Below are 57,671 nucleotides of genomic sequence, written 5' to 3'. Positions count from 1 at the left end.
GAAAGATGGAGCTGATCCCGCATCGGGAACACCTTCGCAGGTGACAAAGGGAAAAGCTGAGCTCACAGGGTTTATGACACTTCCGCTTGACAAGCCTGTAGTTATTGACAGCACAGAGAAGTTTTCGGTGGTAGTAAAGCTGTACTGCGAAGATACACCGTTTGTTCTTTCCTTTGAGAGCAGCTTCTATGCCGAGAATGAGGAGACAGAGAAAATAACGGATATAAGCGGATTTGCCACAGATGAGCAGATAGCCGCACATACAGGTGAAGGGGAGAGCTTCGTAAGCTGTGACGGAAAAGAATGGAACGACGTACATGATAATGTAGACAAATACAGTGACGAGGATAAAGCGGCTATTCTCGAAGATTTTATATTCCAGCTCTATGACGGTCTTGAAGAAAAGGACGAGATAAAGCTGGAAGAAGCAAAGAAGCAGGAGAAGTTTTTCAGGGAGCTTTTTGCTGAAAGTGATATAAAGAGCAGAATGGGCAATGCCTCATTGAAGGTATACGGAGACCCTATAGGCAAGGTAAGCTTTTCACATTCCGGGGGATATGTTCCCGAAAATGAAAAAGTAGAGCTTTCATCGGGCTTTGAGGGCAGTAAGATATACTGGAAAGCTGACGGCGGAGAGTATAAGGAATATACATCGCCTATATCTATAGACAAATCGGTGACAATATCCGCATATACAGATCTGACAGGAAAATACGGGGATACAATACCCGAGGGCAGCCTCAATGCGGTATCTGAAAGGCATTTCGAGCCTGCAAAGGCAGTTTTTAACTGGCTGGCATATAATACAACATCTCCTGATAATAAAGAGGTCCAGAAATATGCAGAGAGGATATCTGACGGTGAATATTTAATAGATCTTCCTTCGGATAAAGACCACATTTGCCTGTATCTCGGAACTGTAAGCAATACAGAATACAGCGGAAAAAGCTACAGCGGATACAGCTGGATAGAGAATATACCCGCAGACTATGGCAATACAGACGTAAAGCTGAAGCTTTCGGGAGAAAACAAAGCCAATAATGAAGTAACTGTACATATTAATAGAAAGATACTGGGCTTCAATTACCTGTCCGAAACTATCAATTTCTCACTTGCAGACGAGATATATGCTCCGGATGGCACAGAACTGAAAATAAACTCATATGTAGGAAAGTACTGTGGACAGGAACTGCGGGTAATTAAAGACGGCAAGGAGATAACGGTAAAGGTGCCCGAAAGAAAGACTATCCCGCAGATAGACATAGATTACAGAGCAGAAGCTCTCGGACCGTTTACCGAGGATATGATGAACAGTTTGGAGATATGCGTCGACGCGGATAAAAACAATAACTACTACTCCGCAGAAGGCAGAAAAATAAGCGGTGACGACTGGTTGACTCTTGAAAACGGTTACTACTATATTTCTCTGATACCCGGAGAGGTCATATCTGTGAAAATAGACGGCGGCGACGGAATGTTCGAGAGCGAGCCTTATTTATGCAGAGTTTCGTCGGCACCTGCTGTTAAGCCGGATAAAAAAATGTTTGACACAAGTGATGCATCTGTGGTAAAATATACTGGTGAAGCCGAGATCGAAATATCGTCGTTCATGTATATGAAGGATATGATGTATGAGGCGATCGCCGAGGACTTCGGCTACAGCACAGAACGTTTTACCGAGCTCATGAAGCAAAGGCTTGGCGTTGAGGAAGAAGCTGTAAAGGGATTTACATCGACTACCTTCAAAAGCAGCAGTGAGCTTGATTACGGCGTGGAATATCTTGTAAGATATCCTGCCGCAGGCAACAGCTTCGCATCACAGGGTGAAAGGGTAGTGTTCTATCAAAGAGGAGATATCAACGGAGATATGAAAATAGACTCCATAGATGCGTCATTGGTGCTGAAGCACTATTCGCTGATGTCTGTCAGCAGCAAGGGCTGCCTTACAGAAGCTCAGCAGCTTATGGCAGATCTTGACGGTGACGGAATGATAACCTCTGTTGACGCTTCACAGATAATGAAAATCTATGCCAAAATAATGACCGAATAGGGTCCTACTCGTTGTCAAAGAAATACGAATGTATGTTTGATTAACATTACTAAAACCGCACAAAAGAACTGTAATATTTTCTATGTTTTAGTCAATAAGTATAAAACTGACCCTCGTTCTTTGTGTAATAGATGTTATTTTGCTTTTACCGTTTTGTAACTTTTAGATATAATTGGTTTGATTTGTGTTATAATTGACAAAAAATCAGTGTTGAAAGTGTACATGATGTTCAAAAAAGATTAAAGAACGATACAAAATATTGACTTTGACCGCAAAATACGGTATATTTGTAAATGCAAAAGCAATTGTTGCACAGTGTTTGAAATGGCGTAAACAACAATGCTCAGCGGAGTACATTCGCAGCTGGAGCCTGATACAGACACGAGTGGAATGATTACTGCAAAAAACAAGATCAACACGGACGCAAGTCCATGTTATAATCAATGAACAAAAGAACAGGGTAAAACATAACGGTTGCAGGACGCTTGCGGTGAGCACAATCATCGGGCAGAAGGATTGACCGCGATGCGATACCGCAAAAACTATTATTCAAGAATATTATACACGGTAATGTATAATATACATATTTAAGGAGGAAAAATCTCATGAACACACTTAAGAGAACATTAGCTTGTATAGCTACACTCGCAATGACAGCTACAGCTTTCGCAAGCTGCGGCGATGAGAAGAAGGACGATAACAAGGCTGAGACAACAACAGCTGCTGCTACAGAAGCAACAACTGCTGATCCTGACGGCGGCGAAGAGACAACTGAGCCACCTGCTGGCGATCACCAGATCGATCCTTCACTCAAGACAGGCGGCAAGGAGTTTACAGTTGTTGCTTGGAACGCAGATGACGTACCTTACCTCATCGCACAGTGGAAGGGCCTCAACTACGATACAATCGTACAGGATCTTGCAGATGGCAAGGTTGAAGGCGTAAATGCAAACATCCTTAACGTTCAGGGTGGTCAGGCTTCTGAGAAGTATGATCAGCTCTTCAACGATGGTTCAGATATCGACGTTTACCTCGTAGAGGCAGACTGGGCTCTCAAGTACATCAACGATGATACAAGAACAGTAGCTCTTGAAAAGCTCGGCCTCGGCGACAATGATTTCTCAAATATTTACGGTTACACAGACGAAGTTGGTAAGGCAACTGAGGGTGCAAATGCTGGTAAGCGCGTAGGCGTTTCATGGCAGGCTGCAGCAGGCGGATTTGCTTACAGAGCTGACCTTGCTGAGGAGTACCTCGGTGTTAAGACACCTGAAGAGATGCAGGCTAAGATCAATGACTGGGATCTCTTTGTAGATGCTGCTAAGGAAGTTTCAGACAAGACAAGCGGCGGTGTTGCTCTTGCTGATACACTCGGTGGTCTCTGGCAGGCATTTGCTTGCGGACGTACACAGCCTTGGGTTGTTGATAACAAGCTCGTTATCGATGATTCTTGCAAGAAGTTCGCAGACACAGCTAAGGCTCTTTGGGACTGCGGCGGTGTAACAAAGAATACACAGTGGACAGACGAGTGGACAGCTGCTGGTGTTAGCGGCAAGTGCATGGGCTACTTCGTATCAACATGGGGCTTCGGCGGATTCTTCCTCGATGCTGTAGGCGGCGTTGACGGCGAGCAGTACGGCAAGTGGAACGTATGCCAGGGACCAACTCCATTCTACTGGGGCGGTACTTGGATGGTTGTTAACCCAGGTACAGATAACGCTGAAGAGGCTCAGCAGTTCCTCCTTTCAGCTTGCTCTGATGAGGCTCAGATGTCTGCATACGCAAAGGCTAAGCCTGAGTATGTAAACAACCAGAAGGTTATGGATGACCTTATCGCTGGCAACACAGTATTCAACGAGAAGATCTCCGGCAACTTCAAGGATGGTCAGAACTACTTCGCTGAGCTCGCTAAGAACGCTAAGACAATTGACTTCAAGGGTCTTATCACACCTTACGATGCTTCAATCAAGGGTTCATTCTCTAACGCAATCAAGGAGCAGTTCCTTGAGGGCGGCAAGTCCTACGATGATTCTATGGAAACATTCAAGGACAAGGTTGCTGAGTCTGTACCAGACCTCGAGTGGGATGACTAATTTATAATAGTCTAACTATTACAATGTAATAAATATACCTACGGAGTACTTATGTATTCCGTAGGTGTATATTTATTTATACTATTATTCCGAGAGGGTGTGTGTTATGGCGTCAGGCGCGCAGAGGCGTATAAAATCTATTAGCTACGCTAAGTATGGCTATATTTTTATATTGCCATTTTTTCTTGTTTATTTCTTTTTCCAGTTATGGCCGTTGATTAACACCTTTATTGTAAGTTTCCACGGTAACGGTAAAAACGTTGAACAGTGGGTAGGACTTCAGAATTATAAGGACATTTTATTTGGCGGTACACGTAAAGTCAGAGTTATCCATGAGAGCTTTTTCACTTGTCTGAAGAATACAATTATACTTTGGGTTGGTAACTTTATTCCTCAGCTCGCTCTTTCACTTTCTCTGGCAGTTTGGTTTACAGAAGCACAGTTAAAGATCCCGGGAAAGGGCTTCTTTAAGGTTGTTATGTATCTTCCAAACATTATCACAGCTGCTTCAGTAGCTGTACTTTTCCTTCAGCTTTGCGGACAGTCCGAAACAAACCCTGGTGCTATCAACTATATGTTGTACAAAATGGGTATAGTTACCAAGGACGCTGCATCGGGACTCTACAAGTCAATTCCTTTGGTTGAAGGTGTATGGCAGTCAAGAGTCGTTGTAATGTTTATCCAGACATGGATGTGGTTCGGTAATACTATGATCATGCTCATGTCAGGTATTCAGGGTATCAACCCTTCACTGTTCGAGGCTGCAAGCATCGACGGTGCAAGCTCAGGTCAGGTATTCAGAAAGATCACTCTTCCTCTTCTGACTCCTATCATGGCTTATACACTTATCACATCTATGATCGGTGGTCTCCAGATGTTTGATATTCCTTTCCTCTACACAAAGACAGGAAACGTTAAGGATCACCTCAAGACCATGGCTGTAATGATCTATCAGTACTTCCATGCACAGGCTAACGAAAATAAGATGGGTTACGCAGGTGCTGTATCTGTACTTCTCTTCTTCATAACTCTTATCCTCGGTCTTATAGCATTCTATATGACTCGTGATAAGGACGAGATCGCTAAGAAGAAGCAGCGTAAGAAGATCGCTCAGCAGGCTAAGCGTGAAAGCAAGCAGTTTGGAGGGATCAGCTTATGAGTAATAATATGAAAGATGTTTACGGCAAGGCAAAGGATAATTACAGCTTTAAGATCAAGTTAAAGTCAGGTATTCTTTGTGCATGGTTCATTATACTGACAATTATATGTCTGCTTCCTATCTATATCCTTATTATCAACGCTACACGTACACATACGGATATAGCAAACGGACTCAGCTTTGTTCCCGGCAGCAATATCGGAAACAACTTCAAGAAGATCTTTACAGATCCAACCTTCAAGCTTTCATATAACGCACTTCACGGTTATAAGAACAGCTTACTGATAACTGTATGCTCAACATTCCTTACTGTATTCTTCTCAGCACTTACAGCATACGGTATCCATGTTTACGATTTCAAGATCAAGGAGCTTTCTTACTCAGTAATCCTCCTTGTAATGATGGTACCAATGCAGGTAACATCAGCAGGTTTCGTAGCATTTATGTCTGACCTGCATCTTACAAATACATACTGGCCGCTCATTATCCCTGCTGTTGCAGCACCTGCGGTCGTATACTTCATGCGATCGTACATGAAGTCGTCATTCCCGCTGGACATCGTTGAAGCAGCGCGAATTGACGGATGCAGCGAGTTCAGAACATTCTTATCGATTGCAATTCCTATGATGAAGCCGGCTATAGCCGTACAGTCTATCTTCGCTTTCATCGCAAGCTGGAACAACTTCTATACACCTAACATGATCCTTATCAATGTTAAGCTCAATAAGAAGACACTTCCAATGATGGTTGCCGCTCTTCAGTCATCAGATAAGTTCAATGACTACGGTGCTATCTATCTTGCAATTGCACTTTCAATTATTCCTATCATTATTGCATATGTACTCCTTTCAAGATTCATCATCGCTGGTGTAGCTCTTGGCGGCGTAAAGGAATAATAACAGAAAAATCACAGCACACTTCGGTGTGCTGTTTTTTTATGCATAAATTTCCTTTTGCTGAATATGATGTAGTAAAAGGAGTTGATGCAAATGAACGGGAGTACAAGCATTGATACTATAATTAACTACCTCCCCGAAAGGATAAGGGAGCTTCTGAAGGCTATCCCAATTGAAAAAATGGAAAATATCATGGAATTAAGGCTGAGGGGCGGCGGTCCTGTTTATCTTGTCTATTCGGACAGGATATGCTATCTAAGTCAGCGCGGAGAGCTTACAGAAATGCTTACTGACAGTTTATTTACTGTAAGCGGAGCCCATATCCGTGATATTATCGACAGACTTTGTCATTATTCGATGCACAGCTGTGCGAAGCAGCTTAGAGAAGGATTTTTTGTTGTTGAAAACGGAGTACGTGTCGGTGTATCTGGTACATATTCAACAGGAGATAGTGCGATACTTACTGATTTTACGTCAGTCAACTTCCGAGTGTCAAGGTGTGTGCAGGGCTGTGCGGACGATATATTTTCCAAGACCTATGGAAAAAACGTTATTATTTGCGGTGGGGTCAGCTCGGGTAAAACAACTGTGCTTCGGGAACTTTGCCGACTTACGGGAAGTTTCAGAAAGTCAACTCTCATTGACGAGCGGAATGAGATATCCTGTCTTATCAGAGGAATACCGCAGAATGATGTTGGCAGTCTGACAGATGTTATAAGCGGAAGTCCTCGCTCCGTAGGAATAATGTCAGCTATAAGAACGCTTTCTCCCGATGTAATATTCTGTGACGAGATAGCATCACAGGAAGATGTTGAAGCCATACTTGACGGTATAGGCTGCGGAGTAGTTTTTACAGTAACGGCACACGGCACGAATTATACTGACCTTCTCAGGAGAAAAGAGATAGCTTATCTTATAGAAAAGGGAAGATTTGATTTAGCTGTTTTCCTGAAAGGAGCAAGCTTTCCGGGTGAAGTCAGGGAGATAAGGAGGCTAAAGTATGTGGATCAGGCTTAGTGCCGGACTGCTTTTCATATTGGGCGGAATGTTCTGCGGTTTTAATATGGCAGACAAGCTAAAACAAGGAGTTGTATTCTGCACCGAAGCAGAAAAATTGCTTAACATATGTGAATCGGAGATAAGATCCAATAACAGCGACGTATACAGTATAGTTAGACGGCTGAAAAAGGAAAATATCAATATGCGCATAAGCTTTGAAAGATTGCCGGAATGTTACAGTCCCGAAGTTGATTTTCATCAGCAGTGGAACAGTTCTTTTCGCAGTATCAGCGGTATTGATGCCGATGAACTTGATATAATGCTGTCACTTGGGAGTATGCTTGGAACTACAGACACTGAGGGGCAGCTGAAGGGAATAAGCCACATTCGTGCAAAAGTTGAGCAGCTTTACAGGAAAAGGCAGTCCGAATACGACAAAAAAGGCAGGCTTTACAGAAGCATTGGAGTTCTTTCGGGAGCGGCAGTAGGGGTAATGATTATATGAGGATAAGGTATGAAAATAGATCTGATCTTTAAGATAGCAGGAACGGGAATTATAGTAGCGGTGCTGAATCTTGTGCTGAAACGGGCAGAACGAGAGGAACAGGCTATGATGACTACACTTGCCGGACTTATCGTAGTTCTTGTGGTAATAGTTGACGAGATAGGTGAACTTTTTGACAAGGTAAAGACGGTGTTCGGATTATGGTAGAGAACTGTTTTTCTGTGGGGGCCTTCTGTGTTGTAGGAGCTTTGTTGGCTGTGATATTAAAACAATATTGCTCAGAACAGTCCATGATGTTATCCATAGCTGTATGCGTATCTGTAATAGCTATGTTTGCTGTGTTTTTCGGCGAAGCAGTCGAAAAACTCAGGATCATATTCGAATCGGCAGGTGTATCAGAGAGTTGTATATCGACTATATTCAAGGTGCTTGCAATATGCTGTATTACGCATATTTCTGCTGAACTTTGCCGTGACAGCGGTGAAGGGGCAATTGCGTCGGCGGCAGAGCTTTGCGGACGAGGTGCGATAATAGTTCTTAGCTTACCTATAATGAGTTCATTTATACAGTTGATAGACAAGCTTATAAAGGTGTGATATGAGGAAGCTTGTAATAATCATTATTGTAACTATATTGCTTATGCTGTTTGCGCTGCCGTTAAACGCTCATGCAGAAGATGATTCAGCTCCGCAGAATGAAGCGATATCGCAGTTTGATGATGTTTTGTATGAATATGATGTCGGGTTCAGTTCGGATGAACTGAGTGGGATATCTTTCAGCGGACTTGTGAATAGAATTGCTGAAAAGACCTCCGATATTTCGGAAGCACCGCTGAGACTTCTCGGAACAATACTTCTTATTGCGGTAATAACCTCTGTGCTTAAAAGCTTTGGCGGCGGTATATTGGGAAATTCCGAAAGGCTATACAGCTCCGTATGCACTATTACTGCCGTAACAGCGATTGTGCCGCCTCTTTTCAATATTTTTTCACAAACCCTTGATACAGTTAAGCTCAGCGGCAGATTTATTGCAGTTTATATACCGATATTTTCTGGGATTACGGCTGCCTGCGGAAACATCGGCAGTGCAGGAGTCTATGATATATCGCTTCTTGCAGGCTCAGAGCTCATAGTACAGATTGTGAATTCAATGCTTATGCCGATATTAAGTGCTGTAACTATGCTTTCAGTCGCAGGCGGAGCTGCTTCAAAAACAAATTTCAGCGGAGCAGTTCAGCTTATGAAAAAGCTCATAACATGGGGGCTGACTATTTCTATGACCCTGTTTACGGGTTTTCTTACGCTGAAATGCACTGTTGCGGCAAAGGCTGACGGAGCAGCGACAAAAACAGCTCGTTTTCTCATATCGGGGCTTGTGCCTGTAGTGGGCGGAGCAGTTTCAGATGCATATGCAACAGTCAGGAGCAGCTTTGATATAGTCCGCGGAACAGTAGGTGCAGGCGGCTGTATAGTGATAATTCTTATGATACTTCCGCCTGTGTTGCATATACTTGCATACAGGGCGGTGCTGTGGACAGGTTCGGCGGCTGCGGATATATTCGGCGAGGAACAGATGAGCGGAGTACTGAAGTCACTTGACAGCGGTCTTGCAATAGCTCAGAGCGTTCTTATATGCTATGGAGTTATGTTTATTCTGTGTACAGCAATACTTATGCAGACGGTGAGGTGAGCATATGGAAGAGATAACATCAGCAGTAAGAGCGGTATGTATAACTGCGGCAGGAATATGTATAATTGGCCATATAACTGAGGGCACAAGGCTTCGCTCACAGGCTGAATTCGTATATAAACTGGTATTTGTCGCGGTAGTTGCAGGATTGATATTCAATGTAAAGGGAAAAATCAATTTTCCCGATCTAAGCGGTTTTGACAGAGATGAGATAAGCTTTTCAACAGAATCTTATGACAATGCTGTTGCAGAGCAGACAGGAAAGAATATCTCCGATATACTTCTTTCACAGCTGTCCGCAGCCGGAATAAAGGTCGATAATATAAGGACAGAGGTTAATATTTCACATGATGGCAGCATATCTATTAATAGGGTCATTATCAGTACGGCGGAGCTTGAAAAAGCAGCCGGGATAATACGCAGCAGTCTCGGACAGGAAACGGAGGTCGTAAATGGAGATAGCTGAAAAGCTCAGGGAACTCACAAAAGGCAGGAAATGGGCTGTATTTATGACTATCTGCGGAGTGCTGGGACTACTGCTGATAATGATATCCTCACTCCTGCCTGAAAATGCACCTGACAAGAAGAAAACGGCTGAGATGAACAGTAAGACTGATGCGGTAAGATACTGCGATGATACAGAAAGACGGCTTGAAAACTTTCTTGCGGACATTGAAGGTGCAGGAGAGGTAAGGGTATATCTTACTGTGGGGAGTGATGAACGGTACGTTTACGCAACGGAAGGGCGGTACAGCCGCGGTGACAGCAAAACAGAGGAGGAAGAACGATATGTTATAGTTGGAGGCGGAGGCGAGAAGAATGCACTTATCGAGACCATAAGAACTCCCGAGATAACGGGAGCTGTAGTAGCCTGTCAGGGCGGAGAAAGTGCGCAGGTACGGGAAAGTGTATACAAGGCTGTATCAGCTGCGCTTGATATACCAACATCGAGAATATTCGTAACAAAACTAAGATAAAAGGAGATAACCATAATGAAGAAACCATCACTTATAATAGGAAAAAAGCAGATAATAATGACTTGTCTCACACTGATGCTTGCGGTGGCTGTTTACATAAACTATACAGCATCGCCTGATCTTATGAAAAATGAGAAAGTAGCACTGAAAAAGCAGAGCGAGACAATAAACTACGGTCAGACCGAGTTTGTGAACGCAGCTGCCGAGGGTACAGCAGGTGACTATTTCGCACAGGCTCGGCTTGACAGAATGAATGACCGTGATGAGGCAGTGCAGACCTTGCAGTCAATAATCGGCGGCGGAGATATAACTGAAAATGAAATGGTCGTAAACGCGCTTGATGCTGTTGAGGTCTCAAAGCTTATAGAGAGTGAGGGAACAATAGAGTCGCTGATAAAAGCGCAGGGATTTCAGGATTGTGTTGCGTACCTTGACGGTGAAACAGCAAAAGTCGTAGTAAAGACCGAAGGGCTTGACAAGGCGCAGGCAGCTTCTATAAAAGAGATAATCCTGGGTGAGACAGAAGTACCTGCTGAAAACATCAGAATATTTGAAGTTAAGTGAGCGGAGTGACGCTGTATAATGATAACGCACTGTTGTCTTAGCTGATGCGAGAAAAATGTCCTTCTATAATAGGGCAGAAAAAGATGTTTTTTCAACGGAAAACCATTGATTATTTCAAAAGATACACCATAGGTGGATAATATGCAATGATATGGATATTATCGTAATTCTCATTCCTGCTTTTATATAATTGTTCTGCTTTCTAAATGATACAGCGTAATTTTTCGCCGTGTATTGTTGCTTTTTCGATGATTATATGTTATAATACAATAGTACTGGTGTAAATGCAATTTTAATTAAAATTTACACTTAAATATACGCGAACGGAGGTTCACTATGGAAGTTGAAGAGATGAAGCCTGCGGCATCAAGCAGATTGAAAATATCCGAAGATGTAATAATAGCAATAGCTAAGCTTGCAGCTCTTGATGTTAACGGAGTTGCAAGCCTTGGCGGTGAAATTGATAAAATGAGCAAGCTGAGAAGAAACGGACCTATCAAGATAAGCATGATGGGCGATGTAGCCGCTATTGATATGAAAATAGTCGTAAAGAGCGGTGAAAAAGCCTGTCACGTAGCTCAGGAAGTACAGAACACGGTAAAGGAAAATGTGCAGAATATGACAGGAGTGCCTGTTGCAAGAGTAAACGTAACAGTCAGCGGAGTTGTATTTGAGTGATACGCAGATATAGAGCTGATGATCTTGATGCTGCAGCGGCAGTATTCACAGCAGCATTTGCAGCATCACCGTGGAATGAGGAATGGTCGGTAGAAATATCGCGCACAAGGATAAAAGAGCTTATGTCGTCACCGCAGTCCATAGGCTATGTTTATGAGGACAGCAGCGGCATAAAGGCTATATTATGCGGCAGAAGGCTTACTTATCTGCATGGTCCCGAGTATGTAATAGATGAATTCTGCGTATCGCCTGAGCTTCACAGGAGCGGCATAGGTACAGCAGTTCTCGGATATGCGACAGATGAGCTGAAAAAAGAGGGAGTCGTTGCAATGGCGTTGAAGACTGTCAAGGGCTATCCAAGCGAAAAATTTTACATAAAAAACGGATTTGAAGGAAACGAGGAAATGATTTTCATGTACCGCGTTTTAGATAAAAATAAGGAGTAAGAAAATGACGAGGCGAGAAATAAGAGACAGTGCATTCAAGCTGGTATTTGAGCAGCTTCTGCGCGATGATGATATAAATGAGCTATACGAGATAGCAGAGGAGATAGACGAGATAACCGTAAACGATGAGGTAAAGAAGATAGTGGAGGGCACACTTGCTCATGCTGCCGAACTTGACGGGATAATCTCAAAATACAGCAAATCAAGAAGCGTATCAAGAATATCAAAGCTCAATCTTGCTATTCTCCGCATTGCTATGTATGAGTCGCTCTATGATGACAATACACCTATGAATGCGGCAATAAGCGAAGCTATAAAGCTTTCCATGATGTATACATATCAGGAGGATACAGCCTTTATTAACGGTGTTCTCGGAGCATTCTCCCGCGACGAGCAGAAGGAAGAAAAAGCAGATGCCTGAGTTTCTCGGAGTCGATACCAGCAATTATACTACCTCTGCGGCTGTATATGTCAGCGAGGTCAATAAGGTATATCAGTGCAAAAAGCTTCTCCCCGTAAAGGAGGGAGAACTTGGGCTCAGACAGAGCGATGCGGTTTTTCACCATACCAAGCAGCTTCCCGATATGATGGAGCAGCTTTTTGGTGATAACACGCTTGCAGCTCCCATGGTGGTAACAGCTTCGGCGAGACCGCGAAATATCGAAGGCTCGTATATGCCATGCTTTCTGTGCGGAGAAGGCTTTGCCCGTTCGTATGCGGCAGCAGTTGGTGCAAGGCTTTATACTACCTCGCATCAGATAGGACATATCCTTGCTGCTTTATATTCCGCGGACAGGCTCGAACTTGTGAAAGAGCGTTTTATAGCCTTTCATGTAAGCGGAGGAACTACCGATTGTTTGCTTTGTGAGCCTGACGATGAAAATGTGCTTAAGATCACTGAGATAGGCACTTCTCTCGACCTTAAAGCAGGACAGGCTGTTGACAGGACAGGTGTTATGCTGGGACTTAAATTTCCGTGCGGTGCTGAGCTTGAAAAGCTTGCCATGAAGGCTAATAAGCATTTCAAGGTAAAGCCGGTGCTGAAAAACGGAAGCTGCTGTCTCTCTGGAGTCGAGAACAAGTGCGGCGATATGCTGGACAGCGGTGAAAGTCCAGAAAATATAGCGAAATACTGCCTTGATTTCATTGCAGAGACAATTATTGCAATGACAGCTCATGCTGTCAGCGAATACGGTGAGCTCCCACTTGTGTTTGCAGGCGGAGTAATGTCGGACGTTATTATCCGCGACAGGATAATTTCCCGTTTCCCGTCGGCAAGCTTTGCTGAGCCGCAGTTTTCCTGCGACAACGCAGCCGGTGTGGCGATATACGGTTATCTGAAAAGTAATGGTGAGAAATAAATGCCTGTAATCACAGTTTCACAGATAAATAAATACATAGGCTCGATACTTAAAAGCGACCGAAATATTCAGGGGATAATGGTGCGCGGCGAGATAGCTGATTATGTAAAGCATTTTCGCAGCGGACACGTTTATTTCACTCTGAAGGACAGCGAAAGCTCCCTTAAAGCGGTTATGTTCGCAAGTGCGGCATCTCGTCTGAGATTTGAGCCCGAGGACGGAATGTCAGTCATTGCTTCGGGCAGTATCGGTGTATATGAGCGTGACGGAGCTTATCAGCTATACGTCAATGATATTATCCCTGAGGGCGCAGGAGCGGCAGGTGCAGCACTTGAGCAGCTTAAAAAGAAGCTTGCGAAAGAGGGCATATTCGATACGGCTCATAAGCGGCCTATACCGCCTATGCCCAAGAAAATAGGAGCGGTAACATCTCTTAGCGGTGCAGCAGTGAGAGACATTATCAATGTACTTTCACGCCGTTATCCTTTATGTGAGGTATATGCAGTCAATGCCCTTGTACAGGGTGAAGGTGCGGCGGACTCGGTATGCAGAGGCATACTGAAAGCAGAAGCCGCAGGCTGCGACGTAATAATCGTAGGCCGCGGCGGTGGTTCAAGCGAGGACCTTAGCGCCTTCAACACCGAAAAGGTAGCATATGCAGTATATAACTGCAAGGTGCCTGTGATATCGGCTGTCGGACATGAGACCGATTATACCATTACAGATCTTGCAGCCGACCTGCGTGCGCCTACTCCGTCGGCAGCAGCGGAGCTTGCAGCACCCGATATTGCAAGTCTGTATGAAAAGATAGGCATAATGGAGCGCAGAGCAGAAAGGGCTGTACTTGCGCAGCTTGATAAGGCAAGTGACAGATTTATCGCACTTAACGCGCGTTTGTCGGCACAGTCTCCCGAAAACAGAGTAAGGCTTACTGCCGAAAGACTTTCGGGACTTGATAAAAGACGCGAAGCAGCCTTTTCGAGATATTTTGAACGACTGGAGCATCAGCTCTCTGAGCGTATCGCAAGGCTCGACAGTCTGAGTCCTTTGAAAGTCCTTTCACGAGGATATTCGTTGGTATATAAGGAGGAAAAGCTCCTTAATACTTCTGAGGTACTTAGTAAGGGCGATAAGGTTAGGATCACATTCGGCAGCGGCGGTGCGGAAGCTGAGATAACTGATAAATGGTGATATAATGGAAGAAAAGCTTACATTTGAAGATAATATGACTAAGCTCGGAAAGATAGTTGCCGAGCTTGAAAAAGGGGATATTCCCCTTGAAAAAGCCGTTGAACTGTACGGTGAAGGCGTTAAGCTTTCAGCCGCCTGCCGAAAGCAGCTTGACGACGCACAGATAAAGATTACGGAGGACGACGGAACAGCTCCGTCAGATAAGTGATATGATCGGATTTAAGGAGAAGCTTTGTGAATACATAAGCTTTACAGAGGAGAATTTAAAAAAATACAACGCACATTCGGAAACTATGTCAGCCCAGAAAGATCTCATTGATGCAATGAATTATTCACTTGAAGCAGGCGGAAAACGTATCCGTCCCGTGCTGGTATATTCATTCTGCAATGCGCTGGGTGGTGACTACAGAAAGGCAGCCGCACCTGCTGCTGCTATAGAGATGATACACACCTTTTCGCTTATACATGATGATCTTCCTGCAATGGATAATGACGATTACCGCCGCGGAAAGCCCTCATGTCATAAGGCGTTCGGCGAGGCAATGGCTATACTTGCAGGCGATGCATTGTCAGTTCAGCCCTTTGAGATAATCGCTAACGATGAAAGTCTTACAGCCGAGCAGAAAATAAAGATAATCTCATGTCTTGCAAAGGCTGTTGGCAGAGAGGGAATGATAGGCGGACAGGTCATAGATATGGAAAATGAGGAGCGCAGCGATGTTGACGAAGCAAACCTGCGCAATATGTACCGCCACAAAACAGGTCAGCTCATCGCAGTATCCTGCATCATGGGCTGTATCTGTGCAGGAGCAGATGAAGCCAAGATACAGGCAGCTGCTGATTATGGCTTCAAGCTGGGTCTTGCATTCCAGATAATAGACGATATCCTTGATGTTACAAGCACTACAGAGGAGCTTGGAAAACCTGTTGGCAGTGATGCGGAGGAAAACAAGACCACATTTGTAACACTTTATGGAGTTGAAAAGGCTCAGGAAATAGCCAACGGCATAACAGAAGAGGCGCTCGGCTGCCTTGAAGTATTCGGAAAGGACGCATTCCTCACAGAGCTGACGGAAATGCTTTTGAAGAGAAAGAACTAACAAGAAGGAGCTGCGGATATATCCGCATTTCGTAAAAATGAAGGATAACGTTAATAATAATGAAAAGGTCACACTTGAGGAGCTTGATCTCCCCAAGGACCTTAAAAAGCTTTCACTGAACCAGTGCGCAGGATTATGCAAGGAGATAAGAAATATCCTTATTTCTACAGTTTCGGCAACGGGCGGACATCTTGCGTCAAATCTGGGAGCTGTGGAGCTTACTATGGCGATACACCGCAATTTCAATTCGCCTGAGGACAAGATCGTATGGGACGTAGGTCATCAGGCATATACACATAAAATACTTACAGGAAGACTTGACAGGTTTTCCACACTCAGACAGGAGGACGGAATCTCGGGATTTCCAAAGCCCGAGGAGTCTCCTCACGATGTTTTTATAAGCGGTCACAGCAGTACGTCTGTGTCGGTTGCCTGCGGAATTTGTGAAGCTATGGAGCTTCAGGGCAAAGACAATTATGCTGTGGCAGTTATCGGCGACGGCGCTATGACCGGCGGAATGTTCTATGAAGCTATGAACAACTGCGGCAGAGGACTTCAGCGAAATCTCATTGTTATACTCAATGATAACAATATGTCCATATCAAAGAGCGTCGGCTCACTTTCAAAGTACCTTACCTCACTGCGCAATACCGAGAAGTATCTCTCCACCAAGAGAGCTGTGGAGCGCGGACTTGGTATGATACCTATAGTAGGTAACAGTGTTGCCAAGGGAATAAAGAATGTCAAGGACTCTGTAAAGTCGAATATTCTTGAACAGAGTACAATGTTTGAGGATATGGGCTTCATTTATCTCGGCCCTGTAAACGGACACAACTTATCCGAGCTTGAGGAAGTAATACACATGGCAAAGTCCTACCACCAGCCTGTGTTTATACACGTTAAGACTGTTAAGGGTAAGGGCTACATACCTGCCGAGCAAAATCCGGGAGAATATCATGGTATCTCCAAATTTGACATAGCTACGGGAAATCCTGAGGTATCCGCTGCGGACAGCTATTCTACCATGTTCGGCAAGGAGCTTGTAAGGCTTGCCGAAAAGGACGATAAGATATGTGCTATCACAGCTGCTATGAAATACGGAACCGGTTTGCAGTTTTTCCATTTCAAATATCCAGAAAGATTCTTTGATGTGGGTATAGCAGAACAGCACGCAGTTACCTTTGCAGGTGGACTTGCTTCAATGGGCATGATACCAGTATTCGCGGTATATTCCACATTCTTGCAGCGAGCCTACGACCAGCTGGTGCATGATATCGCTATCGGCGGTCTGCATATCGTACTTGGTATCGACCGAGCAGGTATTGTAGGTGAGGACGGCGAGACTCATCAGGGACTTCTTGATGTGCCTATGCTTACTACTATCCCGAATACAGTTATCTATTCGCCTTCATGTTACTCAGAGATGAAGATGTGCATGAAGAAGGCTTTATACAGCGAAAAAGGTCTTGCTGCGGTTAGATACCCCCGCGGTTCTGAGGAGATGTCTTTCAGCAAATATCATCTCACTACGGAGCATCTATATATCCGTGAGGAAAACAGTGATATACTTATAATAACCTACGGCAGACTTTACAATGAAGCTTACAAGGCACAGCAACTTCTGAAAAAAGAAGGCATAAACTGTGATATATTAAAGCTTACGAAGATATATCCTCTTGAAAGCGACCTTGGGGCAGAGATAAGCAAATATAATACCATTGTATTCTTTGAGGAATCTATGGGTGAGGGAAGTATTTCCGAAAAAATCGGCGATGTGCTTTCCGAGCTTGGCTATCGCGGCGACTACAGCCGTGTAACTGCCAAGGGCTTTGTTAAGCAGGCTTCTGTGATGTCATGTCTTGAAAAGCTTGGTCTTACAAGCGGAAAAATGGCGGAGTATATCCGAGGCAGGAGAAAATAAATGGCAAGACTTGATGCAGAGCTCGTAGCCAGAGGAATATCAAGGAGCCGTGAGCGTGCAAAGGAAATGATACGCTCGGGCAGTGTTACAGTAAACGGGAAAAAAGCAGGAAAGCCCTCAGATGAAGTTACTGAGGCAGATGTCATAGAATGTTCCGAAGCTGAGGAATATGTTGGCAGAGGCGCATTGAAGCTTAAAAAGGCTGTAGCTGAATTCGGCATTGACCTTAAAAATAAGGTGTGCCTTGATATAGGTGCGTCCACAGGCGGATTTACTGACTTTATGCTGCAAAACGGAGCAAAGAAGGTCTATGCTGTTGATGTGGGACACGGACAGCTTGCAGCTGCTCTTGTCAGCGACTCCCGTGTAATAAATATGGAGGGTACGGACATTCGTGAGGTATTTGCGGAGGATATAGGAGGAAAGGCGGATTTCATATCTGTTGACGTATCCTTTATCTCCCTTACAAAGATACTTCCGAAGGTGTATGAGCTCCTGAAAGACGGAGAATGTGCAGCAGTCCTCATAAAGCCCCAGTTTGAAGCAGGACGCAGTGATATAGGAAAGAAAGGCATAGTTAAGGACAAAAAGGTGCATATAAGAGTACTTTCCGAGACAGACAGCTTTGCTGTATCGGTTGGTTTTACGACAGAAAAATATACATATTCACCTGTCCGCGGTGGAAGCGGAAATATAGAATATCTTGTTCTGCTGAGAAAGTTGGCAGGAGAACAGAAAAAACATGATTTCAAGGAGCTGACTGACAGCTCCTTCAATAAACTGTAAGGAGTGCGTTTATGAAGGCAGCGTTGTACCCTAATTTCCAGAAGCCCAATGCGCTCAGCTGTGCACGCGAGGTATGCAATGTGCTGAACAGATGCGGTATAGAGGTGTCTGTCAGCGAGAAATTCAGAAATGATTTTTCCGATAAGCCATTTGTAAAATTTGAAGATATCAGAGAAGCGGCTAAGACAGCGGATTACGTTCTTGCCATAGGCGGTGACGGAACTATACTGCGCTGTGCTAAGCTTCTTATCGGTAGCGATACCAAGCTTCTTGGTATAAATACAGGAACTCTCGGTTTTATGGCAGGACTTGAAGCCGACCAGCTTGACAAGCTAAGTTTGCTTACAACCGGAGAGTATGAGCTTTCGCCACGAATGACTCTTGATGTGGTATACCACGGTCCTGACGGCGATATAACTGCAACAGTACTGAATGAGGTATCGGCAAGGTCAGGAAGCTTCAGAATATGCGAATTTGAGGTTTATTCCGAAAGCTATCTTGTTGGAAGATACCGTGCCGACGGAGTACTTTTCAGCACTCCCTCAGGTTCGACTGCGTATGCGCTTTCGGCAGGAGGTCCTGTAATAGAACCTGACCTTGAATGTATAGAAATGACACTTATCTGTCCCCATTCTCTTTTTTCCCGTGCGACTATGTTTTCTCCGCAGAGAAAGCTGCGAATGAAGGACGTTACCGTGCGCGATGACAGCATGGTCATCAATGTGGACGGCGAGCACTTTGCAAGCCTTCATAACGGTGACAGTATAGAGATATGCAGAGGAAAGAATAATATAAACTTTATAAATCTCATAGGAAATTCGTTCCATGAGTCACTTTGCAAAAAGATGTGCAAACCCATAAAGTAAGGAAAACGGTGGTATTATGAAGAACCGCAGACATGAAGCAATACTTGAAATAATAAACGAGCAGCCCGTAGCAACTCAGGAGCTTCTTATACAGCTTCTTGCAGAGCGCGGTATAAAAACGACTCAGGCAACACTTTCAAGGGATATTCAGCAGTTATCGCTTGTAAAGCAGAGGGACGAGCGCGGAGTATACCGCTATTCGGTACCAGCAGCGGCTGTAGCGGAAAGATCATTGTTTGAAGAAGCAGTAATATCAGTGGATTACGCAATGAATACCATAGTCCTTAAATGCCGTGCAGGCATGGCACAGGGGACCTGCGCAGCTATAGACTCAGTTGAGCATCAGGGGGTAGTTGGTACTATTGCAGGTGATGATACCATATTCATACTTGTAAGAAGTGAAGCTGATGCGAAAAAGCTTTCAAAGAAATTCCGCAGCGAGCTTTTTCCGAGGAGGTAAGCCCTGACAGATGCTAAAGGAAATATATATACAGAACCTTGCTGTAATAAAGGAAGCTGTGATACCGCTGGACAGCAGGCTCAACATTTTTACAGGTGAAACGGGCGCAGGAAAGTCCATACTCATAAACGGAATAAATGCCGTTCTCGGACAGCGCTGCACAAAAGACATAGTGCGTACAGGCTGCGATAAGGCTGTAATAACCGCACTTTTTACGAATCTTTCCCGAGAGGTATGCTATAAGCTTGACGAGCTGGGAATTACTCACGATGACGAAGAAATAACCGTTACCCGTGAGATAAGTGCAGACGGCGGAAGTGTTTCGAGAATAAACCACAGAACAGCTTCAGCTGCACTACTTAAAGAAATAGGCTCAATGCTCATCAATATACACGGACAGCATGATAATCAGATACTGCTCGACAGTGATAAGCATTTGCAGATACTTGACGATTTCGGTGGCGACTATACACTTTTAAACGAATACAGAGTCACATTCAAGGAATTGCAGCAGACTGCCCGCAGGCTTGGCGAGCTTAAAAAGCTTGAACAGACCCGTATCGAGCGCAGCCGACAGCTCAATGAGATAATCGACGATATAGGCGAGCTGGAGCTCCGCGAAGGCGAGGATGACGAGCTTGAAAGGGAGTACGAAAACGCTAAAAACTCCGAAAAGACTATAATAGCCATAAAGAGTGCAGTAAGCGCACTGACAGGAGAGGAAAACGCATCTGATATGATAGTTTCTGCCGAAACTGAGTTAGCAGGCTTCACTGATGCAAATGAAAAGCTTAACAGCTTATATGAGAGACTTTCTGCCGCAGAGATAGAGCTTGCGGACATAGCTTCAGAGCTTGAAAGTCTTGCGGATAAGGTGGAGCTTGACGGTCAGCGTCTGGAATATTTGGGCACAAGGCTCAATTCCATAAATAAGTTGAAGCGAAAATACGCAACAGACTGTGAGGGACTTGTAAAGCTTTATGATGATGCCTGCCGTGAAGTGATGCAGCTTGAAAGTTCAGACACCGAAATAAAGGAACTTCTCGCAAAGCGTGAGGAGCTTCTCCATAAGGTAACGGAGCAGGCAAAGGCATTATACGAATACCGCGAACAGGTGGCAAAGCGTTTCACGGAACGAGTTACAGCAGAGCTTGAATTTCTGAACATGGCAGGTGTAATAATAGAAGTACGCCACGATAAGGGCAAGCTCACGGTCAATGGTATGGATTCTGTTGAGTTCCTTATATCAGCCAACAAGGGTGAAGAGCCTAAGCCTATATCGAAGATAGCTTCCGGCGGTGAGCTTTCGAGAATAATGCTTGCACTTAAAAGTGTAATAGCCGATAAGGACTCTATCCCTACGATGATATTTGACGAGATAGATACAGGTGTAAGCGGCAAGGCAGCGCAGAAAATAGGCATAAAACTTCGTGAGATAGGCAGAGTGAGACAGGTAATATGCGTAACTCATCTGTCACAGATAGCAGTAATGGCGAACAATCATCTGCTCATAGAAAAGCAGATAGCAGGCGAACGTACAGAGACTCACGTAATGCAGCTTGATATGGACGGCAGAGTCGCAGAGATAGCAAGAATAATGGGCGGAGATGACCCGAGTGCGCTTATGCTTGACAATGCCCGTGCCGAAATAGAAAAAGCAGCTGAGATCTAATGGAGGAATAATTTGAAGATATATTCAACGCGGCATGGACAGACCGCGTATAATAAACAGGAGATAATTCTCGGAACTACCAATATCGCTCTTGATGAAACAGGCGTGATGCAGGCGGAAATGCTTGCAGAAAGGATAAAGGAACTGGGAAATATCGACATTATGATAGTATCGCCGATGAAGCGTGCAATGACTACCGCAAAGGCAGTTGCCGATAAATGCGAGATAAGCATGATAATAGACGATAGATTAAGAGAATGGGATTACGGAGAGTATGAGGGCAAGAGCCGATTTACAGAGGGCTTTGCCGAGAATAAAATAAATTTTGGGGTACGAATGGGAAAGAGCGGCGAGTCACTTTTGCAGCTCTCTCACAGGGTCTATACGGCACTTGATGACATAATAAGCAGGTACAGAGACAAGAACGTGCTTATTGTAAGTCATGGAGGAGTTTGCCGAGTTATAGAGACCTATTTCAATGATATGACAACAGATGAGTTTGCAAACTGGTTCATGGACAACTGCGGACTTATCGAATATAACGTAAACTGAGCGGAGTGATGTTATGAGAATTGGCGTAGATTATTATCCCGAGCAATGGAACCGAGAGTTATGGAAAATAGATGCAGACCTTATGGCAAAGACAGGCGTGAGATACGTCCGCATGGGGGAATTTGCATGGTCAAAGCTCGAACCGCGCGACGGCGAATTCTGCTTTGAATGGCTTGACGAAGCTATAAGCATTTTCGCACGCAATAATATCGGAGTAATAATGTGTACGCCGACCAGTTGTCCGCCTTTATGGATGTATGAGACCTATCCTGATATTGCCCGTGTCGGAACTGACGGCAACAAGGTGCAGACAGGAATAAGAGCGCATAGATGTCTCAATGCGCCAATGTTCCTGTACTATGCAAAACGTATAACCGAGATCCTTGCCAAGCGTTATGCCAATTCCCGTGCAATAGTAGCGTGGCAGATAGATAACGAGATAGAGGCGTATCCATGCACCTGTGAGATATGCCGCGGTCTTTTCAGGGACTGGCTTATCGATAAGCATGACACACTCGAAAATATTAACGCCGCATTCGGTAACAGTGTGTGGAGTGGCGAGTACAGTGATATATCACAGATACAGCCTCCCACAGCCTATCCGATGGCATGGCAGAATCCTGCACTCTGCCTCGAATACAGCAGATTTTCGTCGGATATGGCAGTTAAGTTCATAAATGACATGGCAATGATAATAAAGTGCGTAAATCAGAATGCCAGAGTAACAACAAATGTATGGTTCAGTCAGAATACGCCTGATTTTTACAAGCTCTTTGATCTGCTGGATTTTGTATCCTACGATAATTACCCGCCTGTACTTATCCCCGAGGAGGAGGGAGAGGTCTATTCTCATGCCTTCCAGCTTGATCTCATGCGAGGAGTCAAGCAGAGCAACTTCTGGGTAATGGAGCAGCTCAGCGGACCTACGGGAAGTTGGTCGCCTATGAGTCCAACACCGCGTCCAGGTCAGATAAAGGGCTATGCCTTACAGGCAATGGCTCACGGAGCAGATACAGTCATGCACTTCCGATGGCGAACAGCAAATACAGGCGCGGAGATGTACTGGCACGGTATCCTCGATCACAGCAACACTATGGGACGGAGATTCAAGGAATTTGCCGACCTCTGCCGTACTGCTGCAAAGCTCAATGTAATAGAGACCACCCAGATAGTATCTGAGATAGCTATACTTTATTCTCCCGACAATGATTGGGCATTCAGTATACAGCCGCAGACTGAGGGCTATGATTATATCGAGCAGTTAAAGCTCCTTCATGCATCATTCACGAGATACGGAGCAAATGTGGATATTATATCGCCTACAGCCGATCTTTCGAGATATAAGGCAGTCATTGCACCTGCAATGTATATCTACGAAAAGGAAGCTACCGAAAATATATACAGATATGTTATCAAGGGCGGTACAGTTGTAATGACCAACCGCAGCGGCGTAAAGGATCAGAACAACAACTGCATCATGGAGCCGCTTCCAACAGTATACAGAGAGCTTATCGGCGCTGAGATAACTGAATATGACCCTATAGGAACCCTCGAACAGACTATTGAGGATTTCTCTGGAAGTCAGTTCACCTGCACGGCATGGTGCGACATTTTAGAGCCCACTACAGCCCGTGCTTATGCCGAGTATAAGGATACTTTCTATGAGGGTTCGGCAGCAGTTACTATGAACCGTTATTGCAGCGGCGTAGCATATTATATAGGAACGCTGTGTGATTATAAATTCTATGACAGCTTTGCTGCAAATATAATGAAGCAGACAGGAATACCGCGATTAATGGAGCTTCCGCGCGGAGTTGAGGTCACCACACGTACAAACGGAGCAGATGACTACATCTTTTTCTTTAATAATACGGAGCAGGAAGTTCATATAACGCTTCCTAAAGCAATGTACAGTATAATCGACGGCGGCGACAGAGAAAAGCTCTGTCTGAAGCCATTTGACATGGATATAGTAAGAAAGTAGGCATAAATGAGGATAGTATTACAGCGTGTTACACGAGCAAGCGTAACAGTTGACGGCAAAGTCATTGGTAAAATAAATACAGGCTTTCTTCTGCTGTTCGGAGTAGGTCACGAGGACACAGAGGAGGACTGCCGCAGGCTTGGTGACAAGATATGCGGACTGCGTATATTCTCCGATGAAAACGACAAGATAAACCTTGACCTTGAAAGTGTGGGAGGCGAGCTTCTTGTAGTTCCGCAGTTCACTTTATATGCGGACTGCCGCAAGGGTAACAGACCGAATTTTATACAGGCTGCAAAGCCTGAAAAGGCAAATGCCCTGTACGAATATTTCGTGGATTATCTCCGCAGTAAGGGGAAGCACGTTGAAACAGGTTCATTCGGAGCTGATATGAAGGTGGAGCTCCTTAATGACGGACCTTTTACGGTCATACTTGAATAATGATTGACGGGACTTACAGCTGTGAGTCCCGATTTTGTTAACAGTGTTTTTTTGTTGGGATATTGATTTTATTAGTAGGATATGATATTATAAAGTTGAGAGATACGGTGACGCATTTTTTGCCAAAAGAGTGAGACAAAGTCCGAAAAAATACGCCTAAATAATAAGGGAAAGGTTTTTCTGATGTAAAGGAGATGGTCTTATGAAAAGGAGAATATTAGCAGCTATTGTTGCGGCTATGTGCTTTGGAAGTGTTGTGCCTGTAAATGCGATCGCTGAAACAGCAGCTCAGAGCTTGCAGACAGGCGAAACCGAAAAAAACACAATGGCAACAGATATCAATTCAACAATTAAGGATATTGGTGTGTTTGAGAAAAGTGAAAAGATGACGCTTGATTATGTCATTGAGCTTTCAAAAAAAGGCGATGAGCTTACGTGGTCGGACTTTGAAGCCTATAACGGTATAAAGAGTGGAACTCCTTTCGATATGCTGGCGTATTTATACTTAATTGATGAAGGCTATTATCTTTCTGTAAGCGGAGCTGTTGACGGAGCTCCCGACAAAGTTCAGCTCTGTCACTATAATCAAAATATCAGCGTTGATGTACTTACAGGCGATGTGGAAGCTTTCATTGCTGAATATTCAAATTATGAACTGTCTGATATCGGATATACCTTTGACGAAATATATAATATGACCGAAGATGAGGTCAGAACTGTATTTAACGAAAAAGGTCTCACCGATACCGAAAAGTACCACGTTTATCCGCAGAGGAACGGAAATACTGCTGTAGATAATGATTCTATGACTATCTTGCTTTATCCCGAAAATTATATGCTAAATCTTACCAATCACGAGCTTGTATCTCATGTAACTGACATGAATGATAAGGATAAGCTGTTTAAAAATAGCGATATTGTATGGGACAGTGACAAGGTCAAGAAGTCTCTCGGACTGCCAAAGGAGTATTTTGATGTTTATGATGTGTCATCTATGACAGTGACAAAGAGTGCTCCTGAGGGCGAGGATCCTGATATCAGAAAGTACTGCGAATGCAGTATTAGGTGCAAATCGGAGGACAAGGATAAGATAGCAGACCTTCGTCGAGCTGCACTTAATTACATTCAGCTCAATCCTGATTTTGCTCTTGTTTATCCTGAGACTTATGGTGGCGAAAATGTGTCAACGCCTGTAAAAAGCCTAAAAGGTGATGCAAACTGCGACGGTCAGGTTGATCTTTCAGATGCAGTAATGATAATGCAGGCTCTTGCAAATCCTGATAAATATGGCATAGGCGGTACAGCGGAGTATCATCTTACCGAACAGGGCAAACTCAACGGCGATATGAACGGCGACGGACTTACAGTCGGCGATGCTCAGGCTATACAAAAGATGCTTCTCGGACTGGAGTGAGTCAAACAGCAAATATAGAAGCAGTCTGTATTAAACAGACTGCTCTTTTGTATATATTCAGCATAAACTGACCAGAATATTACAGAGAGGTGATACAATGGTCAGAAAAAGAGGAGAGCACGGAGTTATAATACTCACGGCGGTATTTTTAGTGTGCTTTACGGTACTTGGAACTAATTATTACCGCCTTGCTGTAGAGCAGAAAAATGTACCTGCCGCACAGCAGAGCAGGATTTTCACATATGAAGTAGGGCGATGTCAGGGAACTATATACGATACAAAAATGCGTCCGCTGACAAATGCTGAGACACATCTTGAAGCTGTTGCAGTACCTTCAATGCTTGACAGGGAAAGTACAGCCGAATATGCTGTTGACCGTGAGAAATTCTATGAGGAGTACGACAAGGGGCTTCCATTTGAGTTTGAATGTACGAAATATGCATATGAGACCGACGGGCTTACAATTTTTGAAGTTCCTCAGCGATATAGTGAAAATCAGACTGCAAGGCACGTAATAGGCTATCTTTCAGACAATGAGGGAGCTGACGGCGTAGAATACGCATATAATTCCATTCTGAGAGCTGATTATCCCAGTAACAGTGTGACCTACGAAACAGACGGCTTCGGTCGTATCCTATCAGGTAACGGAAAGAGTGCTTTTCGTACAAATTCGTATAAAAGCGGTGTTGTTCTAACTATAGACAAGGATATCCAGAAAATATGCGAGGACTGCGGAAAGGGCATAAAAACCGGAGCTATCGTGTGTGCAGATATAAAAAGCGGCGATATACTTGCAATGGCAAGCTTTCCTGATTATGCTCCCGAAAAGCTTGAAGAAGCTCTGAAAAACAAGGATTGTCCGCTGATAAACCGCGCACTGTATTCATACAGTGTAGGTTCGGTATTCAAGCTTGTAACAGCTGCGGAAGCTCTTGAAGAGGGGAAGGGAGATATAGTTTATAACTGCTGCGGAAATACAGATGTAGACGGCAAACTTTTCAACTGCCATAAGCTTGATGGACACGGCATACAGAATATATCAGAGGCGATGACAAATTCCTGCAATACTTATTTTATTGAGCTCAGTAGGTGTCTTGAACTTGGAAAGCTGCGTGAAAGAGCGTATTCACTGGGATTTGGCAGAGAAAACTATCTCTGCACGGGAATAGTTGGTTCAGCAGGTGTACTCCCAACGGAAAAGGAACTGAGTATACCTGCCGAAATGGCGAATTTTGCATTCGGACAGGGCAAGCTTTCGGCAACTCCGCTTCAGATAACTCAGCTTACCTGCACAATAGCCAACGGCGGTAAAAGACCTGTATTGCGTCTGATAAAGGGACTTACAGCTGACGGTGAAACAGTCGGTAATGAGAAAAATCCGCGTTACTCTCAGGCTGTCAGTGAAGAAACAGCAGATGAGTTAAGAAAAATGATGATACTTGCTGTCAGGGATAATGAGAATTCAAAGGCACGGACAAATAAAATGAGCGTGGGTGCAAAGACCTCGACAGCTCAGACGGGAAAGACTAACTCCAAAGGCGAGGAGCTTTGTCACGCATGGATAACAGGCTTTTTTCCTGCTCGTCAGCCCAAGTATGCAGTAACGGTATTCATCGAAAACGGCGGATACGGAAATGATGCGGCAGCACCTGTATTTCGTAATATTGCGGAGAAAATAAAGGAACTGGGCGAAAAAAGCTGAGTTTCTTTTTGTTTTTGACAAATAAAAGTTGATATACTATACTATAGTAAATATTTAAAACGTCGGAGAAATAATATGGGGAACTTTTTTACATCAACTCAGATATATAATGGCGAAAAACTCAATAAAGAGCAGTTCATTGAGAAATTCTGCAAGAAAATGGCTGAAGAAGGATACGTGAACTGTGACTATGTGTTTGTAGAAGAAGGTTTATCAAAACTTGCATCTGTTATCGGCATGAATATCTGCAATATTACTTTTGCGGCAGATGAGGTCGATGACAGTGATAAAAATATCGTCTTTCTTGATTTTAAGAAAGCAAGATCAGCAATAACTATGTCGCAAGGTGGTAAGACTATTGAAAAAAATTTGCGATTAAATATGGAAGCAAACTAAATTCACTTGAACAATTCATAGATAATATCAATGATTTTAGGATACAGCAAATTCAAAAACGCGATATGATATATAATAATGTAAGTGCTTATGAAAAAACAATGGAAGAAATAGAAAAAAGAAAGAAGGAAACACGGAAATTCTAAAATCATATGGACTAATATGAGCAGTTTTTAAAGAAATATTTGCAAAACCATTGACTTTTGAACGAAACAGCGTTATAATATTAAAGTATAGCAATGACGGGAATGACTGTAGCAGATGCGGTGCAGAGAGAAAGCGGCCGGTGTGAGCTTTTACGCATGATACAGGTGCTACCCCTGAGCTACTCTGAGAAATCAGGGCGTATTTCTGCGTTAAGGATATTGAGGAAAGGACTTTGTTCCTTTTGAATTTGGGTGGTACCACGAAAGCCTTCGTCCCATTTATGGCGGCGGGGCTCTTTTTGTTTTAATTCGGAAATACGGATTAAAGTGTATCAGCGTCCTTGATGCGATATTTCAATCAATTATGCATTATGAATTAATTAAAAGGAGATCATTTTTATGCAGTGGACAGGTCTTAACGATCTACGTGAAAAGTATTTATCTTTCTTTGAGAGCAAGAACCATACAAGAATGGCAAGTGCTTCTCTTGTTCCTCAGGGCGACAAGAGCCTTCTTCTTATCAATTCAGGTATGGCTCCTCTGAAAAAATTCTTCCTCGGACAGGCTACTCCTCCGAACAAGAGAGTTACCACCTGTCAGAAATGTATAAGAACTCCCGATATCGAGAGTGTTGGTAAGACAGCACGTCACGGTACATATTTCGAGATGCTCGGAAACTTCTCATTCGGTGATTACTTCAAGACCGAGGCAATCGAGTGGGCATGGGAATTCCTTACAAAGACTCTTGCTATCCCTGCCGAGAAGCTCTGGATAACGATTTTCGAGAGCGATGACGAGGCTGAGCAGATATGGGAGAACCATATCGGTATCCCTCATGACAGAATTATCCGTCTTGGCAAGAAGGACAACTTCTGGGAGCACGGTTCAGGTCCTTGCGGTCCATGTTCCGAGATACACTTCGACCGCGGTGAGGCTTACGGTCCTTTCGAGAGCTTTGAGCAGGCAAGCGACTGCGACAGAGTTATCGAGATATGGAACCTTGTATTCAGTCAGTTCGACAGTGACGGTGAAGGTCACTACGCTGAAATGAAGAGCAAGAATATCGACACAGGTATGGGCCTTGAGAGACTTGCCTGTGTAATGCAGGGTGTTGACAACATCTTTGAGGTAGATACTGTTCAGAATATCATGAAGCACATTTCCTCAATCGCAGGTGTTGAGTACAAGAAGGACGCTAAGAAGGATGTTTCGCTCCGTGTTATTACTGACCATATCAGAAGCACTACATTCATGGTAGGCGACGGTATCCTTCCTTCTAATGAGGGACGCGGTTACGTTCTCCGCCGTCTGCTTAGAAGAGCTGCACGTCACGGCAGACTCTTAGGCGTAAAGAGACCTTTCCTCACAGAGGTATGTGATACAGTTATAAATGAAAATGCAAATGCTTACCCTGAGCTTGCTGAGAAGCGTGATTACATCAAGAAGATAATCGGCGTTGAGGAAGAAGCTTTCGCCAAGACTATCGACAAGGGTACAGAGCTCCTCAATCAGTTCACTGAGAAGCTTGCTGCTGAGGGCGGTAAAGTCCTCTCAGGCGATGACGCATTCAAGCTTTCCGATACATATGGTTTCCCGATAGACCTTACAGAAGAGATCTGCGAGGAGAAGGGCTACACTGTTGACCGTGACCGTTTCACTGAGCTTGCCAAGGAGCAGAGAGCAAGAGCTAAGGCTGACCACGCTGCAAAGGCCGGTTCTTCATGGGCTGATAACAGCATAAAGGTAGACGCTCCCGCTACTATTTTCACAGGCTATACAGATTTCGAGGCTGAGGACGCCGAAGTACTTGCTATATATAAAGACGGCGTTGAGGTAGAAACTGCTGTTGAGGGCGACGACGTTGTTATCGTTCTCGATGTTACTCCTTTTTACGCTGAGAGTGGCGGACAGGTCGGCGATACAGGTATGATAATCAACGGTGCAAATATTGCTTCTGTTGATGATACTATAAAGTCCGAGGGACACTTCCTCCACATTGCTACTGTTGAGCAGGGAAGCATCTCAAAGGGCGACAAGGTGCTTGCTCAGATAGAAAAAGACCGCAGAATGGCTATTATGCGCAATCATACTACAGCACACCTTCTCCAGCACGCACTCAGACAGGTTCTCGGCGATCACGTTCATCAGGCAGGACAGCTCGTTAACGAAAAGGCTTGCCGTTTTGACTTCAACCACTTCAGCGCAATGACTGAGGAGGAGATAGCAAGAGTTGAGGACATCGTAAATGCTGAGATAATGGCTGCTGTTCCTGTTACAATGCAGGAAATGCCTATCGAGGAGGCAAGAAAGCTTGGTGCTATGGCTCTCTTCGGTGAAAAGTACGGAAATACTGTCCGCGTTGTAACTGCTGATAAGTCAATTGAGTTCTGCGGCGGTACTCATATATCAAATACTTCACAGATCGGTCTGTTCAAGATAGTTTCCGAAAGCTCTGTAGCAGCTGGTGTAAGACGTATCGAGGCTGTAACAGGCATGAACGTTATCACTCTTCTCAACGATTTCAAGAGCACTATAATCAAGTCTGCAAAGGCTCTCAAGCTGGCTAATATCACTGAGCTTCCCGAGAAGTGTGCTGCTATTGCTGCTGAGGCTAAGGAAAAGGATAAGAAGCTTGAAAGTCTCACTCAGCAGATAGCTAACGCAAAGACAGCTGCCCTCTTTGACAATGCAAAGGAAGTAAGCGGCGTGAAGATAGTTTCTGCACGTATGGACGGTTCAACTCCCGATGCTCTCAGAAAGCTTGGCGACAGTGTAAAGGATAAGAACGAGGCAATTATTGCTCTCTTTGCAGGTACTATTGGTGAAAAGGGTACATTCTACTGTGTCTGCACAAAGGACGCTGTTACAAAGGGCGCAAATGCAGGCAAGATAGTACGCGAAATAGCTGCTGTAACAGGCGGTAAGGGCGGCGGTAAGCCTGACGGTGCTATGGCAGGTGCAGGAGATATCGCGAAGATCGACGAAGCTATGAGCAAGTTTGAGGAAATAGTCAGCGCATCACTTTGATAAATAAAGGAGCGGCTTGTCCGCTCCGTAAATCTTAACGCAAAGGAGAAATATTATGGATTGTTTATTCTGCAAGATAATCGACGGCGAGATACCAAGTACTAAGGTCTATGAGGACGAATTCGTTTTTGCTTTTAAGGACATTGCTCCTATAGCTCCGGTTCATTACTTAATAATACCAAAGGTCCATATCTCATGCGCAAATGAGATAACAGAGGAAAATTCAAATGCTGTTGCAAAGGTATTTGAGGCTGCTGCTAAGATAGCTAAGGCTGAGGGCATCGAGAGCTATCGTATCATAAATAACTGCGGTGATGACGCAGGTCAGACTGTAAAGCATCTTCACTTCCATATGCTTGCAGGCGTGAAAATGGGCTGGGGACCTGAGTCTCTCGGCAAGACAGAATAAGGAGAAATATATATGTCAAATACTTATAAAATGACCATTGCAGGTCTTGAAAGAGAACTTCCTATCTGTCCGCTCAATGACAAGATCGACATTGCTGCTTTTGTTATGTTTTCTGATGTAGAGCTTACTGTAGCCGCTGCTGAACAGCTTCTTAAAAAGTCTCCGTATTTCGATGTTATTCTTACTGCTGAGTCTAAGGGAATACCACTTGGCTATGAAATGGCAAGACAAAGCGGCAAGCCTTATGTTGTGGCAAGAAAGTCCGTAAAGCTCTATATGACAGATCCTATAGCTGTAACAGTAAAGTCAATAACTACTGCTGCTGAGCAGACACTTTATCTTTCACAGGAAAAGGTAGAGATGCTCAGAGACAAAAAGGTGCTCATTGTCGATGACGTAATAAGCACAGGTGAGTCTCTTAATGCGCTTGAAAAGCTGGCGACTGAGGCTGGTGGAGATATCACAGGAAAGTCTGCTGTACTTGCCGAGGGCGATGCAGCCGACAGAAAGGATATCATCTTCCTTGAAAAACTGCCTCTTTTCTTTAAATAAGGAATAAAATCTATGAAGCGAAAAATGATTGGTGCTGCGGCAGCGTATATGGCGGGATTATTTTTCGCTTCATTTTTTACCGATACTGCTCTGCTGCTAATTTTTTCGGCAATGCTTGCTGGCGCACTTGTTATTGCTTGGAGATATGGTTTTCGTAAGAACGATCATATTCTTATGGGCGCGTTTTTCGGTGCGGCGATATGCATATTTTCAGCGTATTCAGCTGTCAGATATTATCCTGCTGTTGCTATGGACGGCAAAAGCGGAAGCTTTAAGGGTGAAGTCAAGGAAGTAGTTCGTTATGACGGCGGGAATACGTCATATATCCTCAGCGGTATGATAAACGACGATATATCTGCTAAGATAACTTTCTACAGCAACTCCTGTGAGGCTGATTACGGGGATATCATATCCATTAAGAACTGTACGCTTGCAAAGCCTTCCAAAGACTATCTTTTCGACAGTGAAAGCTACTATAAGTCCGACGGTGTTTTCCTCAGTGCTGAGAAATCAGACGGTGTAAGCGTTGAAAAGAGAAACAGTCGTAAGATCAAAAAGCTCATTGCAAACTACAGAGAGGATATTATTTTTGACTTCCGCACTGCACTCGGAGAGGAAAGCGGCGATTTGCTCGCAGGTATGGTTTTCGGTGAAAAGCGCGGTATGGACGTTAATATGAAAACGGCTGTTTACCGCAGCGGTATCGGTCATATGCTGGCAGTTTCGGGACTTCATGTTTCCGTTGCCGTACTTGTGCTTATGACAGTGCTTGGTGCGCTTAATGTAAACAGGTATGCTTCATTTATTGCAATGGAGCTAATACTTGTTTTCCTTATGGTTATGGCGGACTATCCTGTATCTGCGGTGAGAGCGGCGATAATGATGAACTTCATGTACGCGGCAAAGCTTTTCAGACGACAGAACGACACTTTCAATTCACTTGCAGGGGCTGTGCTGCTCATATGTCTGGTTCAGCCTTATGTTGTGTATGACGAGGGCTTTATACTGTCAGTTGCCGGAACATTTGGTATAGGTGTATTTGCACAGTATATGACAAAGGATATGCCGGATGAAAATGCAGTTCAGAAGCTTGTTAAAAATGCAGCGGTGATGTTGTGTACAACACTTTGCGTCTTTCCGTTTTCAGTAATGTTTTTTGATGAGACCTCTCTCATATCGCCTTTGAGTAATATTCTTCTGGTGCCGCTTTGCTCGGTATCAATGATGATTGGACTTGCTTATGCTCTCACAGGCGGCATTTTTGATCTGCTGCCGATTTCAAAGGCTATAAACGACGTTATACTTGGATTGTCCGATATAGCAGCTCATATCAGATTTACACATTTCTCATGCGACAGCAAGGCTATTATAGGCGGACTTATTGTCTGTGCATTTATGACAGCAGTTGCTGCGGCTTTGTTCGGAAGCAGGAGATTTATCAGCGTTTGCATTTCACTGTCTGTTGCTTTTATGTTTATAGGTTCAGGCGTTGAGCGTATAAGGAGAAATTCCGTACTTACCGTTGCAGTGCTTGGAAAGGGTTATAATACTGCGGTAATTGTATGCAAGGACGGCTGCGCGGATATTATAGACCTAAGCGGGCATTATCGCTCGGCTGCCTATGTCAGAAAGTATCTGATGCGAAATGGTATTTCAGAGGCTGATAACGCTGTGCTCACTGAAAAGGTGCAGTCAGCCTTTCCTGCTTATAAAAACGAGCTTGAATTCACTCAGGTAAAGAAATGGTTAATATACAGTGATACGGATATTGCTTCGGTATATCTTGATAATATGCTGTATTTTTATGATAATGAGCTGTCTGTAGAAAGAGGAGACTGCTATATTCGTTTTAATAGCGGTATACTTACTGTAGGAGACGAAAACGGCGAGATTGCCTTTGCTGAGTCTGCGGATATCGGAGCTACAGACAGTGATATTTCTGTGTGCTATGGAAGGACTCCAAATGACGCGGACAGAAGCAGAGATGATATTATTTTTCTTGGTGATAACAATAATTTTGAGATAGTGCTGTCAGATAAGGGCAGCTGTAAAATAAGGAGGCTCTGATGCCACAGACAGATCCTAAAACTATAAAGGCTCAGCTCAGAAAGGGCGAACTGAAAAATCTGTACTATATCTTCGGTAAGAATATCCCCGAGGTCGAAAAGCTTACAAAGCAGATAATTCAGGCAGCGGTAGGCGATAACGAGGAATTTGCTCTCAATAAGCTGGACGGTCGTTATCTTGATACATCCGAGCTTTATGATATGATACAGATGATGCCTATGATGTCGGAATACAACTGTATTCTTATAAATGACTACAACTGCGAAAAGCCCCGTGAAAATATGGCTGGTCTGCGCGGCGATGATCTCAATAAAAAGCTTATGGAAACTCTGAAGGATATCCCTCCTCAGACAGTCGTTATATTCAATGTTACAGGCTTTGAGATAGCTGTAAAAAGCGATTTCAAAACTGGCAGGAGCGTTATCAAGGATAAGAATAAAAAGCTTGCAGACTTTGCCGAAAAAAGCGGTGAGCTGGTCGAGTGTCCTATCAAGACAGAAAATGAGCTTGCAAAGGATATTGCTGCCGCAGTTTCTGCAAGAGGAGGTCTTATTTCTCTTGATAACGCCCGTGAGCTTGCTGTCATGTGTCAGTCGGATACTCTTACTATCAAAAATGAGATAGATAAGCTTTGCTCCTATGCGGGCAGCGGTGAGATAACCGCAGATATCATACATAACCTTGTTCACAGACAGAGCGATGTTACCTTCTTCAAGCTTGCCGATGCAGTATCTGCCTTCAATAAGCGAGCTGCTTTTGAGGCGCTTGACGAGCTGATGCAGGACAGGGACAACAGAGGAGCTGTTCTTGCCAATATTACGACTTCGTTCATAGATATGTACCGCGCTGCCTGTGCAAGAAAGTACGGTAAGCAGGTGGCTGATGTAAAGGCAGATTTCGCATATGTTTGGGAATTCAAGGTCAAGAACGCTTTCCGTGACAGTTCAAAAATGAGTATACGCAGACTCAGGGAGTGTATCAGGATACTCAGAGATACGAATATTGCACTTAATTCGGGAGGCTGTGACGAAAAGATAGTGCTTGAACAGACAGTGACTAAAATGCTTATGACTAAAAATTAGCGGAGGTCTTATGATTAAGTTAGATGAAGCCATTATTGTGGAGGGTAAATATGATAAGATAAAGCTTTCTTCGATAGTTGATGCTGTTATCATCGTTACCAACGGCTTCGGTATTTTCAAGGATACGGAAAAGCTTGAGCTTATCCGCTATTATGCAAATAAAACAGGTATCATCATTCTCACGGATTCAGATGCGGCAGGGCGGAAGATACGCGGATATATCAAAGGTGCTGTGGGCAACGGCAGGATAACCAATGTGTATATCCCTGATGTTTTCGGCAAGGAAAAGCGTAAAACAAAGCCATCTGCCGAGGGAAAGCTTGGTGTTGAGGGTATAGACGCAAACACTCTTCTTGCTGCCTTTCAGAAGGCTGGTATTACTGCTTCAGAAAGAAATATCCGTTCTGATATAACCAAGCTTACTCTTTATGAACTTGGACTCAGCGGCGGTGCTAACAGCAGTGTCCTTCGTGAGAAGCTTCAGATAAGTCTCGGACTGCCGAGACAGCTTTCGGCGGGAGCGCTTGTGGAGGTGCTCTGTACCATGATGGACAGCAGTGAGCTTTCGGAGCTTACCGAGAGAATAAAGGAGGAAAGCAATGGTATATAGCAGCCTTATGTTTATATACGCATTCCTGCCCGCTGCTCTGCTGCTCTTTTATCTGACACCCAAACGTTTCAGAGAAGAGGTCTTGCTTATAGAGAGCATGGCTTTCTGTTTCCTTATAAGTTTGTATTTCCTATTCTTTATGGCTGCATATTCCTTTGTGAATTATCTCGTCGGTCATATCATAGGGAAACTTAGAAAAAACGAAAAGCTTGCCGCAGTCCCGCTTACATTAGGTATAATATTCGATCTTATAATGATATTCGGGTTCAGGACAAAATACTTTGCATGGCTGCATGATATGCTTCATGCTCCAGAAGGTTTTTATCCTGTTGGAATATCCTTCTTTACTCTTGCGGCGATAGGTACGCTTATTGATATTTACAAAGGCAGAGTAAAAGCGGATAAAAGTATTGTAAGGTATTTCCTTTATATCATGTTTTTCCCGAGACTGATAATGGGACCGCTCCTGAGGTACGGCGTATTCACAAAGGCGCTTGACAGCCGCAGGGAAAGTCTTACAAATATCGGTATAGGTATGTCTCTGTTTATAAAGGGACTTGCTAAAAAGGTAATTGCTGCGGATAATCTTTATATGCTTTATTCTGCCGTAAGAAGCAGCGATGTGGACAGCTTGTCTGCGGCGACTGCATGGATAGGAATTACAGCTTATGTTTTCTGTCTTTATTTTACTCTGTCGGGATTTGCTGATATGGGTACAGGCATCGCTTACTGTTTTGGCTTGAAATTCCCTCAGAGCTTCAATTATCCGCTTCTGAGCTCAAGGATAAAATATTTTGCAGCACGATGGCAGTCTCAGGTCGTACAGTGGATAAGAAGATATATCACTAAGCCGCTGTACGGTGTTTGTACTAAAAAATGGATAAGAGAGATAGTATTTGTTGGCGGCTGGACTTTATTCGGATTTTGGTATACAGTTACGCCCAATGGAGCGATATGGGGACTTTTAATGGGCATTGCCCTTATTATCGAAAACCATATCCTGCAAAGGAAGACGATGGACTTTACAGGTATTATCTATACCTTCTTGGTCGTTATTTTCTGCGCAGTATTCCTGTCAGGAGACAGTCTCGGCTTTTCTGTGCAATACCTTTTTGCAATGATAGGCGGAAACGGAGTAATTGCTGATGAACAGTTCTTCTATCTTGTAAAGTCGTATATCGTCCTTATTCTTATAACTTTGTATGCTTCCACAAGTCTTTTCAGAAATATGATTGTTCGTTCGGGCAAAGGAAATATAAGGAATACTGTAGCAGTGGTATCTACTTTTGCAGCGTTGGCTGCGCTTATTATATGTACTGCACTTATCTCATACAGCGGAAGCTCCGAGATGCTTCTTATTAATTTGTAAGGAGGGAGAAGATGAATAAGCTTAACAGAACAATGAGTATAGTTACAGCGGTTTTGTCATTATCTGTCATCTCTGTATTGGGGCTGATGTCTTTTTTGGGAGAAAAAAAGTTCTGGTCGTCCGATGAGAACAGACAGCTTACAGCTTTTCCCGAGCCATCATTCAATGATATGTACAACGGAAGCTGGGCAAAACAGCTGGACAGCTATGCTACGGATCATTTTACAGATCGCAGCAAATGGGTATACGCTAAGAACCGTATGCAGGTGGAGCTGTCAGAAAGCATTGTCAACGGAGTATATGTCGGCAGTGAAAGACTGCTTGATACAGAGGTATCGGGGCAGGATAAAAAAGTTTTTTCTGATAATATCAGTATTATAAACGCTTTTGAAAAGAATTATGACGGAACGACTTATTTCGTTGCCGTACCATCGTCAACAGGTGTTTACGGTGATATCCTTCCTTCAAATTTTATAAGCCGTTCCGACAGTCAGAGGATAAACGAGCTTTATGAAATGCTTAGCAATAATATCCGTAGGATAGATGCTTACAATATCCTGAAAATGATGAAGGATAACTACATTTTTTACCGTAATGATACTAAATGGACAAGCTACGGGGCATACTGTGTTTATAAAACTGTCATTCAGAAGCTTGGCTTTCTGCCGACTTCTTATGATAAGTATTCTATCGAGCACGTTTCAGACAGTTTCAGAGGCGATCTTTATAACAGAACTCTTTATGACGAGGTAAAGGCGGATATACTCGATATATATAATTATCCAGAAGGTGCTGATGTAGTGTCCTGCGAAAGGATACTGAATGACGGTTCTTTTTCGGAAGGTGAGATATACGACAGGAGCAGACTGGCTTCAAGTGATATGTATTCGATGTACCTTGGCGAGAATGTCCCTTTGCTGAGAATAAAAACTTCTGTCCAGAATGATAAAAGACTTCTTGTCATCAAGGACAGCTATGCAGATTGCTTTATTCCGTTCCTTATTCAGCATTACAGTGAGATAACAGCTGTGTCGCCTGATCAGCTTGACAGACCTCTTGGCGATATCATAAACATAAACGATTACTCTCAGACCTTATTTCTATTCGGGATAAACAATATGGACGAAAAAATGGCATTGGAAAAAATAACAGAAAGGATATGATTTTATGAAGGCATTAGTTACAGGAGCAACATCAGGTATTGGACAGAGCATTGCAAGAAAACTTGCTAAAAGAGGCTGGGAGCTTATTCTTACAGGACGTAATGAGGATATGCTCAGGGAAATGCAGAAAACAATCGGAAAGGGTACAGAAATAATTGCTGCCGATCTTTCAAAGCGGGAAGAGGTATTCAGAGTTTACGAATTCTGTAAGGGAAAAGACGTGGATATGCTTGTAAATAATGCAGGATATGGTCTTTTCGGAAAATTTGACGAGACTGATATGAATGACGAGCTTGCTATGATAGATCTTAATGTAACAGCTCTCCATATTCTTACCAAGCTCTTTCTCCGCGACTTCAAGAGGAGAGATTACGGCACTATTCTCAATGTAGCTTCTGTGGCAGGCTTTATGCCGGGACCTCTTATGGCAGCATACTACGCTTCGAAAAACTATGTATTGAAGCTGTCTATTGCAATATATGAGGAGCTTCGCAGAGACAAGTCAAATGTTACCATAACTGTTCTGTGTCCGGGACCTGTTGCTACAAACTTTAATAACCGTGCAGGTGTAAGCTTCTCCGTAAAGCCTATAACTGCTGATTACGCTGCTGAATATGCTCTGCACAAGGCTTTCACAGGCAAGCTTTTTGCTATTCCGGGACTCACAGTTAAGCTCGGTGCATTTGCACAGAGGTTTGTGCCTTATAAGCTTGTGTCTGCTATCGTATACAATGTGCAGCAGGCAAAAAAGACTTCGGACGGGCAGGGAAAGGCATTGAAAAAATGAGAGATATCAGCTACAGAGTAGCATTGGGAGGCATCGTTTCCGCACTATGTCTTGTTACGATGTTTCTTGCGGGAGTTTTGCCTGCATTATATCTGCTGCTCCCGGGAATAGCGGGTATCCTTCTTATGATAATAGCTGTAGAAGTCAACACAGGCTGGGCGTTTCTTACTTACCTTGCAGTCAGCCTGTTGTCCGTCTTCGTCACCTTCGATAAGGAAGCTGCGCTTATCTTTATAATGTTCTTCGGTCATTATCCTATCCTGAGGTTTTATATCGAGAAGATACCGCTGAGGCTTTTGAAGCTTATTATAAAATTAGCGATCTTCAATGTGTGTATTATAGGTTATTTCTATATCACAGTATATTTCCTCGGACTTGATGAGATGCTGGAGGAGTTTGATGATATGGGCAGATACGGAGCTTACATAATGCTCGGTATATCAAATCTGGTATTTCTTGTTTATGATCTTGATCTTGACTTTATGTATAAGCTGTATCGTAAGAGACTTATGCCTAAATTTCGCAAAAAAAGATAGACTGTAACCGTTTTTTCAAAGCGGCTGCGGTCTTTTCATTTGTACTTGATTTATTAATAATTATGTGATAAAATGAAGCCTATTTGTAATTAGTGTTCATTAGTGTTCATTAAGGAGCATTTAGAACCCTATTTTACGGCATTTTTTGTGGTAGAAAACCTCAAAACGGCGCTATATCGTAAAATCGGAAAAATCGCAAATTTGAAGATTTTTGGTAGAAACTTGGTAGATGACCAACGGCTCAAAAGTTGGTAGAAACTTGGTAGAAAACCAAAATAAAGCCTAAAAACGGTAGAATGCCTGTTGACAAAAAACTGAATAATGGGTAACAGCGGACGGTGTTTCATACAAGTGAAGCGCTGTCCGCTATTTTTATGCCCAAAATTGAATATTGTACTACGCTTCTCAGCAATGAGGAGCATTTTTCTTTTTCAGAATGAAGTCAAGGAGGTCTTTCTATGCAGAAACCTATGAGAATCGTTGTGAACGACCACGGTGTACTCACCCTGCCGGCTTATGCGATCCTCGACAATATGCTCAATGTTCCCGAGAGGGACTACCGCACGTTTGAGGAGATGTGTTCTTTCTTTCCGAAGGACGAGCCGTCAACGGTCAGAAATGCTCTGACGGAGCTTAAAGACGAAAAGTACGTTATCATCATTCACGGCAACACCTATGCAGTGAACAAGCTGCGTATACCGAATATGAAGCTGAGATAACTGACAGGGTGATACAAATGGGCAAGAAAACAAAAAAGAGCAAGACCGTTTCATCATCGGTCTGCCGTGTACATAAATCGAAAAACTTTACTCTGCTGAGTAATTCGTTCCTGCGGTCATCAAATCTCAGTCTGGCTTCTGTCGGTCTGCTGGGCCGTGTTATGGGACTTCCCGAAGAATGGGATTACTCGATCAAGGGGCTTTCTTCTATCTGCAAAGAGGGAGAAACGGCTATTGAGACCGTTCTGAAAGATTTGCAGGAGTGGGGCTATCTCAAAATATCAAAGCTCTACCCGAACGAGACGGAGGACGGCAGGATACATTATGTCTATGACTTCTATGAAAGTTCGGAGAAAGACAAGACACTTTCCTGCACTGTTATGGCTGAGGGCAATATGCCTTCCAACAAGTCCAAGCGCTGCCGTGTCAATAAGACCGACAACTTCACCATAGTAAGCAGTCTGCTTCTCCGTTCTAAGGAGATCAGCCTGAAATCCCTCGGTCTGCTCCTGAGAGTGCTTTCCTTTCCCGATGATTGGGATTACTCAGTTGCAGGGCTTGTGTTCATCTGCAAAGAGGGCAAGACTGCTATCGACTCTGCACTCAAAGAGTTGAAGAACATAGGCTATCTGGTAGTCACCAAGCTGTATGCCAATATGACGGCAAGCAAGGGCATTGAGTACGTCTATGACTTCTTTGAAAACCCCATAAGCGAGGACGAAGCAGAACGACATAAGGAAAAGGTCAAGGCAGAAGCAAAAGCAAAGGTATCGGGTGCGGAACTTTCAACAGAGATGTTGAAAACCGCTGAATTTTCAGCTCCGCAAGAGGGTGAAAAACAAGGGGTAGAAAACCTATATCTTGATGATCTACCGCTTGAAGTTCTACCAACAGAAAATCGCCCCCAATATAATACTAAAGAACAAAATAAAGAAAATAAAATACTGTGTGATGAAGGATCTATCAATCAATCGGCTGTTTCAGGCGAAAAGGCTGTTGAAAATGTTGAAAGAACAAAAGGCAGATTGATTGATGGATATATCACAGACAAAGAAAAGATAAAAAATATCATCAAGGAGAATATCGAATATGACGAGTATGTCGAGTGGATAGAGCTTTTCGGAAGTGACACTATGACCGTCAGCGGGCTGGATCAGATCGTCAGCCATATGGTGAGGACGGCTGTATCACGGCGAGGGCGAGTCATTGATGACATAGTTTATTCTGCTCAGGAAGTTCAGGACTCTCTGCTGAGAGTGAACAGGGCTTGCCTGGACAGAGGCTATGACGTGATGAAGAAAACAATGGGTATCCATAACCCTATGAGTTATCTGATGAGCTGTCTTATCAATCTGGCGAACAATATTGACTTCACTCAGAGCTATGAGGATATGAGCATTGACTACGATGTTCGGAAGAATGTTCTCCATGAAGACTTCGATGACTGACCGCAAAGGAGGTGGTGCGTATGATTGTGAGGTGACACTATGCCCGAATACAAGGCAATAGACAAGCTGTTTTATTCTTTCCACAGCGAGTTTGAAGCTATTGTCATGGATATGATCGCTGAAAAGACGGATAAGCGTATCATAGACACGATGTTTGAGGATTTTGACCGCTTGCAGGAAGAATATCACGAAAAGCTGAGACAAATATGCAGAGAGGACGGTGAAGATCGTGGCTAAGACTATCTACACACAGTTTGATGAGATGGTGAATTACGATAATATCGTAAAGATCGGCATCAAGACAAATTGGGAGGACGCTGATATTGCCGATGACGGCACTATCGATCCCGATTTTGAAATGGTCGGCAGAGATATTACGGGGCTTGAGATCCCTATCGGCATCTACAAGACCTATGAGGAAGCGGAGGAAGCTGTCAAGGCACTCCATGAGTGGTTCAAGAATCAGGCGTATGCAGTCTACGAAGTTCCCAAGCCGGAGGGAGCTGATACCTGATGGCTAACGACTACGAAAACGGCACGAAGAAAACGATAGACCTGACGATCAAGGCGGAGAAGATCAGCTCGGATATTCTCAAAGAAGCCTTGCAGGAGTTTATGGAAGGCAAGGCTGAGAAAAAAGGGCGAATGTCCTATCGTCAGCTGGAAAAGAAGTCGGACAGCAAGCTCGACAGCATTGAGGTCAGCGAGGACAATATCGGTGATTTCCTCAAAACGGCGAGAAAGTACGATGTTGACTTTGCCCTGAAAGCGGACAAGTCTACTGAGCCTGCTACCTATCATGTTTTCTTTTCAGCAAGCAAGACTGAGAACTTCAAGAAAGCGTTTACCGAATACGTTGGGAAAAACGCTAAGACAAATCAGCGCGGAGTGTTCACGAGGGAGCAGTTAAAGAGAGAAGCTGCCCGTGTTGCACAGTCACCGCACAGGAAACACAGATCAAAAGAGAGAAAAAGGGAGACACACAGATGATCGAACATACCTATCCCCCGACACCAAGAGCAAGGGGCGATGATGTTTTTATGGCGAACTTTTATGCCGATAACATGAGAAAGGCTTTGTCTGCCGAGTGCAGATCAATACCCGAAAGCTAAAAAAGGTCATTCTGAAAGCCTTACCCTATGCGATTTTTGCGTATGCAGGCAACCTTATCGGCTATGCGTACCGAACAGCGGAGGGTACAGGATTTCAGGAAAAGATACTCCCTTTTATGAGCAATCTCGGGGTCGCTTTTGCTAAGGTCTTTCCCAGTTTACACCCGTTGGATATTTTATTCGGTTTGGTACTGGCGGGTGTCATGAGACTTGTTCTCTATATCAAATCGAAGAACAAGAAGAAATTTAGGCAGGGCGAGGAATACGGCTCAGCTGTATGGGGTACGGAAAAGGACATTGAGCCTTACATGGACTTATCCAACCCTGAAAACAACGTTATCCTCACGAAAACGGAGTCCCTGACGATGGGCAAGCCTTCTGCTCCGAAGTTTGCGAGAAATAAAAATATCCTCGTTATCGGTGGTTCAGGCTCGGGCAAGACACGATTTTTCGTCAAGCCGAACCTGATGCAGATGCACTCCTCCTATGTGATCACCGATCCAAAGGGTACGGTGCTTGTGGAGTGCGGTCATCTTCTTGCAAGGGGCAGACCGCTGAGAAACAGCGAAGGCAAGATAGTGTATCAGAGGGACGGCAAAAACGGTTTGAAAAAGGACAAGCATGGCAAGCCTATGCCTGTCTATGAGCCGTACAACATAAAAGTCTTTAACACGATAGACTTCTCAAAAAGTATGCACTATAACCCTTTCGCATATATCTCCGAAAGAAACCGTGAGAAGGACATTCTCAAATTCGTGGAAGTCCTGATAAAAAATACTTCTTCCTCTCAGCAGCCCGGCGGTGATGACTTCTGGGTAAAGGCTGAAAAGCTGTTGTATACAGCATATATCGCAATGATCTTCACTATCTATCCCGAAGATGAAAGAAACTTTGAGACTTTGATAGAAATGATCAATTCTTCCGAATGCCGAGAGGACGATGAAGAATTTAAGAACGCTATCGACATTCAGTTCGATATGCTTGAAAGCTGGCTTAACGGTACATTTCCTTCTGAGGAAGAAATTGACGAAGCCTTAAAAATAGAAAAAGAAAAATCGGAAAACCCTAATAGTTCCGATGATACAGAAGAAAGTGAGAGCAAACTTCCGTATGATGCTCAAGCCTATGACGAATATCGCTGTTGGAGCAGAAATTCTCCTGTAAGCGAACAGCAAAGGCTCGGCGCATTTGCTCTCAAACAATACAAGGCGTACAAACTTGCCGCAGGCAAAACGGCTAAGTCTATCTTAATTAGCTGTTCGACACGTTTAGCGCCTTTTGCCATAGATGAAGTGCTGGAGATAACTTCGTATGATGAACTGCACCTTGATACGCTCGGTGATGAGCTGTCGGCTCTGTTCGTAATAATCTCCGATACTGATGCAACGTTCAACTTCCTCGTTGCGATCATGTATTCACAGCTTTTCAATCTGCTGTGTACCAAAGCTGACAACAGCGACGGCGGCAGATTGCAGTACCATGTGCGGTGTCTCTTAGACGAGTTTGCGAATATTGGCGAAATACCGCAGTTTGAGAAGCTGATAGCGACTATCCGAAGCCGTGAAATATCGGCAAGTATCATCTTGCAAGCTAAGAGCCAGCTAAAGGCTATCTATAAAGACAATGCAGACACAATTGAAGGCAACTGTGATACGATGCTGTTTCTCGGTGGTAAGGAGAAGTCAACGCTGAAAGAGATCTCTGAAAGTTTGGGTAAGGAAACTATCGACAGTTTCAATACTTCTACCAACAGAGGTCAGAGCGAGAGCTACGGCATGAACTATCAGAAACTCGGAAAGGAGTTGAAGTCACAGGACGAATTAGCCATAATGGACGGCGGAAAATGTATCTTACAGCTTAGAGGAGTGCGTCCGTTCTTCTCTGATAAATACGATATAACAAGACACAAAAATTACTCTGAACTTCTTGATGCAAATCCGAAGAAAAAGTTTGACATTCAAAGTTTTGTTAGTGACCGAAGTGGGATGGTTTCAAACATTTCTCCGAAAGATCAAATAAGTCAATGGGTGATCGACAAGTCAAGTTCCGCCTTAAAGGAAGTTACCTATCCTGCTGATGCGACAGAAACAGAAAATGCAGAAGCAGAAGCTGTTTACGATGCCGACTCCGAAACAGATATAGACGGAAATACGGCAAACAGCTAAGAACCCGAAAAATAAAAAAAGAGATAATCGGGTGACGCTGAATGGACGAATTTATTATATTTGAGGGAGACTTTTTACCTATGGAAACTAAGAATATTTCTGCGGTGGAGAATACCGCAATGGAGACAGCAACCGCCTCTGCACCTAAGCACAAGTGGCTTTCTAAGGGTGCTAAGTTTGCTAAGAAGGCAACTATGTTCGCAACTATCGCCGGAGTAATGGCATCTACCTGTGCAACTCAGGCTTTTGCGGCTGGTACCGGTGAGGTTGATACTTCCAGCTTTATTACTACCGCCTGCACCGTTCTCAAGAGTGTCATCTGCCTTATCGGCGGCGGTGTCGGTGTATGGGGTATCGTAAACCTCCTGGAAGGTTACGGTAATGATAACCCCGGTGCAAAGAGCCAGGGCATGAAGCAGCTTATGGCTGGTCTTGGTCTGATCCTGCTCGCTATTATCCTCGTTCCTGTTCTCGAATCCATGATGACAGGTGCTATCTGATAAAGAAAACTCAGAGAAAGAGACAAGCGTGAACTAACGGCTGAACGCTATACAAATAACGCCGTAAATATAGAATTATGAAGGGTCGCTCATGCGGTGGGCTGTGGCGGGTAATGAGCGATGTGACACAATGGCAATCAACATAGGATACTTAACTGCCAACAGGACAAGTGCAGGAGATGAGGTTTATACGCCTTACTATGCGGTAGAGCCGTTACTGGAGTTCCTGCCGAAAGACAAGGTTATCTGGTGTCCGTTCGATGAAGTATGGAGCGCCTACTATAACTGCCTTACGGAAAAAGGATATAAGGTTGTGCGGAGCAGTCTGAGCGAAGGCAGAGATTTCTTTAAGTATGAGCCTGATAATTGGGACATACTTGTAAGCAATCCCCCATTCTCAAAGAAAGATGAAGTTCTGAAAAGAGCTTTTTCTTTTGAGAAGCCTTTCGCACTCCTTCTGCCCGTAAACAGCATACAGGGCAAAAAGCGGTATAAGATATTCAGAAATCAGATACAGCTCCTTGCCTTTGATGCAAGAGTGGACTACCATACCCGAAAGAATATGGAATGTACCACCAAAGGCAATCATTTCGGCTCGGCATATTTTTGCCGTGACCTACTCCCCACAAAACTTGAACTGAGACAGCTTAACAAATACGACAGACCATTACAACCCCCAGCAGGAGGTGATGAAAAATGGGAGTGATCAGTGATGCGATAGACGCACTTGAAGATTGGTGCTGTGACTTGTTCAAAGACGGCATCAAGAGCCAGTTTGACGGTATTTCCGATCTGCTGACCGATACTTTTTCACAGACAACAGGCAGTGACGGACTTGTTTCAACATATCTGACCTCGCACCCTGCGAATTTCACGGGCGGCGGAACCGGCGGCACTTCGGTGTGGACAACTATCGAAACGCTATGTAATAATGTTGTCGTCCCGATTGCGGGCTTTATTTTGACGATCATTCTTCTGAATGACCTGATACAGACCGTACTGAGGGGCAACAACTTTAAGGACTTTGATGATTCTATCATCATAAAATGGATAATCAAAGCCCTGTGCGGTGTAATATTGGTGTCGAATACATATTATATCGCTTCTGCTTTGTTCGGCTTCGGAACTAACGTTTGTTCCAACGGGCTGACAACTCTATTCGGCACAGGTGACTATCTTGACACGGCGCTTGCTTTGAAAAAGTCGGCACTAAGCGGACTTTCCCTCGGTGAGCTGATGACCGTGTGGTTTATCTCCCTGATAGTACATGTCGGAGTGATGATACTGATAGTCGCTATCGTTATAACCCTTGCAAGCCGTATCATTGAGGTATTTATGTATCTCTCTGTTGCTCCTATCCCTATGGCTACGATGATGGACTCGGGAGAATGGGCTTCAATCGGCAAAAACTGGATCAAACAGCTTTTAGCACTGTCTTTTCAGGGATTTTTTATCATTGTCGCACTCGGTATCTTCAAGACATTGTTTGCAAATATGATAACAACACTGAATGCAGGCACAGGAAGCGTCATCATGCAAATGGCAATGCTTTTGGGCTACACGGCTGCACTGATCTTTACGATCCTGCGTACAGGCGCTATATCTAAGTCAGTCTTTTCGGCCCACTAAAATGCTGAAAAGCGGCTATTTACGGAGGTTTTATGGCACATTACGTTCCTATCCCGAAAGACCTTAATGAGATTAAGGAGAAGTTTATTGCGGGATTTACAAAAAGACAAGTAATATGCTTTGGTATCGGTCTTGTGATCGGAGCGCCTGTTTTCTTCTTGACAAGAAATGCTATCGGTATGTCGGGAGCGATATTTGCGATGGGTGCGTGTGCCGCACCTGCGATACTCTGCGGACTTTACCGAAAGAACGGTGTGTTTCTTGAAAAGCAGATCAGGTTCATGAAAGAGTATTTTACAAGACCGAGAAAGCGATATTACAGAACAACAAACGTATTCGTGAGCTTTGAACGGCACATCGAATATATGAAGATACGAAAAAAGCTGAGAGATGCCGAAAGAAAAGGCTGATACAGCTCTCTATATATAATAGTATACTTTCGGTGTCCTCCGCTTTGATATAACGGAGGTTTACCAATGGGCTTTAGAAAGAAAGATGCCAAGATAAGTGATAACAAGTCCAAATCGGCTGTTATCATGGGCAAGCCTGCCTCACAGCTTACCAAAGAGGACAAAAAACTTTTATCCGCAAGAATGGCTGAGATAAAGAAAGAAAACGGCAGCAATGCCACGGTGCAGAATACGATCCCTTTCCTGTGTATGTTCCGTGACGGAGTTTGTCAGGTGTCGGAGAATTTTTATTCTTTGACAGTACAGTTTTACGATGCCAATTACAGCATTGCGGAGTTTGATGAACAGAACAACATTTTTTCAAAATACTGCGATATTATCAACCTTTTCGATAATACGATCAAGTTTCAGCTGACCTTTGAGAATCAGAACCGCTCAAAGGACAAGCTGATAAAAACAATTCAGATACCCGAGCAGGACGATGACTTCAACGATATTCGCTCGGAGTACAGCAAGATGCTGACCGACAAGCTGATGACAGGCTCAAACGGTCAGAGTGCGAGGAAGTTTCTCACTTTCGGTATCGAAAGCACTTCATACAAGGCGGCAAGAGCAAAGCTCATGTCGATAAAAAACGACGTTATCAAGGGCTTTAAGGCTTTTGGTGTGGAAGCGGAAATGCTCGACGGCAAGGCAAGGCTTGAAGCAATGTACTATGCTCTCAACCCATACAGAAGTCAGCATTTTATCTTTGATTGGGACAGTATGCTCCATGCAGGCATGGACACAAAGGACTTTATCGCCCCGCCGTCCCTGAAATTCAACAAACAGGACTTTGAGATCGGCAATGCTTACGGTGCAGTTTGGGGACTGAATATCCTTGCAGGCGAACTGTCGGACGAGATACTGAAAGACTTTCTGGAAATGCAGAACCTTTTCTGCGTGAATATCCACGTTGAGCCGTTAGACCAGATCGACGCATTAAAGTTCGTTAAAAAGAAGCTGACGGCTGTTGAAGCTATGAAGGTCGATGAGCAGAAAAAAGCAAGTCAGGCAGGATATGACACGGATATTCTTCCTCCTGCTATCAAGATGTACATTGAGGACATCGACAAGCTGCTTGCAGACCTGAACAGCAAGAACGAGCGTCTTTTCCATATCTCGATCAGTATCAGGGCTTACGCAAAGAGCAAGAAGGCGCTGAAACTGCAAGCGGAAATGCTCAAGCGTATCTGTCAGAAGAACAACTGCACCATGTTTCCCTACGATTACAGACAGGAGCAGACGCTGGTTTCCACGCTCCCCATTTGCTACAACGCTGTACCTGTGTCAAGGGAAATGCACACTTCGGGCATAGCGATTTTCGTGCCTTTCACTACAAAGGAATTATTCCAGGACGGTCAGGCGACATATTACGGAGTAAACACGCTTTCGGGCAATATGATCCGTGCCAACAGGTCACGGCTCAAAAACCCCAACGGACTTATCCTCGGCACACCGGGCGCAGGCAAGTCTTTCTCTGTAAAAAGAGAGATCTTAGACTGCTTTCTGACCACCACGGACGATATTATCATCTGTGATCCCGAGGGTGAATATTTTCCTCTTGTGTCGGCACTCCACGGACAGCTTATCCGTATCGCTTCCAACAGCGAACAGCATATCAACCCTATGGACGTGACGATTGACGATTATCTTATGAGCAATCCTATGGAAGTTATCGCTGACAAGTCGGATTTTCTTATCAGCCTGTGCGAGATCATCGTGGGCGGAAGATACGGACTGACCGCTGAGGAAAGGTCTGTTATCGACAAGTGCGTTCAGCGTATCTACAAGAATTTCATTGAAAATCAGCCGTCTGTGGAGAAAATGCCTTTGCTTTCTGACTTACAGCATGAACTGAAAGCTGAGGGCGATGTGGCTCTGAGAGTGGCTAACTCCCTTGAAATGTTTGTAAACGGTTCGCAGAACCTTTTCAACCACCGCACAAACATTGATATGACAAACCGTATCATTTGCTTTGACATCAAGGAACTCGGCAATCAGCTGAAAAAGGTCGGTATGTTGATCGTTCAGGATACCGTTTGGAACAGAGTTTCCGCTAACCGTGAGAAAAAGAAGATCACTCGCTACTACATCGACGAATTCCACCTTTTGCTGAAAGAGGAACAGACGGCAAAGTATTCCGCTGAGATCTGGAAACGTTTCAGAAAATGGGGCGGAGTTCCTACGGGTATCACGCAGAATGTAAAAGACCTGTTGCAGTCGCAGGAAGTCGAGAATATTTTCGATAACTCGGACTTCGTCTATATGCTGAATCAAGCATCGGGAGACAGAGATATTCTTGCGGAAAAACTGCACATTTCTAAGGAACAGATGAAGTTTGTAACAAACTCAGGTCCGGGCGAGGGACTTATCCGCTATGATAAGGTGCTTTTGCCTTTCACCGACAAATTCCCCGCAGATACGCAGATGTTCCGCTTGATGACGACTCGCCCTCAAGACCAGTAAACGGCATGAAATGGAGGAATTATGGGATTACAGAGAAAACAGAATAACCTCCGTAAAGCTCAGGCGCGTTTCGATAAGGTCAGCAGGCGGTCAAAGCAGTTTCAGATAGAATTTGTCCGTGGGCAGAACAGCAAGGGCAAATTCAAGACCAAAGCGAATATCGTCCGTGGAGAAAAGCAGTTCCACGGCAATAATCGTGGTCTGATACATAAGGCGGTCAATGCGAAATACCGTATCAAGGGCGATGTTCCCTCGGTCACAAGGACGATAAACGCTTGGAAGCCGAAGTCAAAAAAGGGCAAGGTTTTCAAGGGTACAGCAAAGGTCATGAATTTTGCGGTACACGATGTAACGCAGACGGCTGTTGACACTGCACTCGCAGCGGAGACTGTCGGCTTAAAAGGTGCTGACGTTGCCCAGCGTGAAGTCAGAAACAAATTAAAGCAAAAGTATACCCGTGAAGCGGTAGACGATTATCACCGTGGAGTTTTCTTTGTTGGAAGAACAGCGGTCGATGCCGTCAAGGGTACGCACTGTCACCTGAAACAGAAGAAACAGCAGAAACTTGAAAAGGCGAAGTACAAGCTCCAAAAGGCTGAATACAAGGTTTTCAAGGTCGATTCCTACAAGCCGAAACTCAGTGCTTCAAAAGCGGATATAAAGTCGGCTAAGGCTTTTTACAAGTCAAGAAAGGTCAGAGACAGGGGCAATCCTTACCGCAGGGCGATGAACAAACGCCGAAAACAGGCGTATTTGCAGTCAAAGCGTGAACTGAAATTTGAGCAGAAACAGCTTAAAACAGACAAGAGGTTCAAGAAAAAGGAGCTTCGCAATCAGCGGAAGATCAAGCGTGATGCAAGTGCAGGGCTTCTTGTCTTAAAGCCTGTTTCTTATTCAGCAAAGCGTATGAGGGCTTCGGCATGGCAGAAAGCGGTCAATGAAGATCAGGACAACGATGTGCTTCATGCGATAGACTCGGCTAAGAGAAGAATTGCCGAGCCTGCAATAGAAAAGGTCAAAAAGCCCCAGCGTTTACAGCGTGAGCAGAAAAAGCGTGACAGGCTCAAAGACAGCGAATCGAAGTCTAAAAACCGCCTGAACAGGCAGGAAAACCGACTGAATGAAAAGCACGATAAGTACAAGCAGAAAAAGAAGAAGCGCAGGCCGAAGAACAAGCAGACAAAGAAGTCGGTTTCAGATGCAATCAGGACGGCTTTCAAGTTTGTCAAGAACGTGTACGAAAAGGAAGTCAAGAAGTTCTTTGCAACACTGGCTGTGCCTGTTATCATCATTCTTCTTGTGTTTGCTTTCATCATCATGATTTTCAGCTCTATTGCTTCAAGCAGCGGTTTCACCCTCGGCACTTATGCGGCGCAGGACTATGACTTGTCGGAAGCCGAAAAATACTACACGAAACTTGCCTATGAGATGAATGAGAAAATACGCAAGGTCAGTGATCCCGATGACTGGAAGGACTGACTTGCGGACTTCGGTGCTAAGAAAAAAGACCTGAAAGACAAGCCCGATAATTGGTATTGGGGCAACTCAGACAAATATCCCTGGGATCCGGTCTATGACTTCGACACCTACAAGCTGTGGTCATTCCTCTGTGCTTACTACTACGATTTTGATGCCGCCGACAACGGTGACATAAAGTATTGGGAGTTTGACGGAGATACCGAAGATCTGCTCGATGAGATATTCAATGCGGAATATCAGTTTGTGTATTGGTATGACAACAAGTCACGCTGGGAAGAACTTGACCCCTACAATTATTGGGGCGGCGGTGCAGCTGACGAGGGAACATATTACAGAGCCGAACAGGACGCATATATCTATGACGGTCAGCCTTACAAGTACCGTTTCAAGCCGATAGCGTACACTTCCGAGATCGGACAGTATCGTGACAGCGACGGGTATATCTGCATTACAGATAACTACCGTGTGCTTGATCCTAATAACGATTATGCTTTGACAGGCTTTTATGTGAGAGATCATCGCTATTATGCAGGCGACAGCAGACCGTTTTATATGTATGACAGCGATAATGACACATTCTTTTTCAATGCGGGCGGTTCATCACATAACCGCAGTTTTTGGGGCTGGGACGGTACTGACGCATGGTTTTTGGTAAGCCCGACCGATACAACCATTTGGAATGACAGCATAACAGACACTTGTATGTATGCCTATTATGAAAAGTATTACTGGAAAACCGAATGCAACTTGTATTACAATGTCAAGCAGAAAAAGACCTTTGATAAGGTCATAGAGGACAAGCTGAAAACCCTGTCCCACAAGACCGAACGCTTGCAGTATTACAATCTGCTTGTCGGCAATGAGGACGGCAACACGCTCTACGGCAATCATCAGACTTTATATAATCTTCTTCCAGAGCCGTCTATCCGTGACTATTCGTTAAAGCGTGAGTTCGGCTACGAAATGACGGGCTGGAATGAAGCAAGTGACGGTCTGTATCAGGGTATCAAGGTGTATGCGGACAGCGGAACAAAGCTCAAAATGCCTTTCAGCGGTAAGATAACCGATGTCGATACCGATGACAACAAGATCACGATCCGCAAGGACGATGTGAAGTATTGGTATGACGGAAACGGCGGAACAAAGCGTGATACGGAGATCACTATCGCAAATGCGGTGCTGATAAATGACTATGAAGAAGGCGACAGTATCAAGGAGGGCAAGGAATTTGCCAAAACAACAGCCGGCAACGTGAATTTTCACATTTACATTGACACGGACGGCTACGGCTGGGACTACATTGATCCACGCTTGGTGCTGTATTGACGGAGGTGATGTGATGGCTAATATAGATCAGATGATCGAAAAGAAAGAGAAAAGGGCTGATTCACTCCGCAGGCAGATAGAAACAGCAAGCGGACAGCTCAAAAATCTCCTTATGGAGATAAAAGTGCTGAAATATGAAAAACTTGAACAGGTGGCTAATACAGAGGAGACCGATCCTGAGACACTTATTCGTTCATATCAGCAAAACCTGAAATTCAAGAGCCGTGGGCTTACCGACGATGACATTGACGAGCTGGCTGACGGTGATGAATACACAGGAACACTTTTACAGGAGGACAACAATGAGAAAAAGATTTTTTAGTGCTGTAATGGCAGCAATGATGCTTTCCCTTGCAAGTGTCGGTGCGGTTTCGGCTTCGGCGGCAGAAACAACCGACTCTGCTGTTGAATCGGTGGAACAGGCAACAACTGCCGCTGACAATGACAGTTCGGAGGACGGCTCTGAAACTGAGGGAACAACGGCAAAAGCAACAGAGGCCTCAGCTGAGGACAGCAGTTCAGCGACTGAAACAACTTCTTCTGTTTCAGAGGGAGAATACAGCATGGAGGACTTTATGAAGGTAATGGCACAGCTTGCCGAGAACGGCAACGGCACTGTTACCGCAAATGACAGCAGACCTGACTATGACGGCGATCCCTATTACGATACAGACGGCAACGCTACTCTTATCAAGTCGGAGCAGATCATCTACAACACAGAGGAAATGCAGTTTATCGCTGTCACCACAAAGGACGGTCACGTTTTCTATGTGCTTATCAATTACACCGCCGAAAGCGGAGAGGACAATGTGTACTTTCTGAACAAAGTTGACGATTATGATCTCTACGCACTCCTCTATGCAGGTGAAGAAGATAAGGACGGAAATCCGAAGTACACTCCCGAGGAGGCTATGCAGGCGGCTGAGAAAGCCAACGGCAGAGTGAACAGCGGTGATAATTCCTCGGACACGGCTGAGACTTCCGAAACAACTGCTGACGGTGAGGGTGCTGAGGACGGCGAAAATGCTCCTGTCAAGAAAGCTCCTGCCAATATGAGCAGTATCTACCTTGTGGGTATCATTGCACTTATCGGATTCGGTGCAGGCGGTTTCTTCCTTTTCAAGAAGAAAAAGGGCGATAACGGTGTAAGAAAGCCTGAGTTTGATCCCGATGACTACAAGTCGGACGATGATGATGACCTGGAGATTTTTGACGGCAATGACAGTTATGATGACGAATGAGAGAAAGAGAGGAACAGCAAATGAATAAGAGAAAAAAGATGATCGTAGGTATCGCTTCCCTTGCAGGGGCGGCTTGTGCGGCAGGAGTTACCGCAAAGGTGACTGACTGTATCAAGCGGAAGTGGTTTTCACAGGGATATGATGCAGGTCACCTGGTCGGCTTTATGGACGGCGGTATTGCTATGGCGAAGAAGTACGATAATGTTGTGAAGTCGGCTTCTGAGCTTGGCAGAAATCACTCCGTCCTTGCGGAAAAGTACAACAAGCTCTGCGAGGACTATGACGAACTGGAGCGTGAATACAAGGAGCTTTGTGACGAGTATTACGAAGCCTGAACGACCTTGAACCCATTGGATTCAAGGTCATGACAACAAAACAGATATAGAGAAACAACACAGACAATGAGAAAAGAGAGAGAATTTGTCTAATGAAAGTTTTAAGCCTATTTGACGGCATTTCCTGCGGACGGCTTGCACTTGAACGTGCGGGCCTGCCCGTAGAATGTTATGATGCCTTTGAAATCGACAAGTACGCTGTCACGGTCTCAAAGCGCAATTACCCCGATATTGTTCATCACGGGGACGTATTTGACGGCGATTTTATTCAGTTTAAGGGGTATGACCTTTTGCTCGGCGGAAGTCCGTGTACATACTGGTCTATTGCAAAGAAAGGCAGAGAGACCACCTCTGACGGCATGGGTTTCAGGCTGTTTATGGAGTATGTTCGGGCGCTCCGTGAGAGTGAGTGCAGGTATTTTCTTTATGAGAATAACTACTCAATTCATCAAAATATCAAGGACGAGATCAGCAAGCATTTAGGTGTACAGCCTATCATGATAAATTCTGCACTTGTAAGCGGTCAGAATCGAAAGCGCTGTTACTGGACTAATATCCCGAATGTCACCCAGCCCGATGATCTGGGCATTATGCTTGCCGATGTGCTTGAAAACGCTGTACCGTGGCAGGACAAGTCCTACTGTATGACTTCTTCCTATAACGGTGCTGTACTTTACAATACGCTTGAAAGAAAACAGCGGACAATGGTGGCTATTCCGATCAATACTGTTGGCGGCAAGTCGCACACTATCCCTGCTACATATTATAAAGCCGGAGAAAAACCTTTCAGTCCGTATGGAAGTGAAATGGCTAAACAGCGTGTAGCTATCCCCATTAACACTTACAACGATGATGGAGAAAAAAGCCGTACTGTAATGGCTGGATACTATAAGTACGGTGAAGCAACGCTTATAAAAAACAAAGGCTTCAAAGGCGGTGCAACTGCGGTTGCCGAGCCTGTGGGGGCCGCCCAGCGAGGAAGATATGTTGATGACGACCGTCTTAGCTCCGCACGACATACAGAACAGCATATCGAAGTCAGACCTGACGGAAAATCAAACTGTCTGACAACGGTTCAGAAAGACAGCCTTGTATGCGCTCCTGTTCGTGTTGGGCAGTACGGAAAAGGCGGTCAGGGACAGCGTATTTATTCCGTTCGTGGGAAGTCGGTAACACTGTCGGCAAACGGCGGCGGTCAGGGAGCAAAGACAGGTTTGTATAAGATTGATCTGCCTGACGGTGATTATATTATCCGCAAGCTGACTCCTGTTGAAGCGGAGCGCTTGCAGACTCTCCCCGATAACTATACGGCAGGTATCAGCAACTCGCAGAGATACAAGTGTATCGGCAACGGCTGGACGGTGGACGTTATCGCCCATATTCTTTCTTCTTTGACGGAGAAAGGCGGTGCGGTATGAGGGTACTCAGCTTATTTGACGGTATATCCTGCGGAATGGCCGCTCTTGAAAGAGCCGGTATTCCTGTCGAGCGTTATGTCGCTTATGAGATCAATGAACCGTCTATCAAAATCAGCAAAAAGAATTATCCGAATATCGAGCATAAGGGCGATGTAACAAATGCGGACTTTTCGGAATATATCGGTTTTGATCTTCTGATCGGCGGAAGTCCTTGTCAAGACCTTTCAGGTCTGAATACAGTTTACAGACAGAAAGACAAAACAGGTCTGCAAGGCGAAAAGAGCCGTCTGTTTTATGCCTATGTCGATGCTCTTAATACGGTCGCTCCGAAGTATTTCCTCTTTGAGAATGTCGCAAGCATGAAAGCAGAATGGCGTGATGAGATCACCCGTGAACTTGGTGTTGAGCCTGTTATGATAAATTCCGCACTTGTTTCGGCACAGGAGCGCAAACGGCTGTACTGGACGAATATTCCAAATGTCACACAGCCGTCTGATAAGGGAATTGTGCTTGACGATATTATTCTTTCAGCAGAAAAAGTTCCCGAAAAGTATTGGTATCGTGATAAGAAATATACTCTGAATGGTGAAGATGATCGTGTCATCGCTACACTTGACGGAGAAAATATATTCTCGGAAAACAAGCGTGTTTTCAATCCGAAATATAAGTGCGGAACGTTGTGCGGTGACGGTGCAGGCGGTAATCTACAGAAGAAAGTCTATCAGAACGGTGCTGTCCGCAAGCTGACTCCATTGGAGTATGAGCGTTTGCAGACACTTCCTGACAATTACACGGAGGGTGCAGCGGACTCGCACAGATATACCGCTGTCGGCAACGGCTGGACTGTGGACGTTATCGCCCATATCATGGGAGGACTTCGTGATGAATGAAGAAATCCTGAAAACCTGTGCCGATAACAATAACTACACCATTTATACTGCTTTTTGCAAGGCACAGCGTATTATGATGCGGTCTTACGCTCCTGTGTGCAGTATAAGCGGCGGCTCGGACAGCGACATTATGCTCGATATGATACATAAGGTCGATGAGGACGGAAAAGTGACCTATTTTTGGATAGACACGGGCTTGGAATATACCGCCACAAAGGAGCATTTGGCTGAACTTGAACAGAAATACTGTATAGAAATCATTCATATAAAACCTGACAAGCCTATCCCGACTTGTATCAAGGAGTACGGTGTGCCGTTCCTTTCAAAGTATGTATCGGAACAGATGATGAGACTTCAAAAACATAATTTTCAGTGGGAAGATGAACCGTTGGAAGTTCTTTTGCAGAAATATCCTAAGTGCAAGGTAGCACTTCAATGGTGGTGCGGTGAGCGTTATTCCGATGAAAACGGTGTGCAGAAGATGAGCCGTTTTTCGATTTATCGTAACAAGTGGCTGAAAGAATTTATTCTTGCCAATCCTCCCGACTTTCCGATTTCAAACAAATGCTGTGAATATGCAAAGAAAAAGCCTGCAAAGCGTATCATCAAGGAACTTGATGCAGACCTTGATATGACAGGCATTCGCAAGGCTGAGGGTGGTATCCGTTCGGCGGCATTTAAGACTTGTTTTTCAGAGTGCAAGTCAAAGGGCTGTGATACATTTCGTCCGATATTCTGGTACACCGACAAGGACAAGCATGACTATGAGCAGATGTTTGATGTGACACACTCTCGCTGTTATACCGAATACGGATTGCGGAGAACGGGCTGTGTCGGGTGT

The 57,671-nt window shown here is 44.3% G+C and carries 60 protein-coding genes and 1 other annotated feature (2 of these 61 cut by a window edge); all 60 genes read left to right on the top strand.

What is annotated here, in order from left to right:
* Nucleotides 1-2,050 carry the 3' portion of a lectin like domain-containing protein gene (locus BUB28_RS04580; RefSeq protein ID WP_072949288.1) on the top strand. 1,205 nt of this gene lie to the left of the window's left edge, so 2,050 of the gene's 3,255 nt are visible here — the last part of the coding sequence; its start codon lies beyond the left edge, outside the window; its stop codon occupies nucleotides 2,048-2,050.
* Between the two features lie 605 nt (nucleotides 2,051-2,655).
* Nucleotides 2,656-4,143 carry an ABC transporter substrate-binding protein gene (locus tag BUB28_RS04575; RefSeq protein ID WP_072949286.1) on the top strand — a complete coding sequence of 496 codons (1,488 nt, stop codon included), beginning with the start codon at nucleotides 2,656-2,658 and terminating at the stop codon, nucleotides 4,141-4,143.
* Between the two features lie 214 nt (nucleotides 4,144-4,357).
* Nucleotides 4,358-5,302, top strand: a complete 945-nt coding sequence (locus BUB28_RS04570) for a carbohydrate ABC transporter permease (RefSeq protein WP_242939932.1) — start codon at nucleotides 4,358-4,360, stop codon at nucleotides 5,300-5,302.
* Entirely contained in the window at nucleotides 5,299-6,198 is a 900-nt protein-coding gene (locus BUB28_RS04565) for a carbohydrate ABC transporter permease (protein WP_081373372.1), read from the top strand. Before BUB28_RS04570 ends, BUB28_RS04565 begins: the two co-directional genes overlap by 4 nt.
* A gap of 93 nt (nucleotides 6,199-6,291) precedes the next feature.
* Nucleotides 6,292-7,215 carry a hypothetical protein gene (locus tag BUB28_RS04560; RefSeq protein WP_072949282.1) on the top strand — a complete coding sequence of 308 codons (924 nt, stop codon included), beginning with the start codon at nucleotides 6,292-6,294 and terminating at the stop codon, nucleotides 7,213-7,215.
* Nucleotides 7,199-7,702 carry a stage III sporulation protein AB gene (locus tag BUB28_RS04555; RefSeq protein ID WP_072949280.1) on the top strand — a complete coding sequence of 168 codons (504 nt, stop codon included), beginning with the start codon at nucleotides 7,199-7,201 and terminating at the stop codon, nucleotides 7,700-7,702. Before BUB28_RS04560 ends, BUB28_RS04555 begins: the two co-directional genes overlap by 17 nt.
* Nucleotides 7,703-7,711: 9 nt before the next feature.
* Nucleotides 7,712-7,909: a stage III sporulation protein AC gene (spoIIIAC, locus tag BUB28_RS04550; protein WP_072949278.1), complete on the top strand. Its 198-nt coding sequence runs from the start codon at nucleotides 7,712-7,714 to the stop codon at nucleotides 7,907-7,909.
* The gene (locus BUB28_RS04545) at nucleotides 7,903-8,298 is read left to right on the top strand and encodes a SpoIIIAC/SpoIIIAD family protein (protein ID WP_072949275.1); all 396 of its coding nucleotides are present in this window, start codon (nucleotides 7,903-7,905) and stop codon (nucleotides 8,296-8,298) included. The genes spoIIIAC and BUB28_RS04545 overlap by 7 nt, the downstream gene beginning before the upstream one ends.
* 1 nt (nucleotide 8,299) lies before the next feature.
* Nucleotides 8,300-9,391 carry a stage III sporulation protein AE gene (locus BUB28_RS04540; RefSeq protein WP_072949273.1) on the top strand — a complete coding sequence of 364 codons (1,092 nt, stop codon included), beginning with the start codon at nucleotides 8,300-8,302 and terminating at the stop codon, nucleotides 9,389-9,391.
* A gap of 4 nt (nucleotides 9,392-9,395) precedes the next feature.
* Nucleotides 9,396-9,857: a hypothetical protein gene (locus BUB28_RS04535; RefSeq protein WP_072949271.1), complete on the top strand. Its 462-nt coding sequence runs from the start codon at nucleotides 9,396-9,398 to the stop codon at nucleotides 9,855-9,857.
* Nucleotides 9,844-10,368, top strand: a complete 525-nt coding sequence (locus BUB28_RS04530) for a hypothetical protein (RefSeq protein WP_072949268.1) — start codon at nucleotides 9,844-9,846, stop codon at nucleotides 10,366-10,368. Before BUB28_RS04535 ends, BUB28_RS04530 begins: the two co-directional genes overlap by 14 nt.
* Before the next feature lie 15 nt (nucleotides 10,369-10,383).
* Entirely contained in the window at nucleotides 10,384-10,932 is a 549-nt protein-coding gene (locus BUB28_RS04525) for a SpoIIIAH-like family protein (protein WP_072949257.1), read from the top strand.
* A gap of 336 nt (nucleotides 10,933-11,268) precedes the next feature.
* Nucleotides 11,269-11,610: an Asp23/Gls24 family envelope stress response protein gene (locus BUB28_RS04520; RefSeq protein ID WP_072949255.1), complete on the top strand. Its 342-nt coding sequence runs from the start codon at nucleotides 11,269-11,271 to the stop codon at nucleotides 11,608-11,610.
* A complete protein-coding gene (locus BUB28_RS04515) occupies nucleotides 11,607-12,056 on the top strand; it encodes a GNAT family N-acetyltransferase (protein ID WP_072949253.1) in 450 nt (149 codons plus the stop codon). The genes BUB28_RS04520 and BUB28_RS04515 overlap by 4 nt, the downstream gene beginning before the upstream one ends.
* Before the next feature lie 4 nt (nucleotides 12,057-12,060).
* Nucleotides 12,061-12,477, top strand: a complete 417-nt coding sequence (nusB, locus tag BUB28_RS04510) for a transcription antitermination factor NusB (RefSeq protein WP_072949250.1) — start codon at nucleotides 12,061-12,063, stop codon at nucleotides 12,475-12,477.
* Nucleotides 12,470-13,417, top strand: coding sequence for a tRNA (adenosine(37)-N6)-threonylcarbamoyltransferase complex transferase subunit TsaD (locus tag BUB28_RS04505; RefSeq protein ID WP_072949248.1), 948 nt, complete (start codon nucleotides 12,470-12,472; stop codon nucleotides 13,415-13,417). Before nusB ends, BUB28_RS04505 begins: the two co-directional genes overlap by 8 nt.
* Nucleotides 13,418-14,608, top strand: a complete 1,191-nt coding sequence (gene xseA / locus BUB28_RS04500; RefSeq protein WP_072949246.1) for an exodeoxyribonuclease VII large subunit — start codon at nucleotides 13,418-13,420, stop codon at nucleotides 14,606-14,608.
* 4 nt (nucleotides 14,609-14,612) lie between these two features.
* Nucleotides 14,613-14,816 (top strand): exodeoxyribonuclease VII small subunit, encoded by a 204-nt coding sequence (gene xseB, locus BUB28_RS04495; protein WP_072949244.1) that lies wholly within the window; start codon nucleotides 14,613-14,615, stop codon nucleotides 14,814-14,816.
* Nucleotide 14,817: 1 nt separating this feature from the next.
* Complete coding sequence (locus tag BUB28_RS04490) at nucleotides 14,818-15,708, top strand: polyprenyl synthetase family protein (RefSeq protein WP_072949242.1); 891 nt, start codon at nucleotides 14,818-14,820, stop codon at nucleotides 15,706-15,708.
* A gap of 37 nt (nucleotides 15,709-15,745) precedes the next feature.
* Complete coding sequence (gene dxs / locus BUB28_RS04485; RefSeq protein ID WP_072949240.1) at nucleotides 15,746-17,629, top strand: 1-deoxy-D-xylulose-5-phosphate synthase; 1,884 nt, start codon at nucleotides 15,746-15,748, stop codon at nucleotides 17,627-17,629.
* Nucleotides 17,630-18,415: a TlyA family RNA methyltransferase gene (locus BUB28_RS04480; protein WP_072949237.1), complete on the top strand. Its 786-nt coding sequence runs from the start codon at nucleotides 17,630-17,632 to the stop codon at nucleotides 18,413-18,415. It begins immediately after the preceding gene.
* Between the two features lie 11 nt (nucleotides 18,416-18,426).
* Entirely contained in the window at nucleotides 18,427-19,281 is an 855-nt protein-coding gene (locus BUB28_RS04475; RefSeq protein ID WP_072949236.1) for an NAD(+)/NADH kinase, read from the top strand.
* A 16-nt stretch (nucleotides 19,282-19,297) separates the two neighbouring features.
* Complete coding sequence (argR, locus tag BUB28_RS04470; RefSeq protein ID WP_072949233.1) at nucleotides 19,298-19,741, top strand: arginine repressor; 444 nt, start codon at nucleotides 19,298-19,300, stop codon at nucleotides 19,739-19,741.
* 10 nt (nucleotides 19,742-19,751) lie between these two features.
* A complete protein-coding gene (gene recN, locus BUB28_RS04465) occupies nucleotides 19,752-21,413 on the top strand; it encodes a DNA repair protein RecN (RefSeq protein WP_072949231.1) in 1,662 nt (553 codons plus the stop codon).
* Between the two features lie 12 nt (nucleotides 21,414-21,425).
* Complete coding sequence (locus tag BUB28_RS04460) at nucleotides 21,426-21,965, top strand: histidine phosphatase family protein (RefSeq protein ID WP_072949229.1); 540 nt, start codon at nucleotides 21,426-21,428, stop codon at nucleotides 21,963-21,965.
* Between the two features lie 13 nt (nucleotides 21,966-21,978).
* A complete protein-coding gene (locus BUB28_RS04455) occupies nucleotides 21,979-23,949 on the top strand; it encodes a beta-galactosidase (protein ID WP_072949226.1) in 1,971 nt (656 codons plus the stop codon).
* 6 nt (nucleotides 23,950-23,955) lie between these two features.
* Nucleotides 23,956-24,390 carry a D-aminoacyl-tRNA deacylase gene (gene dtd / locus BUB28_RS04450; protein ID WP_072949224.1) on the top strand — a complete coding sequence of 145 codons (435 nt, stop codon included), beginning with the start codon at nucleotides 23,956-23,958 and terminating at the stop codon, nucleotides 24,388-24,390.
* 202 nt (nucleotides 24,391-24,592) lie between these two features.
* Complete coding sequence (locus BUB28_RS17560; protein ID WP_072949221.1) at nucleotides 24,593-25,804, top strand: dockerin type I repeat-containing protein; 1,212 nt, start codon at nucleotides 24,593-24,595, stop codon at nucleotides 25,802-25,804.
* Nucleotides 25,805-25,901: 97 nt separating this feature from the next.
* Nucleotides 25,902-27,506, top strand: coding sequence for a peptidoglycan D,D-transpeptidase FtsI family protein (locus BUB28_RS04440; RefSeq protein ID WP_072949218.1), 1,605 nt, complete (start codon nucleotides 25,902-25,904; stop codon nucleotides 27,504-27,506).
* 75 nt (nucleotides 27,507-27,581) lie between these two features.
* Nucleotides 27,582-27,902 (top strand): hypothetical protein, encoded by a 321-nt coding sequence (locus BUB28_RS04435; protein ID WP_072949216.1) that lies wholly within the window; start codon nucleotides 27,582-27,584, stop codon nucleotides 27,900-27,902.
* A gap of 230 nt (nucleotides 27,903-28,132) precedes the next feature.
* Nucleotides 28,133-28,329: a binding site (T-box leader), on the top strand.
* Between the two features lie 118 nt (nucleotides 28,330-28,447).
* Complete coding sequence (alaS, locus tag BUB28_RS04430; protein ID WP_072949213.1) at nucleotides 28,448-31,075, top strand: alanine--tRNA ligase; 2,628 nt, start codon at nucleotides 28,448-28,450, stop codon at nucleotides 31,073-31,075.
* Nucleotides 31,076-31,127: 52 nt separating this feature from the next.
* Nucleotides 31,128-31,484 (top strand): histidine triad nucleotide-binding protein, encoded by a 357-nt coding sequence (locus BUB28_RS04425; RefSeq protein WP_072949211.1) that lies wholly within the window; start codon nucleotides 31,128-31,130, stop codon nucleotides 31,482-31,484.
* A 12-nt stretch (nucleotides 31,485-31,496) separates the two neighbouring features.
* Nucleotides 31,497-32,036, top strand: coding sequence for a phosphoribosyltransferase family protein (locus BUB28_RS04420; protein WP_072949209.1), 540 nt, complete (start codon nucleotides 31,497-31,499; stop codon nucleotides 32,034-32,036).
* A 12-nt stretch (nucleotides 32,037-32,048) separates the two neighbouring features.
* Entirely contained in the window at nucleotides 32,049-34,103 is a 2,055-nt protein-coding gene (locus tag BUB28_RS04415) for a ComEC/Rec2 family competence protein (RefSeq protein ID WP_072949207.1), read from the top strand.
* A complete protein-coding gene (gene holA, locus BUB28_RS04410; RefSeq protein WP_072949205.1) occupies nucleotides 34,103-35,185 on the top strand; it encodes a DNA polymerase III subunit delta in 1,083 nt (360 codons plus the stop codon). Before BUB28_RS04415 ends, holA begins: the two co-directional genes overlap by 1 nt.
* A 10-nt stretch (nucleotides 35,186-35,195) precedes the next feature.
* Nucleotides 35,196-35,795 carry a ribonuclease M5 gene (locus BUB28_RS04405; protein ID WP_072949203.1) on the top strand — a complete coding sequence of 200 codons (600 nt, stop codon included), beginning with the start codon at nucleotides 35,196-35,198 and terminating at the stop codon, nucleotides 35,793-35,795.
* The gene (locus tag BUB28_RS04400) at nucleotides 35,785-37,164 is read left to right on the top strand and encodes an MBOAT family O-acyltransferase (RefSeq protein ID WP_072949201.1); all 1,380 of its coding nucleotides are present in this window, start codon (nucleotides 35,785-35,787) and stop codon (nucleotides 37,162-37,164) included. Before BUB28_RS04405 ends, BUB28_RS04400 begins: the two co-directional genes overlap by 11 nt.
* Before the next feature lie 11 nt (nucleotides 37,165-37,175).
* Entirely contained in the window at nucleotides 37,176-38,327 is a 1,152-nt protein-coding gene (locus BUB28_RS04395; protein WP_072949199.1) for a DHHW family protein, read from the top strand.
* Between the two features lie 4 nt (nucleotides 38,328-38,331).
* Nucleotides 38,332-39,114 carry an SDR family NAD(P)-dependent oxidoreductase gene (locus BUB28_RS04390; protein WP_072949197.1) on the top strand — a complete coding sequence of 261 codons (783 nt, stop codon included), beginning with the start codon at nucleotides 38,332-38,334 and terminating at the stop codon, nucleotides 39,112-39,114.
* Nucleotides 39,111-39,650, top strand: a complete 540-nt coding sequence (locus BUB28_RS04385) for a hypothetical protein (RefSeq protein ID WP_072949195.1) — start codon at nucleotides 39,111-39,113, stop codon at nucleotides 39,648-39,650. Before BUB28_RS04390 ends, BUB28_RS04385 begins: the two co-directional genes overlap by 4 nt.
* Before the next feature lie 458 nt (nucleotides 39,651-40,108).
* Nucleotides 40,109-40,369 (top strand): hypothetical protein, encoded by a 261-nt coding sequence (locus BUB28_RS04380; RefSeq protein WP_072419547.1) that lies wholly within the window; start codon nucleotides 40,109-40,111, stop codon nucleotides 40,367-40,369.
* Nucleotides 40,370-40,386: 17 nt separating this feature from the next.
* Complete coding sequence (locus BUB28_RS04375) at nucleotides 40,387-41,817, top strand: hypothetical protein (protein ID WP_072949193.1); 1,431 nt, start codon at nucleotides 40,387-40,389, stop codon at nucleotides 41,815-41,817.
* 39 nt (nucleotides 41,818-41,856) lie between these two features.
* A complete protein-coding gene (locus BUB28_RS04370) occupies nucleotides 41,857-42,054 on the top strand; it encodes a hypothetical protein (RefSeq protein ID WP_072949191.1) in 198 nt (65 codons plus the stop codon).
* On the top strand, nucleotides 42,047-42,331 hold the full coding sequence (locus tag BUB28_RS04365; RefSeq protein ID WP_072949189.1) for a hypothetical protein: 285 nt from the start codon (nucleotides 42,047-42,049) through the stop codon (nucleotides 42,329-42,331). Before BUB28_RS04370 ends, BUB28_RS04365 begins: the two co-directional genes overlap by 8 nt.
* A complete protein-coding gene (locus tag BUB28_RS04360; RefSeq protein ID WP_072949186.1) occupies nucleotides 42,331-42,807 on the top strand; it encodes a PcfB family protein in 477 nt (158 codons plus the stop codon). The genes BUB28_RS04365 and BUB28_RS04360 overlap by 1 nt, the downstream gene beginning before the upstream one ends.
* On the top strand, nucleotides 42,804-42,929 hold the full coding sequence (locus BUB28_RS17490) for a hypothetical protein (RefSeq protein ID WP_278290522.1): 126 nt from the start codon (nucleotides 42,804-42,806) through the stop codon (nucleotides 42,927-42,929). The genes BUB28_RS04360 and BUB28_RS17490 overlap by 4 nt, the downstream gene beginning before the upstream one ends.
* A 116-nt stretch (nucleotides 42,930-43,045) precedes the next feature.
* Nucleotides 43,046-45,094 carry a VirD4-like conjugal transfer protein, CD1115 family gene (locus tag BUB28_RS04355; RefSeq protein WP_431767970.1) on the top strand — a complete coding sequence of 683 codons (2,049 nt, stop codon included), beginning with the start codon at nucleotides 43,046-43,048 and terminating at the stop codon, nucleotides 45,092-45,094.
* A 284-nt stretch (nucleotides 45,095-45,378) separates the two neighbouring features.
* Nucleotides 45,379-45,594, top strand: coding sequence for a Maff2 family mobile element protein (locus BUB28_RS17335; RefSeq protein ID WP_072949527.1), 216 nt, complete (start codon nucleotides 45,379-45,381; stop codon nucleotides 45,592-45,594).
* A gap of 130 nt (nucleotides 45,595-45,724) precedes the next feature.
* Nucleotides 45,725-46,300, top strand: coding sequence for a tRNA (adenine-N(6)-)-methyltransferase (locus BUB28_RS04345; protein WP_072949181.1), 576 nt, complete (start codon nucleotides 45,725-45,727; stop codon nucleotides 46,298-46,300).
* Nucleotides 46,291-47,223 carry a VirB6/TrbL-like conjugal transfer protein, CD1112 family gene (locus BUB28_RS04340; RefSeq protein WP_072949178.1) on the top strand — a complete coding sequence of 311 codons (933 nt, stop codon included), beginning with the start codon at nucleotides 46,291-46,293 and terminating at the stop codon, nucleotides 47,221-47,223. The genes BUB28_RS04345 and BUB28_RS04340 overlap by 10 nt, the downstream gene beginning before the upstream one ends.
* A 32-nt stretch (nucleotides 47,224-47,255) precedes the next feature.
* Entirely contained in the window at nucleotides 47,256-47,633 is a 378-nt protein-coding gene (locus tag BUB28_RS04335) for a PrgI family protein (protein WP_072949176.1), read from the top strand.
* Between the two features lie 66 nt (nucleotides 47,634-47,699).
* Nucleotides 47,700-50,141, top strand: a complete 2,442-nt coding sequence (locus BUB28_RS04330; protein WP_072949174.1) for a VirB4-like conjugal transfer ATPase, CD1110 family — start codon at nucleotides 47,700-47,702, stop codon at nucleotides 50,139-50,141.
* 21 nt (nucleotides 50,142-50,162) lie between these two features.
* Nucleotides 50,163-51,620 (top strand): hypothetical protein, encoded by a 1,458-nt coding sequence (locus BUB28_RS04325; protein WP_072949172.1) that lies wholly within the window; start codon nucleotides 50,163-50,165, stop codon nucleotides 51,618-51,620.
* A gap of 243 nt (nucleotides 51,621-51,863) precedes the next feature.
* Nucleotides 51,864-52,946, top strand: a complete 1,083-nt coding sequence (locus BUB28_RS04320; RefSeq protein ID WP_072949170.1) for a hypothetical protein — start codon at nucleotides 51,864-51,866, stop codon at nucleotides 52,944-52,946.
* A 13-nt stretch (nucleotides 52,947-52,959) separates the two neighbouring features.
* Nucleotides 52,960-53,268 (top strand): hypothetical protein, encoded by a 309-nt coding sequence (locus BUB28_RS04315; RefSeq protein ID WP_072949167.1) that lies wholly within the window; start codon nucleotides 52,960-52,962, stop codon nucleotides 53,266-53,268.
* Nucleotides 53,249-54,187, top strand: coding sequence for a CD1107 family mobile element protein (locus BUB28_RS04310; RefSeq protein WP_072949165.1), 939 nt, complete (start codon nucleotides 53,249-53,251; stop codon nucleotides 54,185-54,187). Before BUB28_RS04315 ends, BUB28_RS04310 begins: the two co-directional genes overlap by 20 nt.
* A gap of 20 nt (nucleotides 54,188-54,207) precedes the next feature.
* Nucleotides 54,208-54,522, top strand: a complete 315-nt coding sequence (locus tag BUB28_RS04305) for a hypothetical protein (protein ID WP_139277506.1) — start codon at nucleotides 54,208-54,210, stop codon at nucleotides 54,520-54,522.
* A gap of 92 nt (nucleotides 54,523-54,614) precedes the next feature.
* Nucleotides 54,615-55,940, top strand: coding sequence for a DNA cytosine methyltransferase (locus BUB28_RS04300; protein ID WP_072949160.1), 1,326 nt, complete (start codon nucleotides 54,615-54,617; stop codon nucleotides 55,938-55,940).
* The gene (locus tag BUB28_RS04295; protein ID WP_072949158.1) at nucleotides 55,937-56,830 is read left to right on the top strand and encodes a DNA cytosine methyltransferase; all 894 of its coding nucleotides are present in this window, start codon (nucleotides 55,937-55,939) and stop codon (nucleotides 56,828-56,830) included. The genes BUB28_RS04300 and BUB28_RS04295 overlap by 4 nt, the downstream gene beginning before the upstream one ends.
* Nucleotides 56,823-57,671, top strand: the 5' portion of a protein-coding gene (locus BUB28_RS04290; RefSeq protein ID WP_072949156.1) for a phosphoadenosine phosphosulfate reductase domain-containing protein. It continues 240 nt past the right edge of the window; the window shows 849 of its 1,089 coding nt (coding positions 1-849); its start codon is at nucleotides 56,823-56,825; its stop codon lies off the right edge, out of view. The genes BUB28_RS04295 and BUB28_RS04290 overlap by 8 nt, the downstream gene beginning before the upstream one ends.

The organism is Ruminococcus flavefaciens (assembly GCF_900143025.1).
Classification (GTDB): Bacteria; Bacillota; Clostridia; order Oscillospirales; family Ruminococcaceae; genus Ruminococcus; species Ruminococcus flavefaciens_I.
Note: the sequence above shows the minus strand (reverse complement) of the source record. Positions and strands in the feature narration are given on the sequence as shown.

Excerpts from the sequence above, each read along its gene's own strand:
- BUB28_RS04575 (WP_072949286.1), top strand. The coding sequence starts at position 2,656 with ATGAACACACTTAAGAGAACATTAGCTTGTATAGCTACACTCGCAATG.
- BUB28_RS04565 (WP_081373372.1), top strand. The coding sequence starts at position 5,299 with ATGAGTAATAATATGAAAGATGTTTACGGCAAGGCAAAGGATAATTAC.
- BUB28_RS04560 (WP_072949282.1), top strand. The coding sequence starts at position 6,292 with ATGAACGGGAGTACAAGCATTGATACTATAATTAACTACCTCCCCGAA.
- BUB28_RS04555 (WP_072949280.1), top strand. The coding sequence starts at position 7,199 with ATGTGGATCAGGCTTAGTGCCGGACTGCTTTTCATATTGGGCGGAATG.
- spoIIIAC (WP_072949278.1), top strand. The coding sequence starts at position 7,712 with ATGAAAATAGATCTGATCTTTAAGATAGCAGGAACGGGAATTATAGTA.
- BUB28_RS04545 (WP_072949275.1), top strand. The coding sequence starts at position 7,903 with ATGGTAGAGAACTGTTTTTCTGTGGGGGCCTTCTGTGTTGTAGGAGCT.
- BUB28_RS04540 (WP_072949273.1), top strand. The coding sequence starts at position 8,300 with ATGAGGAAGCTTGTAATAATCATTATTGTAACTATATTGCTTATGCTG.
- BUB28_RS04535 (WP_072949271.1), top strand. The coding sequence starts at position 9,396 with ATGGAAGAGATAACATCAGCAGTAAGAGCGGTATGTATAACTGCGGCA.
- BUB28_RS04530 (WP_072949268.1), top strand. The coding sequence starts at position 9,844 with ATGGAGATAGCTGAAAAGCTCAGGGAACTCACAAAAGGCAGGAAATGG.
- BUB28_RS04525 (WP_072949257.1), top strand. The coding sequence starts at position 10,384 with ATGAAGAAACCATCACTTATAATAGGAAAAAAGCAGATAATAATGACT.
- BUB28_RS04520 (WP_072949255.1), top strand. The coding sequence starts at position 11,269 with ATGGAAGTTGAAGAGATGAAGCCTGCGGCATCAAGCAGATTGAAAATA.
- nusB (WP_072949250.1), top strand. The coding sequence starts at position 12,061 with ATGACGAGGCGAGAAATAAGAGACAGTGCATTCAAGCTGGTATTTGAG.
- BUB28_RS04505 (WP_072949248.1), top strand. The coding sequence starts at position 12,470 with ATGCCTGAGTTTCTCGGAGTCGATACCAGCAATTATACTACCTCTGCG.
- xseA (WP_072949246.1), top strand. The coding sequence starts at position 13,418 with ATGCCTGTAATCACAGTTTCACAGATAAATAAATACATAGGCTCGATA.
- xseB (WP_072949244.1), top strand. The coding sequence starts at position 14,613 with ATGGAAGAAAAGCTTACATTTGAAGATAATATGACTAAGCTCGGAAAG.
- BUB28_RS04490 (WP_072949242.1), top strand. The coding sequence starts at position 14,818 with ATGATCGGATTTAAGGAGAAGCTTTGTGAATACATAAGCTTTACAGAG.
- dxs (WP_072949240.1), top strand. The coding sequence starts at position 15,746 with ATGAAGGATAACGTTAATAATAATGAAAAGGTCACACTTGAGGAGCTT.
- BUB28_RS04480 (WP_072949237.1), top strand. The coding sequence starts at position 17,630 with ATGGCAAGACTTGATGCAGAGCTCGTAGCCAGAGGAATATCAAGGAGC.
- BUB28_RS04475 (WP_072949236.1), top strand. The coding sequence starts at position 18,427 with ATGAAGGCAGCGTTGTACCCTAATTTCCAGAAGCCCAATGCGCTCAGC.
- argR (WP_072949233.1), top strand. The coding sequence starts at position 19,298 with ATGAAGAACCGCAGACATGAAGCAATACTTGAAATAATAAACGAGCAG.
- recN (WP_072949231.1), top strand. The coding sequence starts at position 19,752 with ATGCTAAAGGAAATATATATACAGAACCTTGCTGTAATAAAGGAAGCT.
- BUB28_RS04455 (WP_072949226.1), top strand. The coding sequence starts at position 21,979 with ATGAGAATTGGCGTAGATTATTATCCCGAGCAATGGAACCGAGAGTTA.
- dtd (WP_072949224.1), top strand. The coding sequence starts at position 23,956 with ATGAGGATAGTATTACAGCGTGTTACACGAGCAAGCGTAACAGTTGAC.
- BUB28_RS17560 (WP_072949221.1), top strand. The coding sequence starts at position 24,593 with ATGAAAAGGAGAATATTAGCAGCTATTGTTGCGGCTATGTGCTTTGGA.
- BUB28_RS04440 (WP_072949218.1), top strand. The coding sequence starts at position 25,902 with ATGGTCAGAAAAAGAGGAGAGCACGGAGTTATAATACTCACGGCGGTA.
- BUB28_RS04435 (WP_072949216.1), top strand. The coding sequence starts at position 27,582 with ATGGGGAACTTTTTTACATCAACTCAGATATATAATGGCGAAAAACTC.
- alaS (WP_072949213.1), top strand. The coding sequence starts at position 28,448 with ATGCAGTGGACAGGTCTTAACGATCTACGTGAAAAGTATTTATCTTTC.
- BUB28_RS04420 (WP_072949209.1), top strand. The coding sequence starts at position 31,497 with ATGTCAAATACTTATAAAATGACCATTGCAGGTCTTGAAAGAGAACTT.
- BUB28_RS04415 (WP_072949207.1), top strand. The coding sequence starts at position 32,049 with ATGAAGCGAAAAATGATTGGTGCTGCGGCAGCGTATATGGCGGGATTA.
- holA (WP_072949205.1), top strand. The coding sequence starts at position 34,103 with ATGCCACAGACAGATCCTAAAACTATAAAGGCTCAGCTCAGAAAGGGC.
- BUB28_RS04405 (WP_072949203.1), top strand. The coding sequence starts at position 35,196 with ATGATTAAGTTAGATGAAGCCATTATTGTGGAGGGTAAATATGATAAG.
- BUB28_RS04400 (WP_072949201.1), top strand. The coding sequence starts at position 35,785 with ATGGTATATAGCAGCCTTATGTTTATATACGCATTCCTGCCCGCTGCT.
- BUB28_RS04395 (WP_072949199.1), top strand. The coding sequence starts at position 37,176 with ATGAATAAGCTTAACAGAACAATGAGTATAGTTACAGCGGTTTTGTCA.
- BUB28_RS04390 (WP_072949197.1), top strand. The coding sequence starts at position 38,332 with ATGAAGGCATTAGTTACAGGAGCAACATCAGGTATTGGACAGAGCATT.
- BUB28_RS04385 (WP_072949195.1), top strand. The coding sequence starts at position 39,111 with ATGAGAGATATCAGCTACAGAGTAGCATTGGGAGGCATCGTTTCCGCA.
- BUB28_RS04380 (WP_072419547.1), top strand. The coding sequence starts at position 40,109 with ATGCAGAAACCTATGAGAATCGTTGTGAACGACCACGGTGTACTCACC.
- BUB28_RS04375 (WP_072949193.1), top strand. The coding sequence starts at position 40,387 with ATGGGCAAGAAAACAAAAAAGAGCAAGACCGTTTCATCATCGGTCTGC.
- BUB28_RS04370 (WP_072949191.1), top strand. The coding sequence starts at position 41,857 with ATGCCCGAATACAAGGCAATAGACAAGCTGTTTTATTCTTTCCACAGC.
- BUB28_RS04360 (WP_072949186.1), top strand. The coding sequence starts at position 42,331 with ATGGCTAACGACTACGAAAACGGCACGAAGAAAACGATAGACCTGACG.
- BUB28_RS17490 (WP_278290522.1), top strand. The coding sequence starts at position 42,804 with ATGATCGAACATACCTATCCCCCGACACCAAGAGCAAGGGGCGATGAT.
- BUB28_RS04355 (WP_431767970.1), top strand. The coding sequence starts at position 43,046 with ATGAGCAATCTCGGGGTCGCTTTTGCTAAGGTCTTTCCCAGTTTACAC.
- BUB28_RS04345 (WP_072949181.1), top strand. The coding sequence starts at position 45,725 with ATGGCAATCAACATAGGATACTTAACTGCCAACAGGACAAGTGCAGGA.
- BUB28_RS04340 (WP_072949178.1), top strand. The coding sequence starts at position 46,291 with ATGGGAGTGATCAGTGATGCGATAGACGCACTTGAAGATTGGTGCTGT.
- BUB28_RS04335 (WP_072949176.1), top strand. The coding sequence starts at position 47,256 with ATGGCACATTACGTTCCTATCCCGAAAGACCTTAATGAGATTAAGGAG.
- BUB28_RS04330 (WP_072949174.1), top strand. The coding sequence starts at position 47,700 with ATGGGCTTTAGAAAGAAAGATGCCAAGATAAGTGATAACAAGTCCAAA.
- BUB28_RS04325 (WP_072949172.1), top strand. The coding sequence starts at position 50,163 with ATGGGATTACAGAGAAAACAGAATAACCTCCGTAAAGCTCAGGCGCGT.
- BUB28_RS04315 (WP_072949167.1), top strand. The coding sequence starts at position 52,960 with ATGGCTAATATAGATCAGATGATCGAAAAGAAAGAGAAAAGGGCTGAT.
- BUB28_RS04310 (WP_072949165.1), top strand. The coding sequence starts at position 53,249 with ATGAGAAAAAGATTTTTTAGTGCTGTAATGGCAGCAATGATGCTTTCC.
- BUB28_RS04305 (WP_139277506.1), top strand. The coding sequence starts at position 54,208 with ATGAATAAGAGAAAAAAGATGATCGTAGGTATCGCTTCCCTTGCAGGG.
- BUB28_RS04300 (WP_072949160.1), top strand. The coding sequence starts at position 54,615 with ATGAAAGTTTTAAGCCTATTTGACGGCATTTCCTGCGGACGGCTTGCA.
- BUB28_RS04295 (WP_072949158.1), top strand. The coding sequence starts at position 55,937 with ATGAGGGTACTCAGCTTATTTGACGGTATATCCTGCGGAATGGCCGCT.